The sequence below is a fragment of the Amycolatopsis sp. NPDC004378 genome, assembly GCF_053602455.1.
Genome location: NZ_JBSGDR010000001.1, coordinates 445,951 through 499,980 on the forward strand (window position 1 = coordinate 445,951; position 54,030 = coordinate 499,980).

Sequence of the window (54,030 nt, forward strand, 5' to 3'; positions counted from 1 at the left end):
GCGGTAACTGATCCCGAGCTCTTCGTCCTCGATCTCGGTGACCACGACGCGGGCCCGCGGGAACATCGACCGGACGTGCGCGACCAGCTGCGGGCTCGCCGGCGGGACGAGCACGGCGTCGGCCGTCGACGGCGCCGCGTGCAGGTCCAGCACGACGTAGTCCGTGCCGAGCTCGGCGGCCAGGGACGTCCGTGCCGAAGCCGGAAGCTTCATCGCGGTGGCCACCACCGTCACGTCGCCGCGGCGCGGTGGCTTACCGGCGCCGCGGATCACCGCGACCGGCTCGCCTTCCCGCGTGAGCACCAGGTTTTCGCCGGGCCCGAGGGCGTCGATCAGCGCCACGACGTCCTCGGGCAGGTGCGTCACGTCGATCCGCCGTGTCATCGCCCACCCCCGTCTTCAGGACGCGCGGGATCGTCTTCGGTGGCCAACACGCCCACGCGAATTCCAGTTGTTCGCAGGTCAGCTACCCAGAGCGACGGTTCGGCTGCGGTTTTTGTCGGTGCCGTCCGCCATGATGTCCCCGCGGTCCGAACCAGGCGGCCCGGAGGGAGGAGGCGGAAGTGGCGACGGTGCTGACCACCGCGGCGATCGTGCTCGCGGTCCTGCTGCTGTTCGCCGTCGCGGTGCTGTGGCGGCTGTACAACGACGGGATGCGCCGGGCGGACGCGGCGGCCCGGCAGGTGGCGGCCGAGCGGGCCAAGGCGGACCAGCAGCAGCTGGCCCTGCGCCGCTACGAGGTCGCCTTCGCCTCGATCAGCGGGCGCGGCGAACTGGGCGAACAGGTCCTCGTGGAGACGGCCCGCGCGCTCGGGCTGCGCGAGAACCTGCACTTCACCCTGCAGACGGACGTCGCGGGCGGCGGCTCGGCGAAGCCGGACATGGTGCTGCGGGTGGGCGGCGACCGCGCGGTCCCGGTCGACGCGAAGGCGAGCATGGCGATCTGGGCGGAGGCGGTGGAGACCGACGACCCGGAGGAGCGGATCGACGCGTTGCGCGCGCACGTCCGTCAGGTCCGCTCCCGGGCGGCCGAGCTCGCCGGCAAGAACTACCAGCGCTGGGCGGACGCGATCTACGGCACGATCATGTTCGTCCCGTCCGACGCCGCCGTGGTCGCGGCGCTGGACACTGACCCGGAGCTGTTGCGCTGGCTCATCGACCGCCGGGTGTTCCTCTGCGGGCCGACCGGCTTCGGCGTGCTGGCGTCGGCGGCCCTGTTCGCGGCGAGCGACCGCACGCTGGAGGCGGACGTCGAGCAGGTGCGTGCGGGTGCGGCGGCCGCGCACCGGGCGGCGGGCGGCGCGGTGGACGCGCTGAACCTGTCGAGCACGCACCTCCAGCGGTTCCTGTCGGCGCGACGGCGGGAGCTGGAGGCCCTCGAGTCGTTCCGGGCGGCGGTGGCCCCGCTGACCGACGCGGCGGGCAGCCCGGCGGCGGTCCCGCAGGTGCGGAAGGGGGACGAACTGGCGGCCAGCTGACCGGACGGGCCCGGACTGTCGACTTCCGCGCTCCAGGGCCGGTCGCGGGCGCAGGCACACATCCGGCGATTCGGTCAGCGCCCCGCCCGGCGGTGTCCGGCCTGGCGGGCTGACCGGCGGGTCCGCGCAGGCCTCCCACCTGCGACGACCGGCGCGCAGCGGAGTCCGCGGACGAGCCGAGCCCGAAGGACTGGACCACATCACACCACCACCCCGCGGGTCCACCGGAGTCACGCCGCCGGGTGGCTGTACCCCCACGTCGGCGGCGGTGCTGGCAAGATCTTCACAACCACGAGATACGGTGTTGTGTTGTGACCGCGATTCGCGATCGCCAGAGCGATCCAGAAGCCGACGACGTCCCCGTACCGTGGGACGAGCGTCCCGTCGTCGGTTCCGGGCGTGGATTGCCCTGGTGGGCAGCGGTCCTGATCGGCCTCGGCCTGGCGGTTCTGGGCGCTTTCGTCGCCAAGCCCAGCCAAACCAGCATTCCGGTGTTCTTCGTCGTCTGCTACATCGCCGGGGCCGTCATCGCGGTCTGCGCGGTGCGGCGCCGGGGGCTGTTCGGGCCGATGGTGATGCCGCCGCTCGTGCTGGCCGTCGCCGTGCCCAGCGTCATCCTGCTGACCTCCGGGTCCGCCGGCGACGACACGCTGTCCAAGATCCTGAGCATCGGCACCCCGCTGATCAACGGGTTCCCGGTGATGGCGATCACCACCGGCATCACGCTGCTGATCGGGTTCGCCCGGATCTTCCGCGAACGCGACCCGGACGCCCCGAAGAAGGCGAAGGCCGGCAAGCCGGACCGCCGTCGAGCGGACGAGGACGACGATCGGCCGGCCGCGCGTGCCGCGGCGACGTCGGCCGGCGGGCGGCCGCGTCCGCCGGGGTCGGGCCGCAGTGGCCAGACCCCGCTTCCGCAGGGTGCCCGGCGCGGCCGCGAAGGCGAACCGCCCCGGCGACCGCGCCCGCCGGCCGACGGCGACCGCCGGACCGCACGCGGAGGTGCCCCCGCCGAACGCGACCGCGGCGGCGCGCGCAAGCCACCGCCGGCCGGCCGCCGCACGCCCCGGCCGGAGGAAGGCGACCCTCGCCGTCGGGGCGGTGACGCGGCTCCGCGCCGTCGTCCGCGCCCTCCGGCGGAAGACGGCCGCGACACACCTCCGCCCCGCCGCCCCTCCGGCGGCCGGGGTGCCCCACCGCGGCGAAACCGTCCCTGGGACGACGAAGAACGCTGACAGCCAACGAAAAGGGCGGTCACCTCCGGCTGGAGGTGACCGCCCTTTTCGTATGGGAACTCAGACCTTCCGAAGCTCCTTCGGCGGCGCGAAGGTGATCTTCTCGTTCGCCGTGGTCACCTCGTCGACGTCGCCGTAGCCCCGCTCGGCCAGCCAGGCCAGCAGGTCCATGACCAGCTCGTCCGGCACCGAAGCGCCGGAGGTGACACCCACCGTCGTCACGCCGGAAAGCCAGGCTTCGTCGACCTCGTGCGCGAAGTCGACCAGGTACGACGCCCGCGCCCCGGCCTTAAGGGCCACCTCGACGAGACGCTTCGAGTTGGACGAGTTCGTCGACCCGACCACCAGCACCAGGTCGCACTCGGCGGCCATCGCCTTGACCGCGACCTGGCGGTTCGTGGTGGCGTAGCAGATGTCGTCGCTCGGCGGGTCCGCCAAGCCCGGGAAGCGTTCACGGAGCTGGTCGACGCGCTCCATCGTCTCGTCGACCGACAGCGTCGTCTGGGACAGCCAGATCACCTTCGACGGGTCGCGGACCTCGACCTTGTCGACGTCCTCGGCCTTGTCGACCAGCTGGACCTTGTCCGGCGCCTCGCCGGCCGTGCCCTCGACCTCCTCGTGGCCTTCGTGGCCGATGAGCAGGATGTCGTAGTCGTCCTTGGCGAACCGGTTGACCTCCTTGTGCACCTTTGTCACGAGGGGGCAGGTCGCGTCGATCGTGCGCAGGTTCCGTTCCTCGGCCTCCGCGTGCACCATCGGCGAGACGCCGTGGGCGGAGAACACCACCAGCGCGCCCTCGGGCACCTCGGACGTCTCGTCGACGAAGATCGCGCCGCGCTCCCGCAGCGTCTCGACCACGTGCTTGTTGTGCACGATCTCCTTGCGGACGTACACCGGGGCGCCGTAGACCTCGAGGGCCTTCTCGACGGCGATCACCGCGCGGTCGACCCCCGCGCAGTACCCACGGGGCTTGGCGAGCAGCACCCGCTTGCCGGAAGCGGTTCCGGTGATCGTCGGGGTACCCGCGGGCTCGATTCCGGGACTCGCTGAACTCATGGCACCCAGGGTACGGGCAGCCCGGAGCCGAACTCGAAGTCCCTTTCGGGTGAGCTTCGTCCCCCTTCCGCGCTGTGCGCGGGGTCACGCAACGCGCCCGTGTCCGATGCGCTCGTCCGCCGCCTGACATCCAGGTCGGCCACCGCTTTACGGCGGGCCGCGGCGGCCTGCCCGGCACAAGCCTCACCCGTTCGGTTGGGCAGGATGGCGTAAATGCGGCAGGCTGGACGCATGAAGCCATTCCCGCTCCCCCTCCGGGTCGCCGCGGGCCTCGCCGTCAGCACCGCCGAGCGGGTTCGTGAGCTTCCCCGGCAGCTCGCCGGGCTCCCGGTGACCGTGGTCAGCCAGGTGCTGCAGGCCTCCATGCGGGTCCAGCAGCACGTCACCGAGCTGGCGATCAAGGGCGACAACGCCCTCTCGAGCCTGCGCCCCGTCGAGGACACGCCGAGCTGGGCGACCTTCGACGAGGACCTCGAGCCCGTCCCGTCCGTGCGGCCGAACCTCGCCGCCGTCGCCGACGTGCCCGAGCCGCGCTCGGAGATCAACGGTCACGTTCCGTCAGCAGCCGAGCTCGAAGCGGAACTGGGTGACCCGTGGGCCGATGAGGAGCGCGCGCTCGCCGAGGACCACGAAGACGGCGAGTTCGACGCGAGCCCGGCCGCCGGCGGCAACGGCCAGGTGACCGGCCCGGCCGGCCTGGCGAACTACGACGAGCTGACCCTGCCCCAGTTGCGCGCGCGGTTGCGCCGGCTCACGATCCCGCAGCTCGAGGAGATCCTCGAGTACGAGCGCGGGCACGAGAACCGGTCGTCGTTCACCGGGATGCTGGCCCGCCGCATCGGCAACGCCCGCAAGGCCGAAGAAACCGGCGACGACGCGGAAGGCCAGTGACCGAAACCGAAGCGAGCACCGCCGAGAAGCCCTGGCCGGTCCGCACGGTCGCGCGCAAGATCGGCGACTGGGTGCACCGGCTCGGCACCGTCTGGGTCGAAGGCCAGGTCACGCAGGTCAGCTCCCGGCCGAACACGCAGACCGCGTTCCTGACGCTGCGCGACCCGTCGGCGGACGTCTCGATGTCCGTGACCTGCCCGAACTGGCTGATCCGCGAGATGGAACCGCCGCTGCGCGAGGGCGCGAGCGTGGTCGTGCACGCGAAGCCGTCGTTCTTCTTCGGCCGCGGAACGCTCAGCCTGCGCGCCGACCAGATCCGCGCGGTCGGCATCGGTGAGCTGCTGGCCCGGATCGAGCGCCTCAAGAAGCTCCTGACCGCCGAAGGCCTCTTCTCGGCCCAGCGCAAGCGGCCGATCCCGTTCCTGCCGAAGGGCGTCGGGCTGATCACCGGCCGCGCGTCGGCGGCCGAGCGGGACGTCCTGGCCAACGCGCAGGGGCGGTGGCCGCACGTCCGGATCAAGGTGCTCAACACGGCCGTGCAGGGCTCGCAGGCGGTACCGCAGGTCATGCGTGCGCTGCGGATCTTCGACGCCGACCCCGAGATCGACGTCATCGTCATCGCCCGCGGCGGCGGCAGCGTCGAGGACCTGCTGCCGTTCTCCGACGAGGCGCTCTGCCGCGCGGTGTCGGCCGCGGGCACGCCGGTGGTCAGCGCGATCGGGCACGAGCCGGACACCCCGCTGCTGGACTACGTCGCCGACCTGCGCTGTTCGACGCCGACCGACGCCGGCAAGCGGATCGTGCCCGACCTGCGCGAGGAGACCGAGCGCGTCCGCCAGATGCGCGACCGCGGGCGCCGCGCGCTGCACGGGTGGGTCGACACGCAGGCGCGCCTGCTCACGCAGCTGCGCAGCCGTCCGTCGCTGGCCGACCCGCTCGGGCCGGTCCAGCGGCGCCAAGACGACGTCGACGTGCACCGCGAACGCGCGCGGCGCGCCATGCTGACGCTGCTCGCCAAGGACCAGGCCGAACTCGCGAGCTCCCGGGCCCGGCTGACCGCCCTCGGCCCGGCCGCGACGCTGGCCCGCGGGTACGCGGTCGTGCAGTTCGTCGACGCCGAAGGCAACCTCCAGGTACTCCGCTCCGTCTCCGAAGTCGAGGCCGGTGCCCAGCTGCGCGTGCGGGTGGGTGATGGCGCGATCGGCGCGGTGGCGGAAGGAGAGCAGGGGTGAGAGCGACGTTCCTCCCGCTCACCGTGGACGCGGCCCGGCGCGTGGGGGCGCGCCCGCTGCTGGACCAGGCGGTGCGCACCGACCGGGCGGCCGCCGAGTGCTGGACGGCACTGCTCGCGGGCTGCGGCACCGCCGCCCGCCGCGACCTGGGCCCGCAGCTGCGGCGGCTGTCCGAAGCGACGTCGACGCAGGTCGGCTCGCGCTGGTGGTTCGCCGAGGGGGCCGGGCACCGCAGGCGCGTCGCCCGCGCGCAGGAGAACCTCGAAGAGGCGATCGCGGACGGTGACGGGCAGGAGTTCGCCCTGGCGTTCGTCGGGTACGACCACGCCATGGCGAGCGCGGTAGTGTGCGCGAACAGCGTGCCAGCCCAGAAGGTCGGAGAACACCGAGCGTGAGTGAAGCAGCCAGCGAGGAACTCGGCTACGAGCAGGCCCGCGACCGTCTCGTCGAGGTCGTCCGGGAGCTGGAAGCCGGGGGGTTGTCCCTCGAGCAGTCGCTCGCGCTGTGGGAGAAGGGCGAGAAGCTCGCGAAGGTCTGTGAGCGCCATCTCGAAGGCGCCCGCGAGCGGATCGAAGCCGCCCTCGCGTCGGTGGAGGACGACTCCGGGCAGTGACGTTTGCCATGTCTTCGGCATCGGGAAACCGGACAGGGATCTGACAGACTGTTGACCCGCCAGTTCCACGATCCGGGAGGCAATGATGTCCGCCGCAGAGAGTCGTCGTGAAGCGCCCGACCGCAACCTCGCGATGGAGCTGGTCCGGGTCACCGAGGCCGCCGCGATGGCGGCCGGCCGCTGGGTCGGCCGCGGCGACAAGATCGGCGGGGACGGCGCGGCCGTCGACGCGATGCGCCAGCTCGTCTCGACGGTGTCGATGCGCGGGGTGGTGGTGATCGGCGAGGGCGAGAAGGACGAAGCGCCCATGCTGTTCAACGGCGAAGAGGTCGGCAACGGCGACGGGCCGGACTGCGACGTCGCGGTCGACCCGGTCGACGGCACGACCCTGATGGCCAAGGGCATGCCGAACGCCCTGGCGGTGCTCGCGGTGGCCGAGCGTGGCGCGATGTTCGACCCGTCCGCGGTGTTCTACATGGAGAAGCTGGCCGTCGGGCCCGAGGCCGCGGGCAAGGTCGAGCTCGGCGCGCCGATCGCGGAGAACATCCGCCGGGTCGCCAAGGCGAAGAACAGCAGCGTCGGCGACGTCACGGTGTGCATCCTGGACCGCCCGCGCCACGAGCAGCTCATCAAGGAGGTCCGCGACGCCGGCGCGCGGATCCGCTTCATCTCCGACGGCGACGTCGCGGGCGCGATCGCCGCGGCCCGCCCGACCACCGGCGTCGACATGCTCGTCGGCATCGGCGGCACGCCGGAGGGCATCATCGCGGCCTGCGCGATGAAGTGCCTGGGCGGCGAGCTGCAGGGCCGGCTGTGGCCGAAGGACGACGCCGAGCGCGAAAAGGCCATCGCCGCCGGGCACGACCTCGACCGCGTCCTGCTGAACGACGACCTCGTGCGCGGCGACAACGTCTTCTTCTGCGCCACCGGCGTCACCGACGGTGACCTGCTGCGCGGCGTCCACTACCGCGAGGGCGGCGCGACGACGCAGTCCATCGTGATGCGGTCCAAGTCCGGGACCGTCAGAATGATCGACGGCTACCACCGGCTCACCAAGCTGCGGGCGTACTCCTCGGTCAACTTCGACGGCCACCTGGACACGCCCGACGACGACGTTGTGCCCCCGCTGCCGTAAAGGAGCTCCGTGACCAGGCGCCTGCTCGCCCTGCTGGTTCTCGCACTCGTCCTGGTCCCCGGCACCGCCGCGGCCGGCCCCGGCATCGTCGGGGGCGGCGACGCGGACCAGCCGTACCCGTTCGCGGTGTCCCTGCACTCGTCGACGGGCAAGCTGTTCTGCGCCGGCGCCCTGATCGCGCCCACCTGGGTGGTGACGGCCGCGCACTGCGCGTTCGACAAGACGCCGTCCGCGGTCTCGGTGCGGGCCGGGACGAACGACTCCGGCCAGGGCGGCGAGGTCGCCAAGGTCGCCGACATCATCGTGAACCCGGCCTTCAACACGCAGAGCCCGGCCGGCGACATCGCCCTGCTGCGCCTGGCGGTACCGGCCAAGGCTGCGCCGATCGCGCTCGGGACGACCGCGTCGCCGGGCACCGCGACGCGGATCCTCGGCTGGGGCCAGACGTGCCCGAAGGTCGGCTGCGGCCAGATCCCGACGACGCTGCAGCAGCTCGACACGCACATCGTCGAGGGCACGAAGTGCACGTCCACGTTCGACGGCACGGCCGAGCTGTGCACGGACAACCCCGGCGGCAACGCCGGGGCGTGCTTCGGTGACTCCGGCGGCCCCGAGGTCGTCCGCGACGGCGACCACTGGCTGCTCGTCGGCGTCACCAGCCGCCCGGGCAACAACGACCCGCAGTGCGCGACGGCGCCGTCGATCTACACGTCGGTGGTCGCGTACGCGCCGTGGATCGCCGAGAAGACGAAGGCCTGACCTACTCGGCGTTGCTCGAGTGGCCCGGGAACAGGTGGGCGTCCGGGTCGAGCGCGACGGCGATGTTGTTGACGGCCGTCGCGGCCTCGCCGAAGCCGGTCGCGATCAGCTTCACCTTCCCCGGGTACGCGGCGACGTCGCCGGCGGCGTAGACGCGTTCGCGGGCGGTGGCCATCGTCGAGTCGACGGCGATCGCGCGGTGGTCGATCTCCAGGCCCCAGCTCTCGATCGGGCCGAGGTCGGCGGTGAACCCGAGCGCCGCGACGACGGCGTTGGCCGGGAGCCGCTCGTCTTCGGCGCCCTTCACCGAAATCTCGACGGCCTCGAGCGCGCCGCTCTCGTTCTCGACAAACCTCGTGACCTCGGCGTCGGTGATGATGCGCGTGCCGAGTTCGCGGGCCTGCCGGACGATCGACTCGGCCGCGCGGAACTTCGCGCGGCGGTGCACGAGCGTCACGCTCTCGGCGACCGGGTGCAGCGCCAGGATCCAGTCGAACGCCGAGTCCCCGCCGCCGACGACCACGACGTGCTGCCCGGCGTGCGCGGCCAGCGACGGGACGAAGTGGACCATGCCGCGGCCGAGCCAGCCGTCGCCGGCGGGCAGCGGGCGCGGGGTGAACTCGCCGATGCCCGCGGTGATCAGCACCGCGCCCGCGCGCAGGGTTTCGCCGCCGTCGAGGGTCAGCTCGACACCTTCTCCGGTGCTTTCGAGCTTCTCGGCCTTGCGCCCCAGCAGGTACGTCGGCGCGAACGGCGCGGCCTGCTTCACCAGCCCGTCGATCAGGTCGCGGCCGCGGACCTCGGCGAACCCGCCGACGTCGTAGATCATCTTCTCGGGGTACATCGCGGTGACCTGGCCGCCGGGCTCGGGCAGCGAATCGACCACCGCCATCGAGAGGCCGCGGAACCCGGCGTAGTACGCGGCGAACAAGCCGGTCGGGCCCGCGCCGATGATCACGAGGTCGTAGGAGTCCCCAGGAACTTCAGTCATGCTCGCTCCAGCCAGTGGTGGATGGCGGTGATCGAGAACACACCCGATCCTAGCCGGATCGGAGTTCACTCGACGGGGTGCGACACCGGCGGCCGGACGACCGGCGCCCACCGTGGGGTGCGCGGCGGACAGTGCTCAGCGCCACCGCGGCGATCTTGGTGATCTTCGGCTGGTTCGCCCTGGTCATCCGGCTCGGGCTCCCGTACGCCGAATCCGAAGGCCTGGTGTTCTTCGTCGCTGTCTCCTTCGTGGTCTTGGTCCTGCTCGGCCGCTGGCTGGCCCGCACGGGCGCGCTGCTCGTCCTGCTCGGCCTGCTCCCGGTGTACGCGGTGTTCTTCGGTGGCTGGGCGGGGATCGGCGACGAAATCCTGCTTTCGCGCGGGAAGGCGGTGGAGGCGGTGCTGACCGCGGAAACGGTGCAGCGGCTGAAGGGCGGCCTCTCGTACACGTACGACCTGCGGAACCCGGACGGGAGCACGGGATCGCTCGATCCGGGCATCGGCACGCGGCTGGCGGTCGGCAGCCGGGTCAAGGTCGTCGAAGACCCGGACGGGCTGGTCGCGACGCAGCTCGCCGGGCGGCAGGACCCGACAGTGCCACTCGTCTTCGCCTGCCTCGGGGTCGCGGGGTTCGTCGCCGCCGTGGCCGTGACCGCGTGGGCCGGTGAGCGGCGCAGGGTGCGCAACGCCACCACGCGGTGACTCGCGAACAGGTCCAGAATCGGGGTCATGGCTGATCAGGAATACCGGATCGAACACGACACGATGGGCGAGGTCCGCGTGCCGGCCGACGCGCTCTACCGCGCGCAGACCCAGCGGGCCGTCGAGAACTTCCCCATCTCCGGCCGGGGCCTGGAGCGCGCCCAGATCCGCGCGCTCGGCCTGCTCAAGGCCGCCGCCGCGCGCGTGAACCTGAAGCTGGGCGTGCTTGACGCCGACGTCGCGAACGCCATCGCGGCCGCCGCCGACGAGGTCGCCGAGGGCGTCCACGACGCCCACTTCCCCATCGACGTCTTCCAGACCGGGTCCGGGACGTCGTCGAACATGAACGCCAACGAGGTCATCGCGACGCTCGCGAGCCGCGCCCTCGGCCGCGACGTGCACCCGAACGACCACGTCAACGCGTCGCAGTCGTCGAACGACACCTTCCCGACGACCATCCACATCGCCGCGACCGAAGCCGTGACCAAGGACGTCATCCCCGCGCTCGAGTACCTCGCCGGCGCCATCGAGGTGCGGGCCGCGGAGTGGGCCGACGTCGTGAAGTCCGGCCGCACGCACCTGATGGACGCCGTGCCGATCACGCTCGGCCAGGAGGCCGGCGCGTGGGCGTCGCAGATCCGCTTCGGCGTCGAGCGGCTGAAGTCGGGCCTGCCGCGCCTCGGCGAGCTGCCGATCGGCGGCACCGCCGTCGGCTCGGGCCTCAACGCGCCGGACGGCTTCGGCGCGTCCGTCGCCGCCGAACTCGCGACGGTGACCGGGCTGCCGCTGACCGAGGCCCGCGACCACTTCGAGGCGCAGGCGACGCAGGACAGCGTGGTCGAGACGTCCGGGCACCTGCGCACGACCGCCGTGTCGCTCAACAAGATCGCGAACGACCTGCGCTGGCTGGGTTCCGGCCCGCGCACCGGCCTGGCCGAACTGGCGCTGCCGGACCTGCAGCCCGGCTCGTCGATCATGCCGGGCAAGGTGAACCCGGTGATCCCGGAGGCGACGCTGCAGGTCGTCGCGCAGGTGATCGGCAACGACGCGGCCGTCGCGTTCGCCGGTGCCGCCGGCAACTTCCAGCTCAACGTCAACCTGCCGGTGATCGCGCGGAACGTCCTCGAGTCGGCGCGCCTGCTCGCCGCGGTGTCGCGCCTGCTGGCCGACAAGGTCTTCGCGGGCATCACGGTGAACACCGAGCGCACGCGCACCTACGCCGAAGGCTCGCCGTCGATCGTGACGCCGTTGAACAAGTACATCGGCTACGAAGAGGCCGCGGCGGTCGCGAAGCAGGCTCTCAAGGAGCTGAAGACGATCCGCGAGGTCGTCCTCGAACGCGGCTACGTGAAGGACGGCAAGCTCACCGAAGAGCAGCTCGACGAAGCGCTCGACGTCCTCCGCATGGCCCGCGGCGGCAAGTGACCCGCTACCGCCGGCGCAGGCGCGCGTCCGCCAGCGCCGGCGGGGTGTAGTCCTTCTCGGCCGGGTTCAGGTCCGTGCCCGGCGGGACGATCTCGTCGATCCGGTCCAGCACCTCGTCGTCGAGGACCAGGTCGGCGCCGGCCAGCAGGTCGGCGAGCTGCGCCGGGGTCCGCGGGCCGATGATCGCCGACGTCACGCCGGGGTGCGCCCGGACGAACGCCGTCGCCAGGTGGGTGAGCGGCCGGCCCAGGTCGTCGGCGATCTTCTTCAGCTGCGCGATCGCCTCGAACTTGACCGCGTTGGCGGGCAGGGCCGGGTCGAACTTGTGCGCCTGCAGCGTCCGGCGGCCCTGCGAAAGGTCCACATCGGACGGCTTCAGGTACTTGCCGGAGAGCCAGCCGCTGGCCAGCGGACTCCAGGTCAGCACGCCCATGCCGTACTTCCGCGCGGTCGGCAGCACGGCGGCCTCGATCGCCCGGTTGAAGATCGAGTACGGCGGCTGCTCGGCGCGGAACCGGGCCAGGCCGCGCTTTTCGGCCACCCACTGGGCTTCCACGATCTGCTCGGCCGGGAAGTCCGACGACCCGATCGCGCGGACCTTGCCCTGGCGCACGAAGTCCGTGAGCACCGAAAGGGTTTCCTCGATGTCGGTCGCCGGATCGGGCCGGTGGACCTGGTAGAGGTCGACGTGGTCGGTGTCGAGGCGCCGCAGGCTGTCGTCGAGCGCCCGGGTGAGCCAGCGCCGCGAAAGGCCGCCTTGGTTGGGGTCGGAGCCCATGGGGAAGAACCCCTTGGTGGCCAGCACGACGTCGTCGCGACGGCCCTTCAGCGCCTTGCCGACGATCCGCTCGTTCTCGCCGTCGGAATACATGTCCGCGGTGTCCCAGAAGTTCACCCCGGCATCGAGCGCCGTGTGGAGCATCCGGACGCCCTCTTCGTGGTCCGGGTTGCCCCACTTGCCCAGCATCATCGCGCCGAACGCGTACTCGCTGACCGAAATCCCCGTGCCGCCCAGAATTCGTCGTTCCATGTCACCCACTCTGGAAGCGGCGGGCACACCGGGCCAGGTCACGCTCAACCTGGGTCTGCCAGTACCAGGCGGGCCGCGGGGAGCCGGGGATACTGGAGGCATGAGTGACGCAGCCGGGCTGGGTGCCTTCCTGAAGGCGCGCCGCGCCGCCCTCGACCCCGCGGACCTGGGCCTGCCACAAGGGATCACGCAGCGGCGGGTCAAGGGCCTGCGCCGCGAGGAGCTGGCGCAGCTGTCCGGCATCAGCGTCGACTACTACACGCGGCTGGAGCAGGGGCGCGCGAAGAACGTCTCGGACGCGGTCCTCGACGCGCTGGCCCGCGCCCTGCGCCTCACCGCCGGCGAGGAGTCCTACCTGCGCAACCTCGCCGCGCCGAAGCGCCGGGGCGAGCGCGCGCCGCAGCCGGTCCGGCCCGAGCTGCAGCAGCTGCTCGACGCCATCCAGGCGCCGGCGTTCGTCTTCGGGCGGTACCTGGACGTGCTCGCGTGGAACGCGCTCGGCGGCGCGGTCGCGTTCGCCTTCGCCGACCTCGAAGAGCGCAACATGCCGAAGCTCATCTTCACCGACGAACGCGCGAAGCAGCTGCACCCGGAGTACGACGCCGTGTGCCGCGAGCTGGTGGCGAACCTGCGCGCGGAGAGCGGACGGCACCCCGGTGACCCGCGGTTCGCCCAGCTCATCGGCGAGCTGTCCCTGGCCAGCGAGCAGTTCCGGAAGCTGTGGGCCGAGCACGCGGTCCGGGAGAAGGCGCAGGGGTGGAAGGTCCTGATGAACCCCGTCGTCGGCGAGCTGCGGCTGCGCTACGAGACGCTGCGGCTGCCGCAGGACCCCGACCAGGGCATGGTCGTCTACCACGCCGAACCGGGGTCGGAGACCGAACGCGCGCTCGGCCTGCTGGCCAGCTGGATCGCCACCGATGAACGCCCGGTGAACACTCGGTCGTCGCAACCCCACGCCCGGTGACGCCTGCCTAGGCTCCTTGACCTGGGGAGTCGGGGGCAGAGGAGCGGCACGGTGGGCGTCGGCGCGACGATGCAGTCCCTCGCCGAGATCCTGAGCTCGGACTCGGGCAGCCTGGTCCTCGGGATCGCCGCGCTGGTCGCGATCGCCGCGCCGTTCGTCGACCGCTACTTCATCCGGCGCCGCCGCCTGACCTTTCGCGTCCTCTACAACTCCAAGATCGGGCTGTCCCCGATCGACCTGCACGACGGCGAGAACGGCTCGGCGCAGGCGGCTCCGCAGCTGGAGCAGGTCGCGCGGCTGCTCGACCGGATGAGCATCGTGGTGATCCGGATCCACAACACCGGCAGCTTCGACATCGCGCCGGGCGACTTCGAAATCCCGCTGTCGTTCACCTTCGGCAGCCGGATCGTCTGGGACGCACGGGTGTCCGACGCCACCGACGACGGCCTGCGCCAGCACGTCCGCGACGGCCTCGAGTTCTTCACGCGCGAGAGCCCGCAGAAGCCGGTCGAGGGCGTGAAGCTGGCTCGCGTGCGCGCGCTGCTGCCGAAGCGCTTCGCCGGGCTCGCGACGGCCGAAGCACCGCCCGAGGCACCGGAGTGGCACGGCGTCCGGTTCGCGCGGCTGTCGTTGAAGCGCAAGGAAAAGTTCAAGCTGGTCGTCGTGCTGCGCGAGTCCGGCGGCGACGACGGCGAGATCAGCAAGCAGATCGACCACCACGCGCGGCTCGCCGCCGGCCGGATCAAGGACGACCGCAAGCAGCGCCGGTTCGGCTGGCCGGTGATCACGACGGCGATCGGTGTGCTGCTGACCGGCGCCTTGCTGGCGACGCTGCTCGTCTCGTGGTCGCGGCCGGCCGACTCCGCGCAGTGCGCCACCGGGAAGCTGTCGGTCGAGGGGTCGAGCGCGTTCGTGCCGATCATCGACAGCATCGCCGCCGAGTACCACGGCCAGTGCGACGGCGCGGCCATCACGACCCACGCGACCGGCAGCGTCACCGGCGTGCGCGCGCTCGCGCCCGTCGACGCGGCGGGCAAGGACGAGCTGGCGGTCCTCTCGGACGGCAAGTCGGGCGAAGCGGGCCCTGACCTGGAAGCGAAAGCCGTCGCGGTGGTCGTCTACAGCCTGGTCGTCAACCGCGCCGCCGGCGTCGACCGGCTGACGACCCAGCAGGTCAAGGACATCTTCAGCGGCCGGGTGCGGAACTGGGACCAGCTGCGGCCGGGGCCGTCGGTGCCGATCGGGATCGTCGGGCGCGGGCAGGAGTCGGGCACTCGCAAGACGTTCGAGCAGAAGGTGCTCGGCGGCGCGGAGGACCGGCTGTCGTCGGATTCGTGCCGCAAGCCGGAGCGCGACCCCGCCGCGGCGACCACGCGCTGCGAACGCGGCACGACCGCCGAAGTGCTCACCGAGGTCGGCGCGGTACCGGGCGCGATCGGGTACGCCGACGTCCCGGCGGCCAAAACGGCGGCCGCCCGCGACCAGCAGGTGACGATCGTGCAGCTCGACGGCCACTACCCCGACGTCACGACCGTCGACGCCGGGTACCGGTTCTGGACCGTCGAGTACCTCTACACGAAGGGCGTGCCGTCGAACGACAGCGTGCTGAAGCGGTTCCTCGACTACCTGGCGAGCCCGACCGCGCGGGCCGAGCTGCAGGACGCCGGGTACACGCCGTGCGTGGCCAAGGACGGGCTGCTCGACCCCCTCTGCACCAGGCCGGACATCTGACCGACGAGAAATTGTCGGTGGTCCGGGTCATGATGTCCGGGTGTTGCTGAGCGAGTTGGTCCGCGCGTCCGCCGAGCTGGCGGCGACCAGGTCCAGGAAGGCGAAGATCGCCCTCCTGGCCTCGGTGCTGCGCGCCGCCGAGGTGGTCGAGCTGCCCGTGGTGATCGCGTACCTGACCGGGCAGACGGCGCAGGACCGGCTGGGTGCGGGCTGGCGCACCCTGGCCGGCCTGGGCGCCGGCTCGGCTCCCTCGCCGGAGGCCACGGTCGCCGAGGTCGACGCGGCGCTCACCGCGGCGGCCGGCGTCGCGGCGGGCACCGGCTCCACCGGGCGGCGCCAGGAGATCCTGCGCGCGTTGTTCGAGCGGCTGACGAAGGACGAGCAGGAGTTCCTGTTCCGGCTGGTCACCGGCGAGCTGCGGCAGGGCGCGCTGGAAGGCGTGATGGTGGACGCCGTCGCGGCGGCGGCCGAGGTCCCGGCCGTCGACGTGCGGCGGGCGTTCATGCTGTCCGGGAAGCTGGGTGTCACCGGGGTCGCGGCGATGACCGGCGGACAGGCGGCGCTGGCGGAGTTCCGGCTGACGCTGGGCACGCCCGTCAAGCCGATGCTGGCGTCGCCGGCGGAGTCGCTCGAAGAGGCCGTCGCCGAGCACGCCGAGGCGATCGTCGAGTACAAGATGGACGGTGCGCGGATCCAGGTGCACCGCCAGGGCGACGAAGTGCACGTGTGGACCCGCACGCTGCGCGAAATCACGTCGAGCGTGCAGGAGCTGGTCGAGCTCGTGCGGGCGCTGCCGTGCGAGTCGGTGGTGCTGGACGGCGAGACCCTGGCGCTGACCGACGCCGGGCGGCCACGGCCGTTCCAGGACACGATGAGCCGGTTCGGCAGCACCCGCGAGGAGCAGGTGAAGGCGCTGCTGCTGCGGCCGTACTTCTTCGACTGCCTGCACCTCGACGGCGTCGACCTGCTGGACGCGCCGCTGTCCGAGCGCAACGCGGCCCTGCGCAAGGTCGCCGGGGCGCACGTGATCCCCGGCGAGGTGGGCGTTTCCCGCGCGGCCGAGGTGCTGGAGGCGGCGATGGAAGCCGGGCACGAAGGGGTGATGGTGAAGGACCTCTCGTCGCCGTACGCGGCCGGGCGGCGCGGGCGGGCCTGGCTGAAGGTCAAGCCGGTGCACACGATCGACCTGGTCGTGCTCGCGGCCGAGTGGGGCCACGGGCGGCGCACGGGCACGCTGTCCAACCTGCACCTGGGCGCCCGCGACCCGGACGGCGGCCCGCCGATCATGGTGGGCAAGACGTTCAAGGGCATGACCGACGAGCTGCTGGCGTGGCAGACGAGGACGTTCCAGGAGATCGAAACCCACCGCGACGACTGGACGGTGTACGTCCGCCCGGAGATCGTCGTGGAGATCGAGCTGGACAGCGCCCAGGTTTCGACCCGCTATCCCGGTGGCCTGGCGCTGCGGTTCGCGCGGGTGGTCCGCTACCGCCCGGACAAGGACCCGGCGGAGGCGGACACGATCGACACGGTCCGCGGCCTGCTCCACGGCGACCGCTCGGAAGGGGGCTGACGACGAAGGTCTCGATCACGACATCTCGTGCGTCGGCGGCCCTTTCCTCGTAAAAGGACAGACGAAAGTCGATGTTGCCCCCTCCCGCTCCTGAGCAGAGTGGCTGACGGAGTTTCCTTCGGCCAGGGAGAAAAAGCATGAGATTGCGCGCTGTGTCCGGCTTGCTCGCGAGCACGACCCTGCTCGTCGCGGCCTTCGCGGCACCGGCTTCGGCCACCCCGGTGCCGAGCACGCCGGACGCCGGGCACCAGCCGTCGAAGCACCACTTCTCGGCGGCCGCGCAGTCGTTCGTCGGCGCCGACACCGTGCAGAAGCGCGTCGCCAAACTGGAAGCGGCGATGGCGTCGCTGCCGAAGGAGAGCACCGCGTACAACGCGACGAAGCTGTGGAACGCCGGCATCACCGGCGCGGGCAGCACGGTCGCGACGCTGGTGTCCTTCGGCGACGACCAGGTCAAGCAGGTGCTCGACACCTACTCGAAGAACCACGGCCTGCCGCCGGCGAACGTCGAGGTCATCCAGCCGTCCGGCCCGGTGCCGGCGTGCACCGACCCCGGGGTCGACACCGCGACCTGCCGGAGCTGGGGCGGCGAGACCGACCTCGACGTCACGATGATGCACGCCATGGCGCCGAACGCGAAGATCATCGTCGCGGCGACGCCGGTCGCCGAGACCCAGGGCTTCACCGGCCTGCCCGAGATGATGCACGCGGTCGACTACATGACCGAGCACAAGCTGGTCGACGTGATCTCGATGAGCTTCGGCACGACGGAGGAGAACTTCCCGTCGTTCGACTCGATCAAGACGCTCGACCCGGCGCTGGACCGCGCGAGCAAGGCCGGCATCACGATGGTCGCCTCCTCCGGTGACGACGGCCCGACCGGCGGGTACCTCTCCGGCCCGGGCAACTACCCGTACCGCGTCGCGAGCTGGCCGGCGTCCGACCCGCGTGTCACGACGCTCGGCGGCACGCAGCTGCACCTCGACGCGAACGGCACCCGCACCAAGGCGGACGACCTGGTGAACGTCGCCGACGACGGGTTCGCCGAGGGCGCCGGGCTGTCGAAGACGTACGCGCGGCCGAACTGGCAGGACGGCGTCAAGAAGATCACCGGCAGCAAGATGCGCTCGTTCCCGGACATCAGCATGGAAGGCGTGCACGGCACGTCGCAGTCCGCGCCGCTGTTCGCCGGCGTGCTCGCGCTCGCGGTGCAGGCCAAGCACGGCAAGCTCGGTCAGATCAACCCGGCGCTGTACACGAAGCTGGGCCCGGCGGGCCCGAAGGCGGGCATCGTCGACGTTACCGAAGGCGACAACAGCCAGGACGGCGTCGTCGGCTTCACCGCGGCGAAGGGCTTCGACATCGCGAGTGGCTGGGGCACGGTCGACGCGTCGGTCTTCGTCCCGGCTCTGGTCAAGGCGCTTCGCTGACCCTTGCACCGAAAGCGGAGTTGCCCGGTGTGATCGGCACCGGGCAACTCCGCTTCGGTGTCGCCCGTCAGTAGCAGCGATCCGACTTGATCGCGTAGGTGTAGTTGTTGGACAGGTTGGACGTCACCTCGAACCGGATCTTGTGGTAGACGGGCGGGTCGCCGAGCACGCCGTGCGACACCGTGTGTTCCTTGCCCGGCGCGATCCCGCCGCTCCACAGGCCCTTGTCGAAGACGTCGTCGATGATCTGGACGAGCAGGCCGCGGTAGTCGTGGTTGTGCACGGTGATGTCGATGTTCTGCCCCGCGCTGACCTCGACGACCTTCGTGGCCCCGCCCATCAGCGGCCCGCCTTCGCACACCTTCGTCGCGGCGGCCGACGCCGAGGGCGCCACCACGAGCGTCGCGGCCAGCGCCGCCATCGGAACGGCCAGCTTGCGCATCATCGGTTCCCCACCTTCGTCTTGACCACATCGGACGTTTCGGCGATGTCGAGGCCGATCGTCATCGAGCCGCCGCAGTAGACGTGCCTGCCGTTCTTGAAATAGAGCGTCAGGTCGCCGGCGCACTCGAAGACGCGGACGTCCCAGGTGCGCTCGCCCGGCCACAGGCAGATGGCGTCCTTGCCGGCCCGGCGCATCCAGCCGTGGTACCCGGATTCGCACGTGATGATCGGATCACTCGCGACGGTCGCCGTCGCGGGGGCCGATGCCGAAGCCGTGCCGGCCGGCAGCAGGCCCGCGACGAGCGCGGTCCCGATGACGGCCGAAGCCTTCAGGTACGGACGCATGGGTTTCCTTCCCCTGCAGAATGGATTCGCCCGGGGAGATCCGGGCACCGACGACGTTAGGGACGGTCGCCCAGGCCCGGGAAGCCCTTCGCCGTCCACACCGGAGCGAAAGCCAAACGAAGATCGTTTTTGCAGGTCAGCGCAATGGCCAGCGGGCGCCGAAAGCCAAATTCAGGGGGTGATCCGGACCGAGAAGAACACCGCGCGGGCGTCCGGCAGCAGCAGGTGTCCCTCGGAGTCGGCCATCTTCCAGTACACCTGGCAGTGCCCGGGCGAAGACGGCGCCTGCACCTCGACGGAGACCCGCACGTGCTCGCCGGGCGCGGTGTAGGGCACCGGCACGCGGGCGGGAGTCCGGCATTCGTCGGGACTGCCGAAGGAGCCGGACCGGACGAGGTACCGCCCGATCCATCCGACGGATCCGGCGTTGCGCAGCTCCCAGGTCTTGACGAACCGGCTCCCGGCGGCGACGGCCGCCCCATCGGGAACGGTCACATCGGCGACGAACTCGGACACATCACCGGCGGCGGGTTCCTCGGCGGAGAACGCCCCACCGAAGACGAAGCCGACGGCAACGACAAGCACAACGGCGACGGCCGCGGCCAGCCCGTAGGCCGCCCACCGCCGCCGCGGCGACGGCACCGCTCCGAGCCGCGGCCCGAGCGCCCGCACCCACCCGCGTCGCGGCTCGGGCTCGCGCGCCTTCTCCCAGCACCCTCGCCATTCGAGCCGCACCGAAGCCTCGTCCTGACCCAGCACCCCGACCGCCAGCACGCGGACGAACTCCCACGTCGTCTCCCAGCTGGGCAGCTGCCGGCCGCGGGCCGCCGCCGACAGGGCCGACTTCGAGGCCAGGGCGCCCAGCTCGTCGCGCATCCGGTCGTAGGACGAGTCGCCCGCCTCGCGCTTCAGCTCCCACAGCCGGCGCGCGAACGCGGCGACCGGGCCGGTGGTCTCCGCCGGGCCGTGTGCGACCCGGCCGCGCCGTCCCGGCGTGCGTTCGACGTCCATCGAGGCCGACAATAGAACCCGCACCGGGTGACCGGCTCGACTCGATCGAGTGGTCCACTGTGGAGTTACCGCCCGGTATTCTCCGGTGATGCGCAGCGAGAAGCTCACCCGCGCCTGGTTCGCGGTCACCGCGCTGGTCGCCTTGACCGGCCTCGTCACCCAGGTGATCGCGACGGCCGGCGACACCACCGGCCGCTTCACGACGGCCGCCGGGCGGATCGCGAACCTGTTCTGCTTCTTCACGATCGACTCGAACCTGCTGGTCGCCGTGACCTCGGCGCTCGTCGCGCTGGGCCTGGCCCGCGGCAGGCTGTTCACCGTGCTCTGGCTCGACGCGCTGGTCGGCATCATCGTGACCGGCATCGTCTACCAGGTCGCGCTCGCCGGCCTGTACGACCTGCACGGCCTGCCGTTCTTCGCCGACACCATGCTGCACAAGGTGACGCCGATCCTGTTCGTGCTCGGCTGGCTCCTCGCCGCCCCGCGCGGCGCGCTGACCTGGACCACGGTCTGGTGGTCGCTGGTCTACCCGCTGGCCTGGCTGGCGTTCACGCTCCCGCGCGGCGCGGTCACCGGCTTCTACCCGTACCCGTTCGTCGACGCCGGCGCGCTCGGCTACGGCCAGGTGACCCTGAACTGCGTCTTCATCGGGCTCTTCTTCACCGCGCTCGCGACCGGGGCGTTCCTGTACGACCGCCGGCTCACGCCCGCACCCGGCGGAACGCGTTGAGCCCGTCGGTCAGCCCGGCCTGAACCAGCGTCGGCAGCGCGCCGCGCCGGTCGACCGGCTTGCCCGCCGCGATCCGGTGCATCTGCCGGGTGTGCCACTGGATCTCCAGCAGGCTGTCGGCCAGCCGGACGCCGGTCTTCGGGCAAAGCCGCTCCGCGCGGACGTCTTCGCCGCCGAGCAGCCGCGCGGGCAACCCGGGATCGACGATCACCGGCCGGCCGAGCCCGATGACGTCCACTTCGCCCGAGCTCAGCGCGTCGGCCATCCCCCGCGGGGTCGTGAAGCCGCCGGTGACCATCAACGCGACGTCGGACACTGAACGCGCCTTCGCCGCGTAGTCCTGGAAGTACGCTTCGCGCGCCTGCGTGCTCGCGCGGCCGGAGCCCATCATCGCGGCCTTCTCGTAGGTGCCGCCCAAAACCTCCAGCAGGTCCAGCCCGGTTTCGCCGAGTTCGCGCACGACCTCCAGGGACTCGTCCTCGGTGAACCCGCCGCGCTGGAAGTCCGCGCTGTTCAGCTTCACCGCCACCGGGACGTCGTCCCCGACCGCCTCGCGCACCCGCCGGACCACCTCGAGCAGGAACCGGCGCCGGCGCACCGCGTCGCCGCCCCAGGCGTCCGTGCGCACGTTCGTCAACGGCGAAAGGAACTGCGAGACGAGGTAGCCGTGCGCGCCGTGGATCTGGACGCCGTGGAAGCCCGCGTCGACGAAGGTGCGTGCTGCCACCGCGAAGCGCTCGATGATCGCTTCGATCTCTTCGCCGGACAGCGCGCGCGGAGCGGCGAAGGCGGTGCGGATGCCGCGGTTGCCGAAAGGCACGGCGGACGGCGCGACGGGCTCCCGCGAAAGGTACCGCGGGCTCTGCCGGCCGGGGTGGTTGAGCTGTACCCACAGGCGCGTGTCCGTGCCCTCGACCGCGCGCGCCCAGGCGCGGAAGCCGGCCGGGTCCGCGGTCGCCGCCACGTTGCGCGGCTCGCCGAGCGCGGCCGGGTCGACCATGACGTTCCCGGTGATCAGCGCCCCGGCGCCGCCGCGCGCCCAGGTGCGGTAGAGCTCGTGCAGCTCCCGCGTCGGCGCGTTCCGCCGGTCGCCGAGCTGCTCGCTCAGGGCCGACTTGACCAGGCGGTTCGGCAGCACCGCGCCGCAACGCAGTTTCAGCGGCTCCGCCAGGAGGTCCCGGGTCGCGGTCATCGCGTCACTCCTCGAACTTACTCACAGTAAGGTGACGCGAGAGTAGCATACCGCCGGTATGTCATCTACCCGCCGAATGACCGTTAGGGTCGGGCGCATGACGGCGATCGTGCAGAACCTGGTGACCTCCGGCGTCTTCCAGCTCGACGGAGGCAGCTGGGACGTCGACAACAACGTGTGGATCGTGGGCGACGACGCGGAAGTGATCGTGATCGACGCGGCGCACGACGCGAAGGCCATCGAAAACGTCGTGGGCGAACGGAAACTGGCCGCGATCGTCTGCACCCACGCGCACAACGACCACGTCAACGCGGCGCCCGCGCTCGCCGAAGCGACCGGCGCGCCGATCCTGCTGCACCCGGACGACCGCGTCCTCTGGGACCAGACCCACCCGGACCGCGCCCCCGACGGCGAGCTGAAGGACGGCGCCACGATCACGATCGCGGGTACGGACCTGCGCGTCATCCACACGCCGGGCCACGCACCGGGCGCGGTCTGCCTGTACGCGGAGGACCTCGGCGTGCTGTTCACGGGCGACACGCTGTTCCACGGCGGCCCGGGCGCCACGGGACGGTCCTATTCGGACTACCCGACGATCGTGAAGTCCATCCGCGAGAAGCTGTTCACGCTGCCGGAAAGCACCAAGGTGCACACGGGCCACGGCGAGGGCACGACGCTCGGCGCGGAGAAGGCGGCATCGAGCGGCTGGGACCAGCCCTAGGACGTGTGCTTCCGGGCGACGGCGGCCCGCTCAAGGCCGACCGCCGCTCCCACAGCCGTCAGCACGTCAGCCGCGGCGGGGTCGGGGCTACCCGGACCCGCTGTTTTGCCTCGCCCGCCAGGGTGAGGGCCCACTCCTGCAGGCCCGCGACGTCGATGCCGTGCGGTGGCTCACCCCGGTACGGCTCGATGTTCGCCGCTCCGCGCTCCAGCAGGGACACCGCGCCCGTCGTGTTGCCGCGTGCCGCGTGCGTCAGGCCGACCGCCAGCTGGGCCAGGCCGCGCCACAGCTCGCGATCCGGTCCGTCGGTCGTCTTCCACGCGTCCTCGAAGACTTCGTGCGCGTGGAACGGCTTGCCGTCGTCGAGCAGCCGCTGGGCCTCCGCAAGCGTTTGCGCCGGGGTCCGCTCGATGCCCTCCGGCTGGCGTTCGACGCCCTCCGCGCCGTACGGGAGCGGCCGGCCGAGGCCGTCGCGCGGCCGTGCGTTGCGTGCGCGTCCCTCGGCGTCCCGGTCGCGGCGGCTCATGTCCCGATCCTGCCACGGGCCCGGCCGCGTTCGCCGTCTCCTCGAGTGCCCCGTAGTCTGGGGACTCGTGCGTTTCCTCGACGGCCACCGGCCCGCTCACGACCTGACCTACGACGACGTCTTCCTCCTGCCGAACCGCTCGGACGTGGAGTCCCGCTTCGACGTCGACCTCTCCACCGCGGACGGCACGGGCGCGACCATCCCGATCGTCGTCGCCAACATGACCGCGGTCGCCGGGCGCCGGATGGCCGAGACCGTCGCCCGCCGCGGCGGGCTGGTGGTGCTGCCGCAGGACGTGGACACCGCCGCCGTCACCGAGATCGTCGGCTGGGTGAAGAGCCGCCACACCGTGTGGGACACCCCGCTCGTGCTCACTGGTGGCGACGCGGTGGCCGACGCGCTCAACCTGGTCCACAAGCGCGCTCACGGCGCTGTCGTGGTCGTAGACGGCGAAGGCCGTCCAGTCGGCGTCGTCGACGAAGCGGCTTGCGCAGGTGTAGACCGCTTCGCGCGTCTCGCCGACGTCGCGCAGCCTGCGGCCGTTGCAGTCCCCCTGACGACTCCAGCGCGCGAAGTCTTCGAGCAGCTGCACAGCCACGGCGCGCAGCTGGCGCTCGGCCTGGACGCCGAAGGCCGTCTCGCGGGCGTCCTGACCGCCGTCGGCGCGCTTCGCGCGGACATCTACACCCCGGCCGTCGACGGAGACGGCAACCTGCGCGTCGCGGCCGCGATCGGCGTGAACGGCGACGTCGCGGCGAAGGCCGAAGCGGTCCTGGCCGCGGGCGTCGACGTGCTGGTCGTCGACACCGCGCACGGGCACCAGGAGAAGATGATCGCCGCGCTGAAGGCCGTCCGGTTGGTGTCGCCGCAGGTCCCGGTGGTCGCCGGGAACGTGGTGACCGCCGAGGGCACGCGCGACCTGATCGAGGCCGGCGCGGACGTCGTCAAGGTCGGTGTCGGGCCGGGCGCGATGTGCACCACGCGGATGATGACCGGCGTGGGCCGCCCGCAGTTCTCGGCCGTCGCGGACTGCGCGGCCGCCGCGCGCGAGCTGGGCAAGCACGTCTGGGCCGACGGCGGCGTCCGCCACCCCCGCGACGTCGCGCTGGCGCTGGCCGCGGGCGCGTCCGCGGCGATGGTCGGCTCGTGGTTCGCCGGCACCTACGAATCGCCCGGTGACCTGCGGTTCGACGAGCAGGGTCGGCCGTACAAGGAGTCGTTCGGCATGGCGTCGAAGCGCGCCGTCGGCGCCCGGACGCGCACGGACAACGTCTTCGACCGCGCCCGGAAGGCGCTGTTCGAGGAGGGCATCTCGTCGTCGCGGATGTCGCTCGACCCGGCCCGCCCGGGTGTCGAGGACCTGCTGGACTCGATCGGCTCGGGCGTGCGGTCTTCCTGCACCTACGCGGGCGCGCGCACGCTCGAGGAGTTCCACGAGCGCGCGCTGCTGGGCGTCCAGTCGGCGGCCGGGTTCGCCGAAGGCCGCCCGCTCCCCTCGGGCTGGTGACGAGCCGGGGCGGCGCGAGTGCGCCGCCCCGGGGTCCGTCAGCCGTGGTCCTCCAGCATCTCGGTGACCAGGGCGGCGATCGGCGAGCGCTCCGAGCGCGTCAGCGTGACGTGCGCGAACAACGGGTGGCCCTTCAGCTTCTCGATCACCGCCGAGACGCCGTCGTGCCGGCCGACGCGCAGGTTGTCGCGCTGGGCGACGTCGTGCGTGAGCACCACCCGGGACGCCGTGCCGAGCCGCGAGAGCACGGTCAGGAGCACGTTGCGCTCCAACGACTGCGCCTCGTCGACGATGACGAACGTGTCGTGCAGCGAGCGGCCGCGGATGTGGGTCAGCGGGAGCACCTCGAGCATGCCGCGGTCGAAGACCTCGTCGAGGACGTCCTGGCTGACCAGCGCGCCGAGCGTGTCGAACACCGCCTGCGCCCACGGCTGCATCTTCTCGCTCTCGGACCCGGGCAGGTAGCCGAGGTCCTGGCCACCGACCGCGTAGACCGGCCGGAACACCACGACCTTGCGGTGCTGGCGGCGTTCCATCACCGCCTCGAGCCCGGCGCACAGGGCGAGCGCCGACTTGCCGGTGCCGGCCCGGCCGCCGAGCGACACGATGCCGACGTCGGAGTCGAGCAGCAGGTCGAGCGCGACGCGCTGCTCGGCGCTGCGGCCGTGCAGGCCGAACGCCTCGCGGTCGCCCCGGACCAGCCGGATGCGCTTGTCCGCCGTGATCCGCCCCAGCGCGCTGGAGGTGCCCGCGAGCAGCCGCAGCCCGGTGTGGCAGGGCAGCTCGGCGAGCTCGTCCATGCCCCACTCGACGGGGTCGACGGTGCTGCCGCCGAACAGCGCGTCCAGCACTTCCTGCTGGACGTCGACGTCCGCCATGCCCGTCCAGCCGGACGGCGTCACTTCCTGCGCGCGGTACTCGTCCGCCTCGAGGCCGACGGCCCCGGCCTTGACCCGCAGCGGGATGTCCTTCGTCACCAGCGTGACCGCCTGGTTCTCCGCCGCGAGGTTGAGCGCGCAGGCGAGGATGCGGTGGTCGTTGGAGTCGGTGCGGAACCCGGACGGGAGCACCGACGGGTCCGAGTGGTTCAGCTCCACCTGCAGCGTGCCGCCGTGGTCCCCGATCGGGAGCGGCGCGTCGAGCCTGCCGTACTGCCGGCGCAGGTCGTCGAGCATGCGCAGGGACTCCCGGGCGAACCAGCCGAGCTCCGGGTGGTGGCGCTTCGCCTCCAGTTCACTGATGACGACCAGCGGAAGCACGACGGCATGCTCGGCGAAGCGGGTGACCGCCCACGGGTCCGAAAGGAGGACCGACGTGTCGAGCACGTACATGTGCTGCTGGGATTCGGGCGAGGTCGAGGCTTTCTCCGGGCCAGGAACGGCACCGGTCGAAGAACGGCCAGAGGCCTTGCGGGGCAAACGCTGCGCAGTCACGACGGCATCTCCCTCGTGGGCGTGTGCACCTCACGCCCGCACTCGCTGGGCCGGGCACCTCCCTGGCTGGACCGTTCCTCCTGACGAGCTGTCAGGTGGCGCGGCCACGAGGGCCGGGTGCCGGCCCCCTCGTGCGACTCGTGGGCGGCTTCGCCGCCCCCTCGATCACCGTCACGACCAGGGCCTCCCGCGAGGACCCACACGGAACGCGCGCCCTCACCTCCGGAAGGTACCTACGAATCGGAGATCGCGCAGGGAGCCAACACGGTGATTCGCCAGATCGTCACCTCACTGTCGGTCGTCCGACATCAACGCCTCGTGACGGTGACCGCGAGTGACCGACCTCTCGATCGATGCACACACGTCGGAATGATCTTGGGAAAACCGCTGACCCGTTGTATTCGCAAGATCGATTGAAGAGCTTCTACCACGTTCGGTTGCGCGCCGCATTTTGCGCCGCCAAGAGAGAACCGGTCCGAGTGAAAGCGCCTGCTGCAGGCTCACACAATGGGCGTACGAGCCGTACGAGATGCCCCTTTGACGGGTAATTTTCTCACTGCGGGACACACCACCGGACCCCCGGTGCCCCGGATCCCAACAGTTCTACCTAGGAGTGTGCGAAGTGCTGAAGAAGGCTGGTTTCGTCGCCGCCACCGCTGCGGGTCTCATGATGATCGGCAGCACCGCGTTCGCCGCGACGGGCGACACGACGGGCACCCCGGACCCGACGTTCGGCGACGCCTACGCCACGTTCATCGAGGGCGGCGGCGCCCTGGGCTACGGCGCGGCCTCCCTGGTCGCCGGTGCCTACACGGGCATCGCCACCACCCCGGCGCTGGTCCTCCACTCGCTGGAGCACCACCACTGAGTCGAGGCTTGCGAAAGGGCCCTGGAGTTCGCTCCGGGGCCCTTTCCCTTTATCAGGACCCGAACCGCCGGTGGCGCCACGCGTAGTCGCGCATGGCCCGCAGGAAGTCGACCCGCCGGAATGCCGGCCAATACGCTTCGGTGAACCAGAATTCCGAATGCGCGGACTGCCAGAGCAGGAATCCGGAAAGCCGTTGTTCGCCTGAAGTGCGGATGATGAGATCCGGATCCGGCTGCCCCGACGTGTAGAGGTGCTCGGAGATGTGGTCGACGTCGAGGATTTTCGCGAGCTCGTGAATCGTCGTGCCCTCGTCGGCGTGGTGGCGCAGCAGCTTGCGCACGGCGTCCGCGATTTCCTGGCGCCCGCCGTAACCGACCGCGACGTTGACCTCCATCCCGGTCCGCCCTTCGGTGCGCGCGGCGGCTTCGCTGAGTCGCTTCGCGACTTCGGCGGGTAGCAGATCGAGGGCTCCGACGATCCGCAGGCGCCACGGCGTGCCGGGCGCGGCGAGCTCGTCGGTGACGTCGGTGATGATCTTCAGCAGTGGCGTGAGCTCGTCCGGGTCGCGGTTGAGGTTGTCGGTCGAGAGCAGCCACATGGTGACGACCTCGACCTCGGCTTCCTGGCACCAGCTCAGGAAGTCGGCGATCTTCTTCGCCCCGGCCCGGTGCCCGTCCGCGACGTCGGAAAAGCCGGCCTCCCGGGCCCAGCGGCGGTTGCCGTCGAGCATGATGGCGATGTGCCGGGGATGCCGCCCGGCGGCCTGCTGGATGAGGCGTCGGCCGTAGACGCTGTACACGACGTCGGACAAGAAGGAGCGCACACTCACGTCGAGGCAGCCTACGCACTCGGTGTGAGGCGCGTGACTCGACCGCTGCCGGGCAACCTACGGTCCCGTAACCTGGACGGGTGAGCGTGACGACGGAACCACCCGAGCCCGTAGTGGACCTCCGCCCCCGGCTGCGCGGGCACATCCACTTCTGGACGTTCTTCGGCGCCGTGGCAGCGGCGGCGACGCTGATCAGCCTGGCGGCGTCCACAGTGTCCCCGGTCGCGGCGCTGTCGACATCGGTCTACGGCCTCACGATCCTCGGCCTCTTCGGCGTGAGCGCGCTGTACCACCGCCGCCTGTGGAGCCCGGCGGCGTACAAGTGGATGAAGCGCGCCGACCACTCGATGATCTTCCTGTTCATCGCGGGCACATACACCCCGTTCACCCTGCTGGCGATGTCCAAGCCGACGGGCTACGTGATCCTGTCGATCGTCTGGGGCGGCGCGGTCCTGGGCGTCGCGTTGAAGATGCTGTGGCCGCACGCGCCGCGCTGGGTCGGAGTACCGATCTACATAGCGCTGGGCTGGGTAGCGGTGTTCGTGTTCCCGGAGCTGCTGTCACACGCCGGCGTGGCGGCCTTGGTGCTACTGTGCGTGGGCGGTCTGTTCTACACGCTCGGGGCGGTTTTCTACGCCGTGAAGTGGCCGAATCACTGGCCGGAGACGTTCGGGTACCACGAGTACTTCCACGCCTGCACTGTCCTGGCGGCGGTTTCGCACTACATCGCGATCTGGCTGGCCATGTACGCCTAGCCACGCACGACAGCGCTCCGAGCCACCCCGTTCAAAGTCGACACGATCACCACGCCGATCACGAAGTTGATGATTGCGGTCGCCAGCGCGCTGGAACCGCCCAGGCCCAGCGGTAATGCCGTGGCGATGGCCGTCAACAGGGTGCCGATCCACGTGAAGAACCGGGCGAAACGTGGCGTCGTCGCGGCCAGCAGGTGCAGCAGTGCCGTCGCCGTGAGGGCCGCCCCTGCCGCGCACAGTGCGTAGTTCGTCGTGTTCGCGGCGCCCCACGAGCCGTCTCCTTGCGGGGCCAGGACCGTTGCGTCGGACAGGGCACGGGTGATGACGATGCCCGTCACCGCCGTCAACGCGGCCACCACCGCCGTTGCCGCTCCGCCGGCCCACAGGCGTCCTGCCTGCAGGCGGGGCGTCACTCGTCCTCCTTGGACGCCGGCAGGACTCGGCGCTCCAGCCGCTCCAGGAGCAAGGGGCCCACCAAGAGGAGCACCAGCACCACGGGCACCGTGTACACAGACATCACCTGCCCGCGTATCGGCGCAGGAAGACAGCCTCGGCGAGGGCCATCGCCGCCAGCTCGTGCGGGTCCACGCTCTCGTTCGGTGCGTGGATCCTCGCCCGCGGCTCCTCGACGCCCAGCAGGATCAGCTCGGCCGCCGGGAACGTCTCGGCCAGCACCGTGCACAGCGGGATCGAGCCGCCCTGGCCGAGGGTCGTCATCGGGGTGCCGTACGCCTCGCGCATCGCTTCCGACATCGCGCGGTAGGCCGGACCGTCGGTCGTGGCGCGGAACGGTGCTCCGGATGCTTCGGTTTCCACCTGGACGCGGACGCCCCACGGCGCCGCAGAGTGGAGGTGGTCCTTCAGGGCCGCTTCGGCGTCCTCGATCGCCGTGCCCGGGGGGACGCGCAGGTTGAGGCGGGCCGACGCCCGAGGGGTGACCGCTGCCGCCGAACCCAGGATCGGCGGGCAGTCGATGCCCAGGATCGTCAGCGCCGGACGCGCCCACACCATGTCCGCGACGCTGCCGTCGCCCAGCAGGGCCACGTCGTCGAGGACGCCGGCGTCCGCGCGGAAGCGGTCGGCGGGGTACTGCTCCCCCAGCCAGATTTCGTCGTGGTCCAAGCCCAGCACGACGGTGTTGCCGCGGGCGTCGCGCAGCGTCGCCAGGATCGCGACCAGGGCCGCCAGCGCGTCCGGGGCCGCGCCGCCGAACATGCCCGAATGCACCGCGCCGGCCAACGCCTCCACCGTCACGACGACGTTCACCATGCCGCGCAGGCTCACCGTCACCGCCGGGCGGCCCACCGCCGCGTTCCCGGTGTCCGCCACGAGGATCGCGTCGGCGCGGAACAGCTCCGGGTGCCGGGGCACGAACCGCTCGAGCCCGCCCGTGCCCTGCTCTTCCGAACCCTCGACCACCACCTTGAGGTGCGCGGGGACGTCCGCGCCGAGCGCGCGCAACGCCGTGAGGTGCATCAGGACGTTCCCCTTGCAGTCGGCCGTTCCGCGGCCGTGCCAGCGTCCGTCCACTTCGGTCAGTGCGAACGGTTCCGTGCGCCACGCGGATTCGCCGAGCGCGGGCTGCACGTCGTAGTGGGCGTACAGCAGGACTGTGGGCGCCCCCGGATCCGCGCAGGCCCGCGACCCCACGACGGCCTTGCTGCCGTCGGGGGTCTCCTCCGGGCGGACGTCGAACCCCAGCTCGGCGAACTTCTCGACGATCCAGCCGGCGGCGCGGTCGCATTCCGCCGCCGGGGCCTGCCGCGGGTCGGCGACGGACCGGAACGCGACCAGCTCGGCCAGCTCCGCTTTCGCGCGGGGCATCAGGCCGGCGATCCGGGTGCGCAGCTGCATCATCCACCTCCGAGGTCGCCGGCTTCGAGGCCGGCGACGAAGCGCTGGAACCCGGGCAGTTCGGCCGGGCAGTAGATCGAGATGACCAGCAGTTCGCCGTTCAGCAGCCGGCCGTCGGCGACGCCCGGCCGGGCGCCCGGGCCGCCGCTGCCGTTCGCCGACCCCGCGAGCGCCGCCGCCTTGACCAGGGCCTCGTTCGGCGCGGCGCACACCGGCCCGCCGTCGTTCCCGAGGACGCGGGCCACGTCCGCGGGGTCCCGCATCCGGGCGCCGGCCACGGACAACGCGGACACGAGCTGCTCCGCCTTCCGCTGCGCTTCCCGGTCCGCCGCGGCCGAGCGCCAGGCGGCCAGGGCGACCACGACGAGGAGCACCAGGACGGCGGCAGTCACCCCGTACACGACGAACCGCTGGCGGGTGCTCACGCGGTCACCTCCGCCTGCTTCCAGGACGGCTTGCGGAACCGGTAGAACAGGATCGGAACGACGACGCCCAGCCCCAGCGCGCCGGCCGCCACCACCACGACGTAGCCGCCGGCGTTGCCGGACTCGAACTGGGACGGCGGGACGAACCCGACGACCAGGGCGGCCAGCGACGCCGTGAAACCGATGCCGCACAACGACTTCAGCATCGGCGCGCGGAAGCCCCGCGCGTGCCCGGGGCTGGTGCGGCGCAACCGGACCGCGGCCACGAACATCAGCAGGTACGTGATCAGGTACACCTGGGTCGTGATCACCGAGAAGATCCAGTACGCGCTGGAGACGTCCGGGATGAACGCGTACAGCAGCGCGATCCCGGTGGTGATCAGCCCCTGCGCCACCAGGATGTTCTGCTGGACGCCGTGCTTGTTGAGCCGCTGCAGGAACGGCGGCAGGTAGCCCTCCTGGCGGGAGATCAGCAACAGGCCCTTCGACGGGCCGGCCAGCCAGGTGAGCATGCCGCCGAGGGACGCGGCCACGAGCATGATCCCGACGACGGGGGTGAGCGCCTGCCAGCCGAACTCGGCGAACACCGCGTCGAACGCCTGCATCACGCCGGCGGTCAGCGACAGCTCTTCGCCCGGCACGACCCAGCTGATCGCCAGCGCCGGCAGGATGAAGATGACCAGGACCAGGGCCATCGCGAGGAACATCGCGCGCGGGAACTCCCGGCCGGGCCTGCGCAGGAACGACACGTGCACCGCGTTCATCTCCATGCCCGAGTACGACAGGAAGTTGTTGACGATCAGCACCAGGCTCGCCAGTCCCGTCCACGCGGGCAGGAGGTGGCCGGCGGTCATCGGCGCCGCGGACGGGTTTCCCCGGCCCAGGAACACGATCCCGAGCACCACCAGCACCGCGCCGGGGACGAGCGTCCCGACGATCAGCCCGCCGCTCGCGAGACCGGCGACGCCCTTCGTGCCGCGGGAGGAGATCCACACCCCGGACCAGTAGGACACGACGATCACCACGGCGGTCCACACGCCGTTGCCCGCCAGCGCCGGGTCGAAGACGTAGGCGAGGGTGCTCGCGACGTACCCGAGCAGGCTCGGGTAGTAGAAGATCGTCATCGCGAACTGGCACCACACGGCCAGGAACCCGAGTGGTTTGGACAGGCCCTGCGCCACCCAGTTGTAGACGCCGCCCGGCCAGCCCGACGCGAGCTCGGCCGAGACCAGGGAGGTCGGCAGCAGGAACACGACCGCCGGGATGAGGTACAGCAGGACGCAGGCCAGGCCGTACACGGCCATCGTCGGCGACGGCCGCAGGCTGGCCACCGAGCTCGTGGTCATCAAGGCCAGTGCCACCCAGGAGATCCAGGTGGGGGCCGGGCTCGCCGGCCGGCCGGGTTGGTGCTGCTCACCGCTCATGGGCGTCGCCCCCAGACAGGAGTTTCCGATGGCGCCCACAGGTTTCCGGCCCGGCGAGCGGTTCCGGCTCGCCCGTCAGGGGTGAGATCCGCACGCGGAAGGGGCCTCGCCGATTCAGCGAAGCCCCTTCCGCGGGAAAAACCTCAGCCGAACATCCCGGGCTGGTATTCGCCGGCCGGGTTCTTCGCGATCACGTTCAGCCGGTTCCACGCGTTGATCATCGCGATCAGGCACGTCAGGGCCGCGATCTGCTCCTCGTCGTAGTGCTTGCGGACCTGGGCCCAGGTGTCGTCGCTGACGCCGGTGTGGGCGTCCGCCAGGCGGGTTCCTTCTTCCGTCAGCGCCAGTGCCGCGCGCTCGGCTTCCGTGAACACGACCGCTTCGCGCCACGCCGCGACCATCGCCAGGCGGACCGGGGTCTCTCCTGCCGCGGCAGCGTCCTTCGTGTGCATGTCCAGGCACATGCCGCAGCCGTTGATCTGGCTCGCGCGGATCTTCACCAGCTCCTGCGTGGCGTGCGGCAGCGACGACTCCTCGACCGGGCGCGCCGCTGCGATCAGGCGCTTGACGAACTTGCCGGCGAGCTCGTTCTCGAACATGTTGAACCGCGGTTCCATGACCGTTCCCTTCGTCGGTGTCACCGCATTGACGACGAGCGCGTCGCCGTTGTGACAGCACGGCCAGTGGCACCCGTCACACCGGCAGGACCTGCTCGGCCGCGTCGCGGGCGGCCGCCGACAGCTTCACCATGAAGCGCGCGAACTCGGCCTCCTCCGCCCGGTTGCGCGGCGGGGCCAGCGTCACCGTCACGTCGCCCAGGTGCAGCACCACCGCCGGCAGCGGGTGGTCCCAGCCGACGAACTGCATCACCACGTCCGCGTCCGCCGGGACGCGCCACATCACTTCGCACTGGTCCATGCCCTCTCCTTCCCAGCCCGGCGCGGTTACACACCTTCGCGCCATCCCCCACGCCTCCGGCCGCGCCCGGGACGACCCCTCCGACCTGCGACGACACCCCGTACCTCGCCAGCGGGACGCGCTTCAAACCACCACTTTCCGGGGTCACCCACGGGTGCACCACGGCGGTTGCCGTGATCAACAACCCGGCCGACGGTGGCCTCACACACACCGACGCGCGAAAGGAGCAGCACCGCGATGGCCAAGACCATGCAGCCCCAGGAGCTCATCGACAGTGCCGTGGTCGACCCGGCCGGGAACAAGCTCGGGAAGGTCGGCAACGTCTACCTCGCCGACGCCACGCACCAGCCCGAGTGGATCACCGTCAAGACCGGCCTGTTCGGCACCAAGGAAAGCTTCGTCCCGCTTTCGGGCGCGCACACCGACAAGGACGGCGTGCACGTCCGGGTCGACAAGGACGCCGTCTCCGACGCGCCGCGCATCGACGCCGACGGGCACCTCTCACCCGAGGAGAGCGCGCGGCTCTACCAGCACTACGGCCTGCCGATGCCGCGGACCTCGCCCGACGGCCGGATGGGCGACCGGACGCAGGGCCGCGACCCGGCGATGGGCGGCACCGGGAAAGGGCAGGCCGGTCGCCAGGCCGGAATGGCCGACACGGGCCAGGCCATGGCCGACCGCGGTCAGGCGGGCGCGAAGGGCAAGTCCGAACGGGACGACCAGGCCATGACGCGCTCGGAGGAGCGGCTCAACGTCGGCACCGAGCAGGTCGAGACCGGGCACGTGCGGCTGCGCAAGTACGTCGTCACCGAGGAGCAGCAGGTCACGGTGCCGGTGTCGCACGAAGAGGTGCGCATCGAGCGGGAGCCGATCAAGGACGGCGGCCGCGGCAAGGCCGAGATCGGCGAGGCCGAGCAGGACGTCGTACTGCACGCCGAAAAGCCGGTGGTGAGCAAGGAGACCGTGCCGGTCGAGCGGGCGCGGCTGCGGACCGAGACGGTCACCGACGAGGAGACCGTGTCCGGCAAGGTGCGCAAGGAGCAGTTCGAGGTCACGGACGACAACGGCAAGCACCGCCGGTCCTGACCGCCCGGAGCGGGCGGCCGGGCCCCGATCCCGGCCGCCCCCGGGTTCAGGCGGGCGCGGCCTGCAGACGCGGCAGCCCCGCCAGCAGCCGCAGGCCCTTCTTCCGCATCGACGGCGGGATCGGCGGCATCGACAGCGTCAGCGCGCGGTCCCAGCCCTGGACGTACAGCTCGAACTTCACCAGGAAGCCGCTCGCGGGCTCGGTGATCGCCACCTGTCCCCGCGGGAGGCCGAAGAGGGCTTTGCGCGGGCCGCCCGTCGAGGGGTCCGCTTCGAAGAACATCAGCTGCCGGTCGGTCAGCAGCAGGTACAGCTCGCGCTGCGTGGTGATCGAGAACAGCATGCCGCCGCTGAGGACGGCCGTGGCCAGCCCGAGGGCGACGCCTTCGCCGAAGACCTGGCGGACCGAGCCGACCTTGGCCATCGAGCTCACTTCGGGCGTTTCGCCCGGTTGCATCATCGGCGCGGCGAGTTCGAGCAGGCGTCTTTCACGGCGTGAGCCCATGGCGGTTCCTTCGGGGAGCGGGAGCGGACGCGCAAGCGTAGATCACGCGAACCGCCCCCTTTCCCCGCCCCGGCAAGGGAAACCGGGCCAACCCGGCAATCAGGACTCGAGCATCGGTGCCGCCAGGAACTGCTCCGGGATGGCGAACGCGTCCACCAGCGCCCGGGCGTGCGGGCGGAGCTGCGCGCACAGGTTGTTCACCGCCGACGTGACGGCCTTGCCGCGCGACGCCGTCAGGCGGCCGTGGCCCAGGAACCACGCCAAGTCCTCTTCGATCGCCGACAGAGCGTAGAGGTCGCAGACGCGCTCCAGCAGCGTGCGGGCGTCCGGGTCTTCGCACCGCTCGACGGCCGCCGCGAACGCCTCCAGGACCAGCCGCTCGACGTGGACGCGGCCCGCGCGCAGCACGTGGTCCTGCGCCGCGTTGAACACGCCGAACGGGTCCGACGCCGCCTTGCGCAGGCGCTTCGCCACCCCCTCGACGACGTGCTCTTCGCGGTCCTCGAACAGTTTCAGCTGCCACTCGCGGCGGAAGAAGACGTCCGAATCGGACCCTTCGGTGAGCGACTCGAGCGCCTTGCGCACGGACGTCCGCTCCAGGATCGTGCTGACCACCTGGTCGGTGAAGAACCGTGCGGTCGCCAGCGGCGAGAGGTCCTCGAAGTCGTGCTTGTAGCTGGTCAGCAGGCCCTTCGCGACCAGCTGCAGCAACACCGTGTTGTCGCCCTCGAACGTCGTGAAGACGTCGGTGTCGGCCTTCAGGCCGGGCAGCAGGTTCTCCGCCAGGTAGCCCGAGCCACCACAGGCTTCGCGCGCGGCCTGGATCGTCGCCGTCGCGTGCCAGGTGTTGAGCGCCTTCATCCCGGCCGCGCGGGCCTCCAGCTCGCGCTGCTCCTCCTCCGGCGCCGACGAGTCGATGTCGTGCAGCTTCGCCACCAGTTCTTCCTGGGCGAAGTGCAGCGCGTAGGTCTTCGCCAGCGCCGGCAGCAGTTTCCGCTGGTGCCCGAGGTAGTCGAGGATGACGACCTCGTCGCCGTCGGGCGTCATGAACTGGCGACGCCGCTCGCCGTAGCGGATCGCGAGCGCCAGCGCGCGTTTCGTCGCGCTCCCGGCGCTTCCGCCGACGCTCACCCGGCCGCGGATCAGCGTGCCCAGCATCGTGAAGAACCGGCGGCTGTCGCTCTCGATCGGGCTCGAATACGTCCCGTCCTCCGCGACGTCGCCGAAGCGGTTCAGCAGGGCCTCGCGCGGGATGCGGACGTGATCGAAGCTCAACCGTCCATTGTCGACGCCGTTCAGGCCCGCCTTCGGGCCGCAGTCCTCGATGGACACCCCTGGCATCGGCGCGCCGTCGGCGTCGCGGATCGGGACGAGGAACGCGTGCACACCGCGCTCCTCGGACCCGGTGACCAGCTGGGCGAACACGACCGCCATCCGGCCGTCGCGGGCCGCGTTGCCGATGTACTCCTTGGTGGCCATGGCATCCGGTGTGTGGACGACGAAGCCGCCGTCCACAAAGGTCGCCGTCGTGCGCAGGTGCTGGACGTCGGAGCCGTGGCCGTGCTCGGTCATCGCGAAGCAGCCCAGCAGGTCCAGGTTCACGATCTCGCGGAGGTACCGCTCGTGGTGGCGCTCGGTGCCCAGCAGCTGGACGGCGCCGCCGAACAGTCCCCATTGGACCCCGGCCTTCACCATCAGCGACAGGTCGCCGTAGCCGAGCATCTCGAACGACGTCACCGAGCCGCCGACGTCGCCACCGCCGCCGTAGGCCGGGTCGAAGCCCAGGCCGGGCCGGTCGGTTTCGGCGAGGGCGCGCAGCTGGTCGAGCACCTGGGCGCGGTGCGCCTCGACGTCGAGGGCCACCGGGTCCCGGAACTCCGTGCCGGTCATCTGCGCGCGCACGCCGCGGCGCAGCTCGGCCCAGCGGCCGTCGAGGACGGTGGTCAGCGCGTCCGGATCCACCTTCGCGGGCACTTCGGGGACGTCCACGGCTACCTCCGGATAGGACGTGCGGCAGGCTTGCTACTTGGTGGTAAGCCTGCCGCAGCCGCGCCGGTTCCGCAGGTCTCAGATCGGCTTGCCGTTCACCGTCGTGTTCGAGAACCGGGCGTTGTCCACGTATTTCAGCGTGTCGGACGTGTCCGCGACGCCGTCAAACGTGGAGTTTGCCACGCTGAAGCCGTGCACGTGGGCGTTCGCCAGCCCGCTGACGTCGAAGGTCTTGCCCGCGACCTTCGTGGTCGAGCAGTTGCTGATCGTGAACGGCCCGAAGGAGGGAGGGGTGCTCCCCGTCTGGTTGTTGTACGTCGCCGTGACGAACACGAAGTTGCGGGCGAAGGTGCCGTTGACGCTGTCGAGGTTGATGTTCTCCGAAAACCCCCCACGCAGCGTGTTCGACTTCACGTACAGCGCGAACTTCGTGTCACCCTTCACGGTGAGCTTGTACGCGTAGACGTTGCGGATCCCGCCGGTCTGCTCGCTGCCGCAGGTGATCGCGCCCCAGTTGCCGTTCATCACGCAGTTCACGACGACGAGGTTCTGGCACGGGACGTTCACGCGGCGCCCGTCGGCGTCGCGGCCGGACTTGATCGCGATGTTGTCGTCGTGCGCGCCGAGGTCGCAGTTCGCGATGACGACGTGGTCGCACGACTCCGGGTCGCAGCCGTCGGTGTTGGAGTGCGCGGTGCTGGGGTCGGTGCTGACGCCGTCGACCGTGACGTTGCGGCACAGCGTCGGGTGCAGCTGCCAGAACATGGAGTTCTTCAGCGTGACGCCTTGGATCAGCACGTTTTCGCAGGCGTACGGCTCGACGAACGTCGAGCGCATGGTGTGCCCGGAACCCGGCACGACGCGCTTCTCCGGCGGGGTTCCCTTGGCCACCAGCGTTTCCAGGTACGCGCGGTCGGTGCCCTTGTTCCACGACGACGTCGCGGCGGCGTCGAGCGTGCCGCCGCCGGTGAGGCCGATGTTCTTCTCCTGGTACGCGTAGATCATCGGCGAACGGTTGACGCACTCGATGCCTTCGTAGCGCGTCAGCACGTTCGGGAACTTCGAGGCGTCACCGCTGAATTTGAGCGTGGCGCCCTTTTCGAGGTGCAGGTCGACGTTGCTCTTGAGGTAGATCGCGCCGGTGAGGAAACTGCCGCCGGCCGGGACGATCACGTGCCCGCCGCCGGCCGCGTTGCAGGCGTCGACCGCTTTCCTGATCGCCGCGGTGTTGTCGGTCTTGCCGTCGTTCTTCGCGCCGTAGCCGGTGATCGGGAAGCTCCGGTCGGGGAACGCGGGGATCGTGGTGTTCGCGACGATGTCGTTCGCCGCCGGCCACGGGAGCGTGGGGACGTCGACGCGGTACCGGTGCGCGGGCGCGGCCGGGATGCCGGGGACCAGTGAGACCGCCAGCGTGCCCTTGATCAGCTGCCGCCGGGTGAACCTGCCGTCCATGGACGCCTTCCTTCACGGGAAAGACCCTGTGCGACGGCGGAACCACGGCACGGACCGTGGGCACGACGAACTCTAGGCGCGGAAGCGGCTCCAGGTCCAGGCTTGCGCGGGCGGTGAAACTGCTGTCATGATCGGGTCATGGCTATGCGAAAGGGCGTGCGCGCCCTCGTGCGGTGAGCACGCGACGGCGGGAGTCCCGCCGTTTCCCCGGACCCGGGCTGTGGTCCCGTGCCCTCGAAATCGCGAATTCCTGGCTGAGCCACGCGCTGAGCACCGAACCGGCCGACCGCCCGGCCGCCGAAGCGGCCATCTCGCGGCTTTACGAACTGGCCGGTGCGGCACCGCCGACGTTCTCGTGGGTCGCCTCACCTGCTGCGGCCGTCGAGGTGACGCCAGCCGGGCAAGCGCTTTCCGCGGCTGGTGATCCGCCGCTTGAGGCGCGCCTGGCGACCCGCGTCCGGGCGCTTCGGGAGCGGCTCGACCAGCGGACCGGCGGCTGGCGCGACCGGTACCGGCTGCCGGACCGGCCGCCCCCGGACCCGCTGAGCGTTCCGCTGCGGGCGTTGCTGAACAACGGCTTGGGGGCGGTGCTGCAGCGGTCGATCCGGGACTCCGTCGCCGGTGCCCTGCGCGGTGGGCTCACGACACGGGCCGGGCTGCACTGGGGCGGTCAGCACGAAGCCCATTGGGTCGCCCGGTACGACCTGCACCGGCGGGTCGACGACGTGCGGTTCGACCCGGCCGACGATGGCGAACTGGAGCTGTGGGCCACGCTCGCTCGGTCCTGCGGCTGGTGGTGGCCGCGTTCGGAAGTCTGCGTCGTCGCCGAACGGCCGCTGGTCCTGCGCACCGAACGCGCGGACGACGACTACGGCGGGATCCGCCTGCACCACGACAGCGGCCCCGCCGTGGCGTTCCCCGACGGCTGGACCGTGCACGCGTGGCACGGAACGCGGGTGCCGTCCTGGGTGATCTCGGACCCCACCGCGGACCGGATCGTGAACGAACGCAACGTCGAGGTGCGCCGGTGCGCGCTCGAGCACGTCGGCTGGCCGGCGTTCGTCGAGCAGGCCGGGCTGCGCCTGCTCGGCCGGGCCGGCGACCCCGGCAACCCGGGCTTCGAACTCCGGCTCTACGACGGAACCGCCCGGCACCCGGCCCGGTTGCTGCTGGTGGTCAACGGCTCCGTCGAACGCGACGGCACGCGCCGGCACTACGGACTGCGCGTGCCCGCCGACATCGACCATCCCCTCGACGCCGCCGGCTGGACGTACGGGCTCAGCGGAGCCCAGTACGCGCAGCTGCGGCGCCGGACCTGAACCCCTTGAGGTGACCCACATGTATCTCGCTGAACTGCTCGACTCGACCGGGCTCGACGTCCTCGCCCACCTCGACCGGCAGGTCGACGTCCCGGTGATCGACGGTCTCCAGGCCCAAGGCGACCTGATCGTCATCCCGATGGAAACGACCGACGCATCTCCGCGGGGCCTGTGGCGCCCGCCGCCCGCGGACGGCATCGAACTGGTCCGCGGCGGCGACGGAACCAACCCGCACACCCTGGTCGGCTCGTGCGAGCTGACGATGGCCGTCCTCGACACCGAGCGGCTCGCGGTGGCGATCATCCGCAACGCCGCACCGGTGTACCTGGTGCACCCGGAACACGGCGCGACGGGCATCGCGCCGGGCCTCTGGCTCGTGCGTCGCCAGCGGGAGGACGGCGGGTACCGGCCTTCGGGCCCGGGGGTGCACCGGGGCGAGCCGGTGTTGATCGCCGACTGAGCGGACCAAGGCAGAGCGCGCGGGGTGCCGTCGAGGGGGCGGCACCCCGCGTGGTCGGACCGGGCCTGCGTCAGGCCCGGGCTCGGCGGCCAACGGCACCCCGCGGCTGCGGGTCAGGCCAGGTCGGGGCCCTTCGAGCGCAGGTCGTCGACCTTGCTCATCGCCTGGCGCAGGTCGCCCAGCCAGCTGTCCGCGTGCTCGCCCACCAGGCGCACCGCCCAGGCCAGGGCGTCCGAGCGCGAACGCGCCACGCCCGCGTCCACCAGGGTGTCCAGCACCAGGCGTTCCGGCTGGCGCAACCTCGTCATCACCGGGGCCGAGTGCGTCGTGAACAACACCTTCGTGCCGCCGAGGCGGGCGCCCCACGCCACTTTGCGCTGGTAGCGGTGCTCGGCCTGGCGCGCGATCTCGATGCGCTCGTCGCGCGTCTCCTCGCGGAAACGGCTGATCCGGCCGTCTTCGGCGGCCGCGCGGGCCGCGTCGTCCGCGTATTCCTCCGTCAATGGCTGCAGCTCGCCGACCACGATGATCTCCTCGCGGTCGACCGTGATCTCCGGCGCGCCGGTGAACCAGCCGTCGGGCAGGCGGCCGCCGAACCAGGCCGCCGCGTCGTCCGCCGGGGGCACCTCGGCCTGCTGCCAGCCGCGGCCTCCTCGCCATCCCCGTCCCATGTCGCACCTCCGCGATTACATGATTACATCGCTACTGACGCTACGCGGATTGCACGACAGGGGGGACCACGTTCACCCAGGGCGATCAGAGCTGGGCCGACAACGCCTCCGCGGACGTGACCGGCCGGTCGCAGACGTACCCGCGGCACACGTAGGCCGCCGCGGCGCCGTCGACCAGCGGGCGGTCCGCCAGCAGCGGCACGCCCGGCGCGTCCGGCTCGCCCGCCAGCACGATGCCGCCGCCGTGGACGCCCCGCGCCGCGGCGAGCCGCAACGCCGGGTCCGCGCCGACCACCGCGACCTGCACCGGACCGGCCTGCAGCGCCTCCGCGACCGACAGCCAGTGCCCGGCGAAGCGCGGCACCCGCGCGGCCAGCACGCCGACCCGGCGCAACGCCTGCTCCGCGGCCTCGCGGTAGCGCGACGAATCGTGCCCCGCCAGCGCCGATGCCGTCAGCAGGGCCCCCGCCAGGGCCGACGCCCCGGCCGGGCTCGCGTTGTCGCCCGGGTCGGCCGGGCGCTGGACCAGCGCCTCGGCGTCGTCGGCGGTGTCGAAGTACGCGCCGGGGACGTCCAGGGACGCGAAGTGCGTCAACGCCAGGTCGAGCAGCTTCGTCGCCTCCGTGAGCCACTTCGCTTCGCCGGTCGCCTGGTGCAGGGCCAGGAACCCGTCGGCGACGCAGGCGTAGTCCTCGAGCACCCCCGCCGACTCCCCGACGACGCCGTCGCGCGAACTGCGCCGCAACCGGCCGTCGACGACGTGCACCCGCAAGAGCAGCTCGGCCGCGTCACGCGCCCAGTCGATCCACTGTGGACGATCCAGGGCCACGCCCGCCTCGGCCAGCGCCGTGATCGCCAGGCCGTTCCAGGACGCGATGACCTTGTCGTCCCGGCCCGGCTGCGGCCGCTTCGCGCGCGCCTCCAGGAGCTTGACGCGCATCTCTTCCGGCAGGTCCCCGAACAGGCGCAGCGTCGACGCGCCGTCCTCGAACGTCCCTTCGGGAGTGACCCCGAAGAGCGAAGCCGCCGAGTCGTCGCCGAGCACTTCACGCAGCTGCGCCGGTGTCCAGACGTACGTCAGGCCTTCGACGCCGTCGGTGTCCGCGTCCAGCGAAGACGCTAAGCCGCCTTCGGGCGTCCGCAAGCTTTCGAAGAGGAACTCCGCGGTCCCGGTGGCCACGCGCAATGCCGTGGCGGAGCCCGTCCGCCGCCAGAGGTGGGCGTAGAAGCGCAGGAGCAAGGCGTTGTCGTACAACATCTTCTCGAAGTGGGGCACGATCCACGAAGCGTCGACGGAGTACCGCGCGAAGCCGCCGCCGAGCTGGTCGTAGAGGCCGCCGCGCGCCATCGCCTCAGCCGTCTGGTCCACCAGGGACAGCGCGGCCGCGGAGCCGGTGCGTTCGTGGTGGCGCAGCAGGAACTCCAGCACCATCGACGGCGGGAACTTCGGCGCGCGGCCGAACCCGCCGTTGACCGGGTCCGCCTCCTGCTGCAGCTTTTCGACCGCGCCCGCGAGCACGGCTTCGTCCACGACGGACTCCTGGAGCGGGCCGGTCTGCTCCGCGATGTGCGCGACGATCTGCTTGGCGCCGTCGACGAGCTCGCCCGGCCGCTCCCGCCACGCCTCGGCGACGGCGGCGAGCAGCTGGCCGAACGACGGCATGCCCGGCCGCGGCGCCGGCGGGTAGTAGGTGCCGCAGTGGAACGGTTCGCCGTCCGGGGTCAGGAAGCACGTCATCGGCCAGCCGCCCTGCCCGGTCATCGCCTGCGTGGCGGCCATGTAGACGGCGTCGATGTCCGGCCGTTCCTCGCGGTCGACCTTGATGTTGACGAAGTTCGCGTTCATCACGGCGGCGGTTTCGGCGTCCTCGAAGGACTCGTGCGCCATGACGTGGCACCAGTGGCAGGCGGCGTAGCCCACGGAGAGCAGGATCGGCACGTTCCGCCGCTTCGCCTCGGCGAGCGCGTCGGCACCCCACTGCCACCACTCGACCGGGTTGTCCGCGTGCTGGAGCAGGTACGGGCTGGTCGCGCTCGCGAGGCGGTTCATGTCTCCAGGGTGGCACCCGCGAAAACCGGGCGCGCGGTCACCGTCCCTCGGCCACACTGAGCCGGTGCTGCTGACGATCACCACCACCCGCGCTCCCGCCACCGAGCTGGGCTTTCTCCTGCACAAGCACCCGGAGAAGGCGCAGTCGGTCGCGCTTTCCGCCGGGACCGCGCACGTCTTCTACCCGGAGGCGTCGCCCGAGCGGTGCACCGTCGCGCTGTTCGTCGAGATCGACCCCGTCGAGCTCGTCCGCGGCGGCGGGACGTCGCTGACGCAGTACGTCAACGACCGGCCGTACGCCGGCGGTTCGTACCTCGCGGTGGCGCTGCGGGCCGCGTTCACCACCGCCCTCGCGGGCCGCTGCTCGGCGCGGCCGGACCTGGTCGACGAGCCGTTCGACTTGGCGGTCCACGTACCGTCGCTGACCGCGCGCGGTGGGGCCGAAGTCGTGCACAAACTGTTCGAACCGCTCGGCTGGCGCGTTTCGGCGACGCCGATCCCGCTCGACCCGGAGTTCCCGCAGTGGGGCGACAGCCGCTATGTCGACTTGACGCTCACCGGGACCCACCGGGTCGCCGACGCGCTGCGCCACCTCTACGTCCTGCTGCCCGCGCTCGACGGCGGCAAGCACTACTGGGTCGGTCAGGACGAGGCCGACAAGCTGCTGCGCGCCGGCGACGGCTGGCTCGCCGCGCACCCCGAGCGGACGCTGATCACGAGCCGCTACCTCGAGCGGCGCCGCGGGATCGTGCGCTACGCGCTTTCGCGGCTGACCGAGGCGGACGACGTCCCGGCGGACGCCGAAGCGCTCGTCACGGAGCTGCCGGACAAGCCGGAGAGCCTCGCGTCGCAGCGCCACGGCAGCGTGCTCGCCGCGTTGCGGGCCGCCGGCGCGCGGCGCGTGCTCGACCTCGGCTGCGGGAACGGCGCGCTGCTGCGCGTCCTCGAGAAGGATCGGACGTTCACCGAGATCGTCGGCGTCGACGTCGCCGCGGGCGCCCTCGACGTCGCCGAGAAACGGCTGAAGGACAACTCCCGCGTCACGCTCCGGCAGTCCGCGCTCACCTACGCCGACCCGGCGCTGGCGGGCTACGACGCCGCGGTGCTGATGGAGGTCGTCGAACACGTCGACCCGGCGCGGCTGCCCGCGCTGGAACACGCCGTGTTCGGGGTCGCGGCGCCGCGCACGGTGCTGGTCACGACGCCGAACGCGGAGTACAACCGGCTGTTCGAGTTCCTGCCGATGGGGCATTTCCGGCACGCCGACCACCGGTTCGAATGGACGCGAGCCGAGTTCCGCGCCTGGGCGGACGGCGTCGCGACCCGGCGCGGCTACGAGGTCCGGTACGTGCCGATCGGACCGGTGGACCAGGAATCGGGACCGCCGACCCAGATGGCGGTCTTCACGACCAGCAAGGAGGTGGCCGCGTGAAGCTGACCGTTCCCGACATGTCGCTCGTCGTGCTCGTCGGCGCTTCCGGCTCCGGCAAGTCGACCTTCGCGCGCACGCACTTCGCGCCGACGCAGGTGCTCTCGAGCGACTTCTTCCGCGGGCTCGTCGCCGACGACGAGAACGACCAGTCGGCGTCGGCCGAGGCGTTCGACGCGCTGCACTACGTCGCGGGCAAGCGGCTCGCGGCCGGGCGGATGACCGTCATCGACGCGACGAACGTCCAGCGTGCTTCGCGGGCGAGCCTGGTGAAGCTCGCGAAGGAGCACGACGTGCTCCCGACGGCGATCGTGCTCGACCTGCCGCTGAACGTCTGCGTCGCGCGCAACGCGTCGCGGCCCGACCGCGACTTCGGCGACCACGTGATCCGGCGGCAGCGCGGCGAGCTGCAGCGCTCGCTTAAGTCGTTGGAGCGCGAGGGTTTCCGGCGCGTGCACGTGCTGCGCGGCGAGGCCGAGGTGGCCGAGGCGGAGATCGTCGTCGAGCCGCTGCGCAACGACAAGCGCGACCTGACCGGCCCGTTCGACGTGATCGGCGACGTCCACGGCTGCGCGGCCGAGCTCGAGGAGCTGCTGGCCGAACTGGGGTACGTCGACGGCGTCCACCCGGCCGGGCGGACGGCGGTGTTCGTCGGCGACCTCGTCGACCGCGGGCCGGACACCCCGGGCGTGCTGCGGCGCGTGATGGGAATGGCCGCGGCGGGCAACGCCCTGGTCGTCTGCGGGAACCACGAGCAGAAGCTGGTGCGCGCGCTGCACGGGCGGAAGGTCAACGTCGCGCACGGGCTGGCCGAGTCGCTGGAGCAGCTCGGCGCGGAGAGCGAGGAGTTCCGCCGGCAGGCGCACGAGTTCTGCGACGGGCTCATCGCGCACTACGTCCTCGACGGCGGTGACCTCGTCGTCGCGCACGCGGGGCTGCCCGAGCGCTACCACGGGCGGGCGTCCGGGCGGGTGCGCAGCATGGCGCTCTACGGCGACACCACCGGCGAGACCGACGAGTACGGCCTGCCGGTGCGGCTGCCGTGGGCACGCGACTACCGCGGGTCCGCGATGGTCCTCTACGGGCACACGCCGACGCTCGAGCCGGAGTGGGTCAACAACACGATGTGCCTCGACACCGGCGTCGTGTTCGGCGGGAAGCTGACCGCGTTGCGCTACCCCGAGCGTGAAGTCGTCTCGGTGAAGGCGCATCGCGTCTGGTACGAGCCGGCCAAGCCGCTCGATTCGTCGCGGCCGCTGGGCGGGCGCGAGCCGGCGGTGCTGGAGCTGACCGACGTCACCGGGAAGCGGATCGTGCAGACCGCGCACCACGGCCGGGTCGGCGTCTCGGCGGAGCAGTCGGCGGCGGCGCTGGAGGTGATGAGCCGGTTCGCGGTCGACCCGCGGTGGCTCGCCTACCTGCCGCCGACGATGGCGCCGTGCTCGACGTCGGCGCGGCCCGGCTACCTGGAGCACCCGGAGGAGGCGTTCGCCGAGTACCGGGCCGCCGGCGTGCAGTCGGTGCTGTGCGAAGAGAAGCACATGGGCTCGCGGGCCGTGGTGCTCGTGTGCCGGGACAGCGGCGTCTCCCGGTTCGGCATCGAGGGCGGCGGTGCGGTGTACACGCGAACCGGGCGGCCGTTCTTCCCGGCGGAGCAGAACGACGCGTTGCTCGCGGACGTGCGCTCGGCCGCGGCCGGGCTGTTCGACGAGCTGGGGTCGGACTGGCTGCTGCTCGACGCCGAACTGCTGCCGTGGAGCGCGAAGGCGGGCTCACTGATCGCGGACCAGTACGCGTCGGTCGGGGCGGCGGCCCAGGCGGTGCTGCCGGCGGCCGTCTCGGCGCTGACGACGGCGGCCGCGCGCGGCATCGACGTCTCGGACCTGGTGACGCGCACGGCTTCGCGGTCGTCCACAGTGGAGTCCTACCGGGCCGCGTACCGGCGCTACTGCTGGCCGACGGCCGGGCTGGACGGGGTGCGGCTGGCGCCGTTCCAGCTGCTGGCGTCGGAGGGGGCGGCCTACCACGACCGGCCGCACTCGTGGCACCTCGCGCGGCTGGAGAGCCTGACCGGCCCGCGGTTCCAGCGGACGCGCACGCTCGCGGTCGACCTGCTGGACGACGCGTCGGTCGCCCGTGGCGTCGCGTGGTGGGAGGAGCTGACGGCCGAAGGCGGCGAGGGCATGGTCGTCAAGCCGTCGGCGAACCTGACGCGGGGCACGCGCGGGCTGGTGCAGCCGGGGGTGAAGGTGCGCGGGCGCGAGTACCTGCGGATCATCTACGGCCCCGACTACACGCTGCCGGCGAACCTCGAGCGGCTGCGCAAGCGCGGGCTGAACCGCAAGCGCATGCTGGCGCTGCGGGAGTACGCGCTGGGCCTGGAGGCCCTGGAGCGCGTCGCGCGGGGCGAGCCGCTGTGGCGCGTGCACGAGTGCGTGTTCGCGGTGCTCGCCCTGGAGTCGGATCCGGTGGACCCGCGGCTCTAGCTGTCGGCCTTGGTGGCCGAGGAGTCCTTCGCGGGCTTCTCGGCCGCCTCGGGCTCGGCCTTCTCCGGAGCTTCGGCAGCCTCCTCGGAGGCGGGCTCGTCGAAGCTGGCCGGGACGCGCTTCAGGTGCTTCGTCATCGAGCGGACCAGGAACGCCACCGCGATGAGGAACAGGATCAGCACCAGGAAGCCGACCGGGGACGACTTGCCGAAGTCCTCCCCCTGCCCGCCGTTGTCGCCGTTGCCCGGCTGCTGCGTCAGGACCAGTGCCGACGCGGTCACCGGAAGCGCCACGCCGGCCGGCAGCGTCAGACTCATGTGTTCACCTTCTCCTCGATGCCGATGCCGGCGAACAGGTCGTCCTCCGGCAACGTGCTGTCGACCTGCGACTTGACCAGCTCGTACTCCTCGGTCGGCCAGGTCTCGCGCTGGATCTCCAACGGGACGAAGAACCAGCGGCTGTTCGGGTCGATCTGCGTGGCGTGCGCCTTCAGCGCCTCGTCCCGCACCTCGAAGTATTCACCGCACTCGACGCGGGTCGTCACCCGCTCCATCACATCGGCGCGATCCGGGTCCCACTTGGCCAGCCACTCGGTGTACGGCGACTCGAGCCCGGCCTCCTTCAGCGCGGCGTCGAACGCCACCATCCGGGCCTTCGAGAAGCCGTGCATGTAGTAGAGCTTCAGCGGCTGCCACGGCTCGCCGGCGTCGGGGAAGCGCCCGGGGTCCGGCGCCGCGTCCCACGCCGCCATCGTCACCTCGTGCGTGCGGATGTGGTCGGGGTGCGGGTAGCCGCCGTTCTCGTCGTACGTCGTGATGACGTGCGGGCGGAACTCGCGGATCACGCGCACCAGCGCCTCGGTCGACTCCTCCAGCGGCACGACCGCGAACGAGCCCTCGGGCACCGGCGGCAGCGGGTCGCCCTCCGGCAGGCCGGAGTCGACGAACCCGAGCCAGCGCTGGCTCACGCCGAGGATCTTGGCCGCGCGGGCCATCTCCTCCCGGCGGATCTCGGACATGTTCGCCAGCACCTCGGGCCGGTCCATCGCCGGGTTGAGGATGCTGCCGGCTTCACCCCCGGTGCACGTGACGACGAGCACCTCGTGCCCTTCGGCGGCGTAGCGCGCCATCGTGGCGGCACCCTTGCTCGACTCGTCGTCCGGGTGTGCGTGCACGGCCATCATGCGCAAGCGCGGCTTCGTCAGCTGGTCCACCATGCTGCGAACGACTCCTTCTCTACCCGTATTCCGCGACCCACGTGCGGGCCGCCCACCCAGCGGGCGGATACTCGAAGCCGTACCCGCCCCACCATTGTCCCCGCGGGTACGACAAGAACGAGCAGGAGGCCCCGCGTTGGCGAGCGGACCGGCGGAAACGGCGGCACCCGTGCTGCCCGAAGGCCGGTACGGCACCGCGCGGACCAAGACGCCCAAGCGCTGGCGGCGCTGGCTCTTCCTGGCCCTCGCCCTGCTGGTCAGCGGCGTGATCGCCTGGGTCGCGTACGTCAACCTCGGGTCCGCGCCGATCGACGCCGAGCGGGTCGCGTTCAGCGGAAAACCGGACAATGCGATGGAAATCACCATCAACGTCACGCGTGACGACGACGACCGGCCGGGCGTGTGCATCGTGCGCGTCCGGGACAAGACCGGCGCCGAGAGCGGCCGCAAAGAGCTCCTGATCCCCGCGGGCGCGAAGTACAGCAGGATGACGACGACGATCAAGAGCATCGGGGAGCCGGTGACGGCCGACGTGTACGGCTGCTCGTACGACGTACCACAGTATTTGTCAACCCCATAGCGGCCAACGGGGTGAACCGCGCGCCCAACGCCCACGGCGTGCGGATTTAACGGGCGTCGGCCTGTCGCGCCGTGATACTCTGATCCTTCAGCACGGCCCGAGACGGGCCGTGTTTTTCCTTTATCTCAGCCACGCGGGCACCTACGCCCGCGTGGGCCGGCTTGAACACGCAAGCCTGGCAGGCCCGACGAGGAGATGGTGACCGTGAGCGACACCAAGGTGACCTGGCTCACCCAGGATGCCTACGACCGGCTCAAGCACGAGCTCGACGAAATGATCGAGAATCGGCCGGTCATCGCCGCGCGCATCAACGACAGCCGCGAAGAAGGCGACCTCAAGGAGAACGGCGGCTACCACGCCGCCCGTGAAGAACAGGGCCAGGCCGAGGCGCGCATCCGGCACCTGCAGGAGCTGCTGCGCTCGGCCAAGGTCGGCGAAGCGCCCGCGAACGACGGCACCGCCGGCCCGGGCAAGGTCCTGACCGTGCGCTACGAGGGTGATGACGACGAGGAGAAGTTCCTCCTCGCCACCCGCGAAGAGGGCGCCGAGGGCGACCTCGACGTGTACTCCCCGGAGTCGCCGCTGGGCAAGGCCCTGCTCGGCGCCAAGGAAGGCGAGTCGCGCGAGTACGAGCTGCCCAACGGCAAGACCCAGAAGGTCACGCTCGTCAAGGCGGTTCCGTACACCGACGCCAAATAACCCCGGCTAGCGTGTCCTCCCAGGATCCACATTCTGGGAGGACATCGCCGTGAGCACCGAACCGATCTGCCAGGCCTGCGGCATGCAGTACGCCGTGACCCGCGACGACTGCCCGGTCTGCGAGGACGAACGCCAGTACGTCCCGCAGTCCGGGCAGCAGTGGACGAACCTGGACACGCTGCGCGCGAGCGGCACGTACACGCCGCGGATCGAGGAGCAGGGCCGGGGCATCATCGGCGTGGGCTCGACCCCCGGGTTCGCGATCGGCGAACGCGCGCTGCTGGTCCAGGCGCGCTCCGGGAACTTCCTCTGGGACTGCGCCGCGTACCTCGACGACGCGCTGGTCCAGCAGGTCCGCGACTTGGGCGGGATCACCGGCATCGCGATCAGCCACCCGCACTACTACACGACGATGGTCGAGTGGGCGCACGCGTTCGACGTGCCGATCTACCTGCACGAGGGCGACCAGCAGTGGATCGGCCGGCCCGACCCGGCGGTGAAGCTGTGGTCCGGCACCACCCTCGACGTCGCCGAGGACCTGCGGCTGATCAACCTCGGCGTGCACTTCACCGGCGGCACCGTGCTGCACTGGCCGGACGGCGAGGAGGGCCAGGGCGCGCTGCTCTCCGGCGACATCGTGCAGGTGATCCCGGACCGCACGCACGTCGGCTTCATGTACAGCTACCCGAACCTGGTCCCGGAACGCCCGCACGTCGTCCGCCGCGCGGCCGAACTGCTGGCCGGCTACCGGTTCGAGGCGATCTACGGGGCCTGGTGGGACGCGATCGTCCGCACCGACGGCTTCGAGGTCGTCCAGCGGTCGGCCGAGCGGTACCTGGCCCACGTCGCCGACGAAGGCTGACGTCAGCCCCGCGCGGTCCGCTCCAGCAGGGGGCGGACCCGCGGCGGCACCGGCGTCGACAACGCGATCGACGTCGACGTCCGGAGCACGTCCGGCACCCCGACCACCTCGTCGATCACCCGCTGCAGGTCGTCGTTGCCGCGCGCGACCATGCGGACGAACAGGTCGCCCTGCCCGGTCGTCGCGTGGACCTCGCAGACCTCGTCGATCGCCGACAGCGCTTCCGCCACCTCCGCGCGACGGCCTTGCGCGATCTCCAGCACCGCGAACGCCGTCAGGCCGTAGCCCATCGCCGCCAGGTCCAGCTCCGGCGGGAAGCCGCCGAGGATGCCGCGTTCGGTCAGGCGGTCCAGCCGGGCCTGGACCGTCCCGCGCGCCACCCCGAGCCGGCGCGCGCACTCCAGCACCCCGAGCCGCGGCGAATCGGTGAGCAACAGCAGCAGTCGCGCGTCCAGCGCATCCAGGTTCTCCGGCATGCACAGATTGTCCACGATGACCGCCGATGTCCGGCGATGACTCGGCAGATTGCCCAGTGAAAAGACCGACGATTGCGCATCTTGCCTCGAAGGGATGATCCTTCGGGTATGACCCAGACTGCCGAACCTCAGAGCGGCCTCGACGACGTCAGCTACGACCAGCTGCGTCAGCTCGTCGGGCTCGTCGACCACGACGCCTCGACCGACCCGTTCCCGGTCAAGGCCATGGACGCGGTGGTGTTCATCGCCGGCAACGCCACCCAGACCGCCTGGTACTACCAGATCGCGTTCGGGATGCAGCTCGTCGCGTACTCGGGCCCCGAGACCGGCGTCTTCGAGCGCAAGTCGTACGTCCTGAAGTCCGGCTCGGCCCGGTTCGTCATCACCGGCGGCGTGCAGCCGGACTCGCCGCTGCTGGACCACCACCGCAAGCACGGTGACGGCGTCATCGACCTGGCGCTGGAGACCACCGACGTCGACAAGTGCGTCGAGCACGCCCGCTCGCAGGGCGCGACCATCCTCGAGGAGCCGCACGACGTCTCCGACGAGCACGGCACCGTCCGCGTCGCCGCGATCGCGACCTACGGCGAAACCCGCCACTCGCTCGTCGACCGCTCGCGCTACACCGGCGTCTACCTGCCCGGCTACGAGCCGCGCGAGAGCGGCATCAAGCGGCCCGAAGGCGCGCCGAAGCGGCTGTTCCAGGCCGTCGACCACTGCGTCGGCAACGTCGAGCTCGGCAAGATGGACTACTGGGTCGACTGGTACCACCGCGTCATGGGCTTCGTGAACATGGCGGAGTTCGTCGGCGACGACATCGCGACCGAGTACTCGGCGCTGATGAGCAAGGTCGTCTCGAACGGCAACCACCGGGTCAAGTTCCCGCTGAACGAGCCCGCCGTCGCGAAGAAGAAGTCGCAGATCGACGAGTACCTCGAGTTCTACGGCGGCGCCGGCTGCCAGCACATCGCGCTGGCCACCAACGACATCATCGCGACGGTCACCGCGATGCGCGCCGCGGGCGTCGAGTTCCTCGACACCCCCGCGTCCTACTACGAGGACCCGGAACTGCGCGCCCGGATCGGCGAGGTCCGCGTCTCGATCGAGACGCTCAAGGAGCACAGCATCCTGGTCGACCGCGACGAGGACGGCTACCTGCTGCAGATCTTCACCAAGCCGATCGGCGACCGCCCGACCGTGTTCTACGAGCTGATCGAGCGCCACGGCTCGCTCGGCTTCGGCAAGGGCAACTTCAAGGCCCTGTTCGAAGCGATCGAGCGTGAGCAGGAACGCCGCGGCAACCTGTAGCTCAACCGCCGTGAAGGCCACCATGAGGGACTCGAAGTCCCCTATGGTGGCCTTCACGGCGTTTTTTTGGGGGGAACCGAACGAGCCCCGGCGACGTCAGTGTGGAGACGCAGAGAGAAGGGGCCGGGATGCCGGACAGCATCGACGCCAGCGACGCGATGATCGACAACTGGACCAAGCGGCTCGAGGAGAACGCCGCCCGGTACCAGGCGCTGGCCGATCGCATGCAGGGCCAGCAGGTCACCGAGCGGTCGAAGGACGGCACGGTCCAGGTGACGATCGACTCGCGCGGCCTGCTGAAGAACCTGGTCATCGCCGAAACCGCGGCCGGGAAGCGGATGGCCGAGGTGTCGGCGCAGGTGATGCAGCTGGTGCAGCGCGCGCAGGCGCGGATCCCGGAGCTGCTGCAGCAGGCCATGACCGAGACGACCGGCACCGGCGACCAGGCCGCCGCGGAGATCGTCCGCGAGGCGCAGAGCACCTTCCCGGAGCCGCCGCCGGAGCCCGAACCCGCGTTCCCGGAGCCCGACCGCGTCCGCCGCTTCCTGCCGGAGGACACCGAGGAGCAGCAGCCGCGGACCCCGCCGCCTCCGCCGCCTTCGCAGCAGCAGCAACCGCCGCGGCGCCGCCGTCCGGTGGACGACGATGACGACGACTTCGGCGGGCCGATTCTTTCCTGAGGGGGAACCGATGACGGATGTGGAACTCAGCACCGACCTCACCGCGCACGCGAAGCAGCTCGACGCCATCGGTGACGGGCTGCAGCAGGCCGTCGACGCGGCGAACCAGGTCAGCATGCCGACCGACGCGTACGGCATCCTCTGCCAGCCGTTCCGGATGATGCTCGACCCGGTCGAGCAGTACGGGATCGACGCGCTCAAGGACGCCGTGCAGGCGATGACCGCCGTCTCCGGCAAGGTCCGCGAAGCCGCGGCGGCGTACCACAAGTACGAAAGCGGCGTCGCCGACGACCTGAACAAGTCCGCGGGCGGTGCGTGATGCCGGACGGCAACCCGCTGGTCGCGGACGCGGAGAAGGATCCGAACGGACCGGGGCCGCTGACGGCGGGCAACAGCGGCTACGGCTGGGCGGGCGGCATCGGCATCGCCGAGTCCTCGATGGACGCGTTCAACGGGATCAAGGACGGCGACTGGGTTTCCGGCGGACTGGGCGTGCTCAGCCTGGCCGGCGAGATCGCCGGGGCGGCGGTCGACCCGTTCGGCTACCTGATGTCGTCGGTGGCGTCGTTCCTGATGGAACACGTGCAGCCGTTGAAGGACATGCTGGATTCGGTGGCGGGCAACCCGCCGGTGATCCAGTCGTACGCGGACACGTGGGGCAACGTCTCGAAAGCGCTGGGCGAGCGCAAGACCGACTTCGACAACGCGGTCAAGAACGGCACGACGGGCTGGACCGGCGCGGGCGCCGACGCCTACCGGGCCTTTGCGGCGGAGCATTCCGAGGCGCTTTCGGGCGCGGCGACGGTGGCCGGCGCGATCAGCACGGTCACGATGATCATGGGCCAGGTCGTGTCGTTCGTGCGGGAGACCGTGCGGCAGCTCATCGCGGACCTGGTCGGCAAACTGATCTCCTGGGTGATGGAGGAGGTCTTCTCCCTCGGCTTCGGCACCCCGGTCGTCGTCGCACAGGCATCGGCCGCGATCGCCAAGTGGGGCAAGAAGATCGGCGACCTGCTCAAGAAGCTGACCGACACGATCCGCAAGGTGTCACCGCTGCTGTCGAAGCTGGTCGACATCTTCGAGAAGATCGCGAAGGTCTTCGGCAAGGTGCTGGGCAAGGTCAGCGGCCTGGACGGGCTGAAGGTCAAGGAGGGTGGCTTCGTCCACAAGATCCCCAAGGGTGAGGGTGGCGGTGTCCACGCCAGGGCCCACGGTGGGGAGGGTTCTTCCGGGGAAACGTCGGCGGGCGACGGCGGCGACCCGAGCCACGCGAACGGGGATTCGCCGAGTTCCGACCCGATGAACACGGACTCCGGGTCCCGCCGGAGTTCGAGCCGCGACGGTTCCGGGGACAGCTCGCCGTCCACGCACGCGGACGACGGCTCGCCGGACAGCAGCCCGTCGGCCGTTCGCTCGGACGGTGACGGCAGTGCGCCGCACACCCGTTCCGGGGATGGCGATCCGTCGCGCGCCGCTGATAGCCCATCGCCCACCCGCGGCGGCGACAGCACTCCCACGCACGGTGGAGATGGCAGC

The 54,030-nt window shown here is 71.2% G+C and carries 55 protein-coding genes and 1 pseudogene (1 of these 56 only partly in view); 31 read left to right on the forward strand and 25 right to left on the reverse strand.

Annotated elements, in window-relative coordinates:
* Positions 1–384: the 5' portion of a hypothetical protein gene (locus ACWEN0_RS02205; protein ID WP_451968142.1), read on the reverse strand. 141 nt of this gene lie to the left of the window's left edge; the window shows 384 of its 525 coding nt (coding positions 1–384); the start codon lies at positions 382–384; the stop codon falls past the left edge of the window.
* A gap of 179 nt (positions 385–563) precedes the next feature.
* Here ACWEN0_RS02205 and ACWEN0_RS02210 point away from each other — a divergent pair, with 179 nt between their 5' ends.
* Together ACWEN0_RS02210 and ACWEN0_RS02215 are read left to right on the forward strand one after the other, a co-directional pair.
* Positions 564–1,478, forward strand: coding sequence for a DNA recombination protein RmuC (locus ACWEN0_RS02210; protein ID WP_451968144.1), 915 nt, complete (start codon positions 564–566; stop codon positions 1,476–1,478).
* Between the two features lie 311 nt (positions 1,479–1,789).
* Positions 1,790–2,713: a DUF6542 domain-containing protein gene (locus tag ACWEN0_RS02215; RefSeq protein WP_451968146.1), complete on the forward strand. Its 924-nt coding sequence runs from the start codon at positions 1,790–1,792 to the stop codon at positions 2,711–2,713.
* 60 nt (positions 2,714–2,773) lie between these two features.
* On the opposite strand, the gene ACWEN0_RS02220 is transcribed toward ACWEN0_RS02215, so the two are convergent.
* Positions 2,774–3,769 (reverse strand): 4-hydroxy-3-methylbut-2-enyl diphosphate reductase, encoded by a 996-nt coding sequence (locus tag ACWEN0_RS02220; protein ID WP_451968148.1) that lies wholly within the window; start codon positions 3,767–3,769, stop codon positions 2,774–2,776.
* A 231-nt stretch (positions 3,770–4,000) separates the two neighbouring features.
* Between ACWEN0_RS02220 and ACWEN0_RS02225 the strand changes: the two genes are divergently transcribed.
* The 6 genes from ACWEN0_RS02225 to ACWEN0_RS02250 all read left to right on the forward strand — a co-directional run bounded on the left by ACWEN0_RS02225 (position 4,001) and on the right by ACWEN0_RS02250 (position 8,399).
* A complete protein-coding gene (locus tag ACWEN0_RS02225) occupies positions 4,001–4,660 on the forward strand; it encodes a lipid droplet-associated protein (RefSeq protein WP_451968150.1) in 660 nt (219 codons plus the stop codon).
* Positions 4,657–5,892 (forward strand): exodeoxyribonuclease VII large subunit, encoded by a 1,236-nt coding sequence (gene xseA, locus ACWEN0_RS02230; protein WP_451968152.1) that lies wholly within the window; start codon positions 4,657–4,659, stop codon positions 5,890–5,892. The genes ACWEN0_RS02225 and xseA overlap by 4 nt, the downstream gene beginning before the upstream one ends.
* Positions 5,889–6,287 carry a hypothetical protein gene (locus ACWEN0_RS02235; protein ID WP_451968154.1) on the forward strand — a complete coding sequence of 133 codons (399 nt, stop codon included), beginning with the start codon at positions 5,889–5,891 and terminating at the stop codon, positions 6,285–6,287. The genes xseA and ACWEN0_RS02235 overlap by 4 nt, the downstream gene beginning before the upstream one ends.
* The gene (locus ACWEN0_RS02240) at positions 6,284–6,505 is read left to right on the forward strand and encodes an exodeoxyribonuclease VII small subunit (RefSeq protein WP_451968156.1); all 222 of its coding nucleotides are present in this window, start codon (positions 6,284–6,286) and stop codon (positions 6,503–6,505) included. Before ACWEN0_RS02235 ends, ACWEN0_RS02240 begins: the two co-directional genes overlap by 4 nt.
* An 82-nt stretch (positions 6,506–6,587) precedes the next feature.
* Positions 6,588–7,640, forward strand: a complete 1,053-nt coding sequence (gene glpX / locus ACWEN0_RS02245) for a class II fructose-bisphosphatase (protein ID WP_451968158.1) — start codon at positions 6,588–6,590, stop codon at positions 7,638–7,640.
* A gap of 9 nt (positions 7,641–7,649) precedes the next feature.
* The gene (locus tag ACWEN0_RS02250) at positions 7,650–8,399 is read left to right on the forward strand and encodes a S1 family peptidase (protein ID WP_451968160.1); all 750 of its coding nucleotides are present in this window, start codon (positions 7,650–7,652) and stop codon (positions 8,397–8,399) included.
* Between the two features lies 1 nt (position 8,400).
* On the opposite strand, the gene ACWEN0_RS02255 is transcribed toward ACWEN0_RS02250, so the two are convergent.
* Positions 8,401–9,390 carry an NAD(P)/FAD-dependent oxidoreductase gene (locus ACWEN0_RS02255; protein ID WP_451968162.1) on the reverse strand — a complete coding sequence of 330 codons (990 nt, stop codon included), beginning with the start codon at positions 9,388–9,390 and terminating at the stop codon, positions 8,401–8,403.
* 131 nt (positions 9,391–9,521) lie between these two features.
* On the opposite strand from ACWEN0_RS02255, the gene ACWEN0_RS02260 reads away from it, so the two are divergent.
* Both ACWEN0_RS02260 and ACWEN0_RS02265 read left to right on the forward strand, forming a co-directional pair.
* Positions 9,522–10,091, forward strand: a complete 570-nt coding sequence (locus ACWEN0_RS02260; RefSeq protein ID WP_451968164.1) for a hypothetical protein — start codon at positions 9,522–9,524, stop codon at positions 10,089–10,091.
* 27 nt (positions 10,092–10,118) lie between these two features.
* Positions 10,119–11,516: a class II fumarate hydratase gene (locus ACWEN0_RS02265; RefSeq protein ID WP_451968166.1), complete on the forward strand. Its 1,398-nt coding sequence runs from the start codon at positions 10,119–10,121 to the stop codon at positions 11,514–11,516.
* A 4-nt stretch (positions 11,517–11,520) separates the two neighbouring features.
* Here ACWEN0_RS02265 and ACWEN0_RS02270 read toward each other — a convergent pair whose 3' ends face one another.
* Positions 11,521–12,546, reverse strand: a complete 1,026-nt coding sequence (locus ACWEN0_RS02270) for an aldo/keto reductase (protein WP_451968168.1) — start codon at positions 12,544–12,546, stop codon at positions 11,521–11,523.
* Positions 12,547–12,646: 100 nt separating this feature from the next.
* Between ACWEN0_RS02270 and ACWEN0_RS02275 the strand changes: the two genes are divergently transcribed.
* From ACWEN0_RS02275 to ACWEN0_RS02290, 4 genes are all read left to right on the forward strand, one after another.
* Entirely contained in the window at positions 12,647–13,510 is an 864-nt protein-coding gene (locus ACWEN0_RS02275) for a helix-turn-helix domain-containing protein (protein WP_451968169.1), read from the forward strand.
* A gap of 51 nt (positions 13,511–13,561) precedes the next feature.
* Positions 13,562–15,241 carry a PstS family phosphate ABC transporter substrate-binding protein gene (locus tag ACWEN0_RS02280; protein ID WP_451968171.1) on the forward strand — a complete coding sequence of 560 codons (1,680 nt, stop codon included), beginning with the start codon at positions 13,562–13,564 and terminating at the stop codon, positions 15,239–15,241.
* Between the two features lie 40 nt (positions 15,242–15,281).
* Positions 15,282–16,814, forward strand: a complete 1,533-nt coding sequence (locus ACWEN0_RS02285; RefSeq protein WP_451968173.1) for an ATP-dependent DNA ligase — start codon at positions 15,282–15,284, stop codon at positions 16,812–16,814.
* Between the two features lie 137 nt (positions 16,815–16,951).
* Positions 16,952–18,244 carry a S53 family peptidase gene (locus ACWEN0_RS02290; protein WP_451968175.1) on the forward strand — a complete coding sequence of 431 codons (1,293 nt, stop codon included), beginning with the start codon at positions 16,952–16,954 and terminating at the stop codon, positions 18,242–18,244.
* Positions 18,245–18,311: 67 nt separating this feature from the next.
* Here the strand turns inward: ACWEN0_RS02290 and ACWEN0_RS02295 are convergent, their stop codons facing one another.
* The 3 genes from ACWEN0_RS02295 to ACWEN0_RS02305 all read right to left on the reverse strand — a co-directional run bounded on the left by ACWEN0_RS02295 (position 18,312) and on the right by ACWEN0_RS02305 (position 20,044).
* The gene (locus tag ACWEN0_RS02295; RefSeq protein WP_451968177.1) at positions 18,312–18,689 is read right to left on the reverse strand and encodes a hypothetical protein; all 378 of its coding nucleotides are present in this window, start codon (positions 18,687–18,689) and stop codon (positions 18,312–18,314) included.
* A complete protein-coding gene (locus ACWEN0_RS02300) occupies positions 18,686–19,033 on the reverse strand; it encodes a hypothetical protein (RefSeq protein WP_451968179.1) in 348 nt (115 codons plus the stop codon). The genes ACWEN0_RS02295 and ACWEN0_RS02300 overlap by 4 nt, the downstream gene beginning before the upstream one ends.
* A 171-nt stretch (positions 19,034–19,204) precedes the next feature.
* Positions 19,205–20,044: an NBR1-Ig-like domain-containing protein gene (locus ACWEN0_RS02305; RefSeq protein WP_451968181.1), complete on the reverse strand. Its 840-nt coding sequence runs from the start codon at positions 20,042–20,044 to the stop codon at positions 19,205–19,207.
* A gap of 88 nt (positions 20,045–20,132) precedes the next feature.
* Between ACWEN0_RS02305 and ACWEN0_RS02310 the strand changes: the two genes are divergently transcribed.
* Positions 20,133–20,774: a Pr6Pr family membrane protein gene (locus ACWEN0_RS02310; protein ID WP_451968183.1), complete on the forward strand. Its 642-nt coding sequence runs from the start codon at positions 20,133–20,135 to the stop codon at positions 20,772–20,774.
* Here the strand turns inward: ACWEN0_RS02310 and ACWEN0_RS02315 are convergent.
* Positions 20,746–21,966, reverse strand: a complete 1,221-nt coding sequence (locus ACWEN0_RS02315) for an NADH:flavin oxidoreductase/NADH oxidase family protein (protein ID WP_451968185.1) — start codon at positions 21,964–21,966, stop codon at positions 20,746–20,748. The two genes, ACWEN0_RS02310 and ACWEN0_RS02315, sit on opposite strands and share 29 nt — an antisense overlap.
* Positions 21,967–22,063: 97 nt before the next feature.
* Here ACWEN0_RS02315 and ACWEN0_RS02320 point away from each other — a divergent pair, with 97 nt between their 5' ends.
* The gene (locus ACWEN0_RS02320; RefSeq protein WP_451968187.1) at positions 22,064–22,687 is read left to right on the forward strand and encodes an MBL fold metallo-hydrolase; all 624 of its coding nucleotides are present in this window, start codon (positions 22,064–22,066) and stop codon (positions 22,685–22,687) included.
* Between the two features lie 58 nt (positions 22,688–22,745).
* Here the strand turns inward: ACWEN0_RS02320 and ACWEN0_RS02325 are convergent, their stop codons facing one another.
* Positions 22,746–23,213 (reverse strand): DUF309 domain-containing protein, encoded by a 468-nt coding sequence (locus tag ACWEN0_RS02325; RefSeq protein WP_451968189.1) that lies wholly within the window; start codon positions 23,211–23,213, stop codon positions 22,746–22,748.
* A 67-nt stretch (positions 23,214–23,280) separates the two neighbouring features.
* On the opposite strand from ACWEN0_RS02325, the gene guaB1 reads away from it, so the two are divergent.
* Complete coding sequence (gene guaB1 / locus ACWEN0_RS02330; RefSeq protein ID WP_451968191.1) at positions 23,281–24,720, forward strand: GMP reductase; 1,440 nt, start codon at positions 23,281–23,283, stop codon at positions 24,718–24,720.
* Positions 24,721–24,758: 38 nt separating this feature from the next.
* Here the strand turns inward: guaB1 and ACWEN0_RS02335 are convergent, their stop codons facing one another.
* A complete protein-coding gene (locus ACWEN0_RS02335) occupies positions 24,759–26,051 on the reverse strand; it encodes a PhoH family protein (RefSeq protein ID WP_451968193.1) in 1,293 nt (430 codons plus the stop codon).
* A gap of 724 nt (positions 26,052–26,775) precedes the next feature.
* Here ACWEN0_RS02335 and ACWEN0_RS02340 point away from each other — a divergent pair.
* Positions 26,776–27,021: a hypothetical protein gene (locus tag ACWEN0_RS02340; protein ID WP_451968195.1), complete on the forward strand. Its 246-nt coding sequence runs from the start codon at positions 26,776–26,778 to the stop codon at positions 27,019–27,021.
* A 52-nt stretch (positions 27,022–27,073) separates the two neighbouring features.
* Here ACWEN0_RS02340 and ACWEN0_RS02345 read toward each other — a convergent pair whose 3' ends face one another.
* Positions 27,074–27,850, reverse strand: a complete 777-nt coding sequence (locus tag ACWEN0_RS02345; protein ID WP_451968197.1) for an isoprenyl transferase — start codon at positions 27,848–27,850, stop codon at positions 27,074–27,076.
* 113 nt (positions 27,851–27,963) lie between these two features.
* On the opposite strand from ACWEN0_RS02345, the gene trhA reads away from it, so the two are divergent.
* Positions 27,964–28,605 carry a PAQR family membrane homeostasis protein TrhA gene (gene trhA / locus ACWEN0_RS02350; protein ID WP_451969813.1) on the forward strand — a complete coding sequence of 214 codons (642 nt, stop codon included), beginning with the start codon at positions 27,964–27,966 and terminating at the stop codon, positions 28,603–28,605.
* Here the strand turns inward: trhA and ACWEN0_RS02355 are convergent.
* The 6 genes from ACWEN0_RS02355 to ACWEN0_RS02380 form a co-directional block, all read right to left on the reverse strand.
* The gene (locus ACWEN0_RS02355) at positions 28,602–29,018 is read right to left on the reverse strand and encodes a DUF6069 family protein (RefSeq protein ID WP_451968199.1); all 417 of its coding nucleotides are present in this window, start codon (positions 29,016–29,018) and stop codon (positions 28,602–28,604) included. The genes trhA and ACWEN0_RS02355 overlap by 4 nt on opposite strands.
* Positions 29,019–29,121: 103 nt before the next feature.
* Positions 29,122–30,462 (reverse strand): M20/M25/M40 family metallo-hydrolase, encoded by a 1,341-nt coding sequence (locus tag ACWEN0_RS02360; RefSeq protein WP_451968201.1) that lies wholly within the window; start codon positions 30,460–30,462, stop codon positions 29,122–29,124.
* A complete protein-coding gene (locus ACWEN0_RS02365) occupies positions 30,459–30,884 on the reverse strand; it encodes a hypothetical protein (protein WP_451968202.1) in 426 nt (141 codons plus the stop codon). Before ACWEN0_RS02365 ends, ACWEN0_RS02360 begins: the two co-directional genes overlap by 4 nt.
* The gene (locus ACWEN0_RS02370; protein ID WP_451968204.1) at positions 30,881–32,308 is read right to left on the reverse strand and encodes an APC family permease; all 1,428 of its coding nucleotides are present in this window, start codon (positions 32,306–32,308) and stop codon (positions 30,881–30,883) included. Before ACWEN0_RS02370 ends, ACWEN0_RS02365 begins: the two co-directional genes overlap by 4 nt.
* Before the next feature lie 143 nt (positions 32,309–32,451).
* Positions 32,452–32,925 carry a carboxymuconolactone decarboxylase family protein gene (locus ACWEN0_RS02375; RefSeq protein WP_451968205.1) on the reverse strand — a complete coding sequence of 158 codons (474 nt, stop codon included), beginning with the start codon at positions 32,923–32,925 and terminating at the stop codon, positions 32,452–32,454.
* A 76-nt stretch (positions 32,926–33,001) separates the two neighbouring features.
* The gene (locus ACWEN0_RS02380; protein ID WP_451968207.1) at positions 33,002–33,226 is read right to left on the reverse strand and encodes a hypothetical protein; all 225 of its coding nucleotides are present in this window, start codon (positions 33,224–33,226) and stop codon (positions 33,002–33,004) included.
* A gap of 237 nt (positions 33,227–33,463) precedes the next feature.
* Here ACWEN0_RS02380 and ACWEN0_RS02385 point away from each other — a divergent pair, with 237 nt between their 5' ends.
* Positions 33,464–34,312, forward strand: a complete 849-nt coding sequence (locus ACWEN0_RS02385; RefSeq protein WP_451968208.1) for a DUF2382 domain-containing protein — start codon at positions 33,464–33,466, stop codon at positions 34,310–34,312.
* 46 nt (positions 34,313–34,358) lie between these two features.
* On the opposite strand, the gene ACWEN0_RS02390 is transcribed toward ACWEN0_RS02385, so the two are convergent.
* The 3 genes from ACWEN0_RS02390 to ACWEN0_RS02400 form a co-directional block, all read right to left on the reverse strand.
* Entirely contained in the window at positions 34,359–34,817 is a 459-nt protein-coding gene (locus ACWEN0_RS02390) for a hypothetical protein (protein WP_451968210.1), read from the reverse strand.
* A 99-nt stretch (positions 34,818–34,916) separates the two neighbouring features.
* A complete protein-coding gene (locus ACWEN0_RS02395; RefSeq protein WP_451968212.1) occupies positions 34,917–36,806 on the reverse strand; it encodes an acyl-CoA dehydrogenase family protein in 1,890 nt (629 codons plus the stop codon).
* A 78-nt stretch (positions 36,807–36,884) separates the two neighbouring features.
* Entirely contained in the window at positions 36,885–38,258 is a 1,374-nt protein-coding gene (locus ACWEN0_RS02400) for a glycoside hydrolase family 28 protein (RefSeq protein ID WP_451968214.1), read from the reverse strand.
* Positions 38,259–38,431: 173 nt separating this feature from the next.
* On the opposite strand from ACWEN0_RS02400, the gene ACWEN0_RS02405 reads away from it, so the two are divergent.
* Both ACWEN0_RS02405 and ACWEN0_RS02410 read left to right on the forward strand, forming a co-directional pair.
* A complete protein-coding gene (locus tag ACWEN0_RS02405; protein WP_451968216.1) occupies positions 38,432–39,577 on the forward strand; it encodes a DUF6745 domain-containing protein in 1,146 nt (381 codons plus the stop codon).
* Positions 39,578–39,596: 19 nt separating this feature from the next.
* Positions 39,597–40,037: a hypothetical protein gene (locus tag ACWEN0_RS02410; RefSeq protein WP_451968218.1), complete on the forward strand. Its 441-nt coding sequence runs from the start codon at positions 39,597–39,599 to the stop codon at positions 40,035–40,037.
* A gap of 113 nt (positions 40,038–40,150) precedes the next feature.
* On the opposite strand, the gene ACWEN0_RS02415 is transcribed toward ACWEN0_RS02410, so the two are convergent.
* Together ACWEN0_RS02415 and ACWEN0_RS02420 are read right to left on the reverse strand one after the other, a co-directional pair.
* Entirely contained in the window at positions 40,151–40,708 is a 558-nt protein-coding gene (locus ACWEN0_RS02415; RefSeq protein WP_451968220.1) for a hypothetical protein, read from the reverse strand.
* An 85-nt stretch (positions 40,709–40,793) separates the two neighbouring features.
* Positions 40,794–42,758 (reverse strand): thioredoxin domain-containing protein, encoded by a 1,965-nt coding sequence (locus ACWEN0_RS02420; RefSeq protein WP_451968221.1) that lies wholly within the window; start codon positions 42,756–42,758, stop codon positions 40,794–40,796.
* Positions 42,759–42,822: 64 nt separating this feature from the next.
* Between ACWEN0_RS02420 and ACWEN0_RS02425 the strand changes: the two genes are divergently transcribed.
* Positions 42,823–44,190 carry a 3' terminal RNA ribose 2'-O-methyltransferase Hen1 gene (locus ACWEN0_RS02425; protein WP_451968223.1) on the forward strand — a complete coding sequence of 456 codons (1,368 nt, stop codon included), beginning with the start codon at positions 42,823–42,825 and terminating at the stop codon, positions 44,188–44,190.
* Entirely contained in the window at positions 44,187–46,673 is a 2,487-nt protein-coding gene (locus ACWEN0_RS02430; protein ID WP_451968225.1) for a polynucleotide kinase-phosphatase, read from the forward strand. The genes ACWEN0_RS02425 and ACWEN0_RS02430 overlap by 4 nt, the downstream gene beginning before the upstream one ends.
* On the opposite strand, the gene ACWEN0_RS02435 is transcribed toward ACWEN0_RS02430, so the two are convergent.
* Together ACWEN0_RS02435 and mca are read right to left on the reverse strand one after the other, a co-directional pair.
* On the reverse strand, positions 46,670–46,990 hold the full coding sequence (locus tag ACWEN0_RS02435; protein ID WP_451968227.1) for a hypothetical protein: 321 nt from the start codon (positions 46,988–46,990) through the stop codon (positions 46,670–46,672). The two genes, ACWEN0_RS02430 and ACWEN0_RS02435, sit on opposite strands and share 4 nt — an antisense overlap.
* The gene (gene mca, locus ACWEN0_RS02440) at positions 46,987–47,889 is read right to left on the reverse strand and encodes a mycothiol conjugate amidase Mca (RefSeq protein ID WP_451968229.1); all 903 of its coding nucleotides are present in this window, start codon (positions 47,887–47,889) and stop codon (positions 46,987–46,989) included. Before mca ends, ACWEN0_RS02435 begins: the two co-directional genes overlap by 4 nt.
* 136 nt (positions 47,890–48,025) lie before the next feature.
* Between mca and ACWEN0_RS02445 the strand changes: the two genes are divergently transcribed.
* The 3 genes from ACWEN0_RS02445 (at position 48,026) to ACWEN0_RS02455 (ending at position 50,030) form a co-directional block, all read left to right on the forward strand.
* Positions 48,026–48,469, forward strand: a complete 444-nt coding sequence (locus ACWEN0_RS02445) for a DUF4307 domain-containing protein (RefSeq protein WP_451968231.1) — start codon at positions 48,026–48,028, stop codon at positions 48,467–48,469.
* Positions 48,470–48,664: 195 nt separating this feature from the next.
* Positions 48,665–49,168, forward strand: coding sequence for a transcription elongation factor GreA (gene greA, locus ACWEN0_RS02450; protein WP_451968233.1), 504 nt, complete (start codon positions 48,665–48,667; stop codon positions 49,166–49,168).
* A gap of 49 nt (positions 49,169–49,217) precedes the next feature.
* A complete protein-coding gene (locus tag ACWEN0_RS02455) occupies positions 49,218–50,030 on the forward strand; it encodes an MBL fold metallo-hydrolase (protein ID WP_451968234.1) in 813 nt (270 codons plus the stop codon).
* A gap of 2 nt (positions 50,031–50,032) precedes the next feature.
* On the opposite strand, the gene ACWEN0_RS02460 is transcribed toward ACWEN0_RS02455, so the two are convergent.
* Complete coding sequence (locus ACWEN0_RS02460) at positions 50,033–50,506, reverse strand: Lrp/AsnC family transcriptional regulator (RefSeq protein WP_361101351.1); 474 nt, start codon at positions 50,504–50,506, stop codon at positions 50,033–50,035.
* A 108-nt stretch (positions 50,507–50,614) separates the two neighbouring features.
* On the opposite strand from ACWEN0_RS02460, the gene hppD reads away from it, so the two are divergent.
* The 4 genes and pseudogenes from hppD to ACWEN0_RS02480 all read left to right on the forward strand — a co-directional run.
* Positions 50,615–51,814, forward strand: a complete 1,200-nt coding sequence (gene hppD / locus ACWEN0_RS02465; RefSeq protein WP_451968235.1) for a 4-hydroxyphenylpyruvate dioxygenase — start codon at positions 50,615–50,617, stop codon at positions 51,812–51,814.
* A 128-nt stretch (positions 51,815–51,942) separates the two neighbouring features.
* Entirely contained in the window at positions 51,943–52,494 is a 552-nt protein-coding gene (locus tag ACWEN0_RS02470) for a YbaB/EbfC family nucleoid-associated protein (protein ID WP_451968237.1), read from the forward strand.
* A gap of 10 nt (positions 52,495–52,504) precedes the next feature.
* A complete protein-coding gene (locus tag ACWEN0_RS02475; protein WP_395933639.1) occupies positions 52,505–52,813 on the forward strand; it encodes a type VII secretion target in 309 nt (102 codons plus the stop codon).
* Positions 52,813–54,030: pseudogene (locus ACWEN0_RS02480) on the forward strand (hypothetical protein); the annotation flags it as partial. The gene ACWEN0_RS02475 and the pseudogene ACWEN0_RS02480, both read left to right, overlap by 1 nt.

Coding starts and splice junctions, on each gene's coding strand:
- glpX (WP_451968158.1), top strand. CDS start 6,588: ATGATGTCCGCCGCAGAGAGTCGTCGTGAAGCGCCCGACCGCAACCTC.
- ACWEN0_RS02360 (WP_451968201.1), bottom strand. CDS start 30,462: ATGATGCAGCTGCGCACCCGGATCGCCGGCCTGATGCCCCGCGCGAAA.
- ACWEN0_RS02300 (WP_451968179.1), bottom strand. CDS start 19,033: ATGCGTCCGTACCTGAAGGCTTCGGCCGTCATCGGGACCGCGCTCGTC.
- ACWEN0_RS02225 (WP_451968150.1), top strand. CDS start 4,001: ATGAAGCCATTCCCGCTCCCCCTCCGGGTCGCCGCGGGCCTCGCCGTC.
- ACWEN0_RS02335 (WP_451968193.1), bottom strand. CDS start 26,051: ATGTACGTGCTCGACACGTCGGTCCTCCTTTCGGACCCGTGGGCGGTC.
- ACWEN0_RS02370 (WP_451968204.1), bottom strand. CDS start 32,308: ATGAGCGGTGAGCAGCACCAACCCGGCCGGCCGGCGAGCCCGGCCCCC.
- ACWEN0_RS02460 (WP_361101351.1), bottom strand. CDS start 50,506: ATGCCGGAGAACCTGGATGCGCTGGACGCGCGACTGCTGCTGTTGCTC.
- ACWEN0_RS02325 (WP_451968189.1), bottom strand. CDS start 23,213: ATGAGCCGCCGCGACCGGGACGCCGAGGGACGCGCACGCAACGCACGG.
- ACWEN0_RS02255 (WP_451968162.1), bottom strand. CDS start 9,390: ATGACTGAAGTTCCTGGGGACTCCTACGACCTCGTGATCATCGGCGCG.
- ACWEN0_RS02270 (WP_451968168.1), bottom strand. CDS start 12,546: ATGGAACGACGAATTCTGGGCGGCACGGGGATTTCGGTCAGCGAGTAC.
- ACWEN0_RS02420 (WP_451968221.1), bottom strand. CDS start 42,758: ATGAACCGCCTCGCGAGCGCGACCAGCCCGTACCTGCTCCAGCACGCG.
- ACWEN0_RS02435 (WP_451968227.1), bottom strand. CDS start 46,990: ATGAGTCTGACGCTGCCGGCCGGCGTGGCGCTTCCGGTGACCGCGTCG.
- ACWEN0_RS02415 (WP_451968220.1), bottom strand. CDS start 40,708: ATGGGACGGGGATGGCGAGGAGGCCGCGGCTGGCAGCAGGCCGAGGTG.
- ACWEN0_RS02265 (WP_451968166.1), top strand. CDS start 10,119: ATGGCTGATCAGGAATACCGGATCGAACACGACACGATGGGCGAGGTC.
- ACWEN0_RS02290 (WP_451968175.1), top strand. CDS start 16,952: ATGAGATTGCGCGCTGTGTCCGGCTTGCTCGCGAGCACGACCCTGCTC.
- ACWEN0_RS02310 (WP_451968183.1), top strand. CDS start 20,133: ATGCGCAGCGAGAAGCTCACCCGCGCCTGGTTCGCGGTCACCGCGCTG.
- ACWEN0_RS02275 (WP_451968169.1), top strand. CDS start 12,647: ATGAGTGACGCAGCCGGGCTGGGTGCCTTCCTGAAGGCGCGCCGCGCC.
- ACWEN0_RS02315 (WP_451968185.1), bottom strand. CDS start 21,966: ATGACCGCGACCCGGGACCTCCTGGCGGAGCCGCTGAAACTGCGTTGC.
- ACWEN0_RS02220 (WP_451968148.1), bottom strand. CDS start 3,769: ATGAGTTCAGCGAGTCCCGGAATCGAGCCCGCGGGTACCCCGACGATC.
- ACWEN0_RS02295 (WP_451968177.1), bottom strand. CDS start 18,689: ATGATGCGCAAGCTGGCCGTTCCGATGGCGGCGCTGGCCGCGACGCTC.
- ACWEN0_RS02475 (WP_395933639.1), top strand. CDS start 52,505: ATGACGGATGTGGAACTCAGCACCGACCTCACCGCGCACGCGAAGCAG.
- ACWEN0_RS02390 (WP_451968210.1), bottom strand. CDS start 34,817: ATGGGCTCACGCCGTGAAAGACGCCTGCTCGAACTCGCCGCGCCGATG.
- ACWEN0_RS02400 (WP_451968214.1), bottom strand. CDS start 38,258: ATGGACGGCAGGTTCACCCGGCGGCAGCTGATCAAGGGCACGCTGGCG.
- ACWEN0_RS02305 (WP_451968181.1), bottom strand. CDS start 20,044: ATGGACGTCGAACGCACGCCGGGACGGCGCGGCCGGGTCGCACACGGC.
- hppD (WP_451968235.1), top strand. CDS start 50,615: ATGACCCAGACTGCCGAACCTCAGAGCGGCCTCGACGACGTCAGCTAC.
- ACWEN0_RS02385 (WP_451968208.1), top strand. CDS start 33,464: ATGGCCAAGACCATGCAGCCCCAGGAGCTCATCGACAGTGCCGTGGTC.
- ACWEN0_RS02410 (WP_451968218.1), top strand. CDS start 39,597: ATGTATCTCGCTGAACTGCTCGACTCGACCGGGCTCGACGTCCTCGCC.
- mca (WP_451968229.1), bottom strand. CDS start 47,889: ATGGTGGACCAGCTGACGAAGCCGCGCTTGCGCATGATGGCCGTGCAC.
- ACWEN0_RS02375 (WP_451968205.1), bottom strand. CDS start 32,925: ATGGAACCGCGGTTCAACATGTTCGAGAACGAGCTCGCCGGCAAGTTC.
- ACWEN0_RS02320 (WP_451968187.1), top strand. CDS start 22,064: ATGACGGCGATCGTGCAGAACCTGGTGACCTCCGGCGTCTTCCAGCTC.
- ACWEN0_RS02380 (WP_451968207.1), bottom strand. CDS start 33,226: ATGGACCAGTGCGAAGTGATGTGGCGCGTCCCGGCGGACGCGGACGTG.
- ACWEN0_RS02470 (WP_451968237.1), top strand. CDS start 51,943: ATGCCGGACAGCATCGACGCCAGCGACGCGATGATCGACAACTGGACC.
- greA (WP_451968233.1), top strand. CDS start 48,665: ATGGTGACCGTGAGCGACACCAAGGTGACCTGGCTCACCCAGGATGCC.